This is a genomic window from Mycolicibacterium sp. XJ2546 (assembly GCF_053483195.1).
On sequence record NZ_JBEFRW010000016.1, the window covers coordinates 55,816 to 108,686 of the forward strand.

The following is a 52,871-nucleotide window of genomic DNA, read 5'->3' on the forward strand; positions in this document are numbered from 1 at the left end:
AACTCGCCGTGGAAGCTGACGCCGTCAGCGCGGTCCTCCCACAACAGGCGCATCACCTCGAGCTGTTCGTCCGCGCGCCGGCCCCGGCTGGCGAAATCGGTTCCGCAGGCTTCGATCTCCTCCTTGAGCCAGCCCACGCCGACGCACAGCCGCACCCGTCCGCCCGACAGCGCGTCGAGCGTGGCCACCCGCTTGGCCAGCACCACCGGATGATGGTTGGGCAACACGAGCACACCCGTGGCCAGGCCCAACCGCTGCGTGTGGGCGCTCAGAAACGTCAGCAGCTCAAGCGGATCGGGCACCACACAGTCGGCGGGTAGTTCGACACGGCCGGACGGGTCATACGGGTAGACACTGCTGTACTGCGTCATCAACACCGTGTGTTCGACCACGACGACGGATTCGAAACCGCACGCCTCCAGGTGTGCGGCGAACGCGGCCATGTACGCCGGATCCGCGGTGACCCCCGCGGCGACGGGCGCGACGACGGCAAACTTCATGGCAGCACAGGCAATCCGTTGCTCTCGCGGATATCCCTTCGGCACTCGCGGCGGGTTTGTCCGGTTTGCTCCATGCACACGCGCACCGGCGAATCTTCGGCGACGGGCAGCGGTTCGTCGGTGGGCTCGACGGTGACGGTCGGGCTGGGCACCTCACCTTCGGTGAGCGACCAGATCGTCGCGCCAGTGCTCTGCAGGGTGGCGCAGTACGCGGTCGAGCCATCCTCGGTGGTTCCGGTGGACCCGACCGGTGAGCAGTGCGCGCCGATCACCGCGGTCGGCGTTGCGGCGGCGGCGGTCGTGGCGGTCTCGGTGGTTTCGGCGATCTCGGTCGTCGTGGTAGTGGTCGTCGGTGCCGGCGCCGGAGGCGGCGCCGCGGAGGTGGTCGACGTCGTCGTCGGCGCCGCGGCGGCGAGCCGTTCCGCGTTACGGGCCTCGCGGAACTCGGCGAGCGCGAATCCGACCGCGACGACCAGCAGCACGGCCAGCACCGCGGGCACGAGAATCCCGGCCCGCAGCCACGAGCGTTTCGGTGCCTGCGCGACGGGCGCCATGCGGGTGGCGTCGTCGTCTCCCGCGGCGTCCGAGAGCCGGTGGCTGAGCGCGCGGGCGAAGTCGGCGCACCGGTCGAACCGGTCGTTGGGGTTCTTGGCCAGCGCCTTGGCGAAGACGGGGTCCAGGCCGGCGAGTTCGGGGCGGCGCACGCCGATGGCGGGCGGCGAGGCCGACAGGTGCTGGCTGATCACCACCGCCGCGTTCGAGTTGGAAAACGGCGGCGACCCGGTCAGCAGGTGATACGCGGTGGCCGCCAGCGCGTACTGGTCGGAGCGGCCGTCGAGGCGCTCACCCATCAGTTGCTCTGGCGCGGCGTAGGACACCGTGCCCACCGTCATGTTCGTGGCGGTCAGCCCGCTGACGTCGTTCACCCACTTCGCGATCCCGAAGTCGGCCAGCAGGATCCGCTGATCACCTGCCTCCGGATAGGCGAGCAGGATGTTGGCGGGCTTGACGTCGCGGTGCAACAGGCCGCGCTGGTGCGCGTAGTCCAGCGCGTCGGCGACGGCGGTGACGATGGCCACGACCTCGGAGCTGGGCATGCCATGCGGATAGCGCTCCCGCAGCAACTGGGCGGCGTCGGTGCCCTCGACGTAGTCCATCGAGATCCAGATCTGCCCGTCGGCCTCACCGCGGTCGTGCACCCCGACGATGTGCGGATGCCACAGGGTGGCGGCGATATCGGCCTCGCGGTGGAACCGCTCGCGGTACTCGTTGTCCTTCGACACCGAGGCGGGCAGCACCTTGAGCGCATCGCGGCGCGGCAGCCGCGGATGGTGCGCGAGGTACACCTCACCCATGCCCCCGGACCCGAGCAACCGCACGATGGTGTATCCGGCGAACGTCGCACCATCGGGCAAAGCCATGGGCGAAATAGTAGGGGACGGGCTAGAGGTCGAGCGTCAGATGTGCGCCCTCGGTGCCGCGGGAGATGCAGACCAGCATCATGCCGCCGTCCCGTTCGGGGTCGGTGAGCAGCGTGTCACGGTGGTCGACGTCGCCGTCGGCCACCGCCAGCACACGGGTACGGCAGGTTCCGCAAAACCCCTGCTGACAGGAGTACCGGGCGGGTACCCCGGCCCGGTTCAGCGCGCCCAGCAGCGTCTCGTCGGCGCCGACGCGCACCGTGTCACCGGTCGAGGCGGCCGTCACCGAGAACTGCCTGCCGTCGACGACGGGCGGCGCCGCGAACCGCTCGAAATGCAGTTCGACGTCGTCGCGGCCGACCAGTTCGGCGCGGACGGCGGTCAGCATCGCGGCGGGTCCGCACGCGTAGACCGCCGTGCCGCCCGGGCAGTCGCCGAGCAGTTCGGCAGCGCTTGGCAGACCGGACTCGTCGTCGGTGCGGATCGTGACGCGCTCGCCGAACCGGGCGAGCTCGTCGAGGAACGGCAGGCTGTCGCGGGTGCGCCCGACGTACAGCATCGACCAGTCCACGTCGTGCCGCGCCGCGAGGTCGAGCATCGGCAGGATGGGGGTGATCCCGATACCGCCGGCGATGAACCGCAAGCGCCGGGTGGGCGAACCGTAGCCGGGCACGGTCAGCGGGAACGCATTACGCGGCCCCTGCGTGGTGACGGTGACGCCGGGTTGCAGCGCGTCGTGCACTTCGAGGGATCCGCCGCCGCCCTCGGGGATGCGCCGCACCGCGATGCGGTAGGCGTCGCGTACGGCGGGATCCCCACACAGGGAGTACTGGCGGATCCGCCCGCTGGGCAGGTGCAGGTCGATGTGGGACCCCGGATACCAGCGCGGCAGCGGAGCGCCGTCGGCGCCGACGAGCGTCACCGCGACCACGTCCTGGTCGCGGGCGACGACGCGGCGCTCGGCCGCCTTCAGCGTGATGGTGCGGTCGGCGGGGGCCGGCGGGATCATGTTGCGTACCCGGGCCGAGACGGCCATCATCCCGGTGAACGCCGCGTCGGCCATGCGCAGTGACAGGTCGTGGCGCATCCGGCCGAAGGCACTGGGCGGCGCCTGCCGGATGCGTTGCAGAAACCCCATCAAATGTGCGCGGCGCGGGCCGCGGGGGAGCTGGCGAGATAGGCCACCGCCTGCGCCGTCGAGCCCATCTGTTCGGGGGAGAACCCCGGCCGGAAATACATCAGCGTGTTGGACCCGAACAGCTTGCGGTAGCGGGGCAGCAGCCCCAGCTTGGAGTCGCGCATCCGCAGCCGGTTGAACTTCCACCAGCCGATGTCGGTGTTGGGGTCGGTACGCACCAGGTAATAGGCCGCGCGTTGGAAGAACACGAAGATCATCACCACCGCCATCGTCATGGCCCGGATCCGGTCGAGGTAGCTGTCGTGGAAGTGCACGGCCACATCGTGGGCGACGTTGCGGTGCTCGACCTCTTCGCTGCCGTGCCAGCGGAACAGGTCGACCATCGTCGGGTCGGCGTCGTGGTCCTCCCACGCGCAGTTCAGCGCGAAGTCACCCATCACCGCGGTGTAGTGCTCGATCGCCGCGATCAGCCACAGCCGGTCGCACAGGTGGTTGAGCCGGCGCTTGGGATCGGCGGAAGTGCTTGGCGCGAGCATCTTTTCGAAGACGTACTCGATCTGGTCGAGGATCGGTTTCGGGTCGATGCCGTTGACCACCATGTACTCGTGCAGAACCTGCTCATGCACGTCGGCGTGGGTGGCCTCCTGGCCGATGAACCCGCGCATATCCTCGGCCAGATGCGGATCGGTCACCAGCGGAAGCGCCTCGTTGAAGGTATCGACGAACCACCGCTCGGCAGCGGGCAGCACCACGTTGAGCAGGCTGACCACATTGGCGGCCACCGGATGGCCCGGTATCCAGTGCAGCGGAATGTCGTTGACGTCGAAGTGCACCTTGCGGGCCTGGATCTGCACCGGCCCCGGATCGAACTCCCGGTCGAACCGGCGCGGTCGCAGCGTCGGAATTCTCGCCATGCGGCCTCCCTTCGAGCCAGCGTCGCCATCGAGTCTAAAGCCAGTATGTGGGAACGCAGGTTTCAGGTACGTCCGCCTTGTCAATAACTTCCCCATGGCGGGCGTCAATGACGTGCTCGAATGGGCCAAGCACCAAGTGACCAGCCGGGTTCCAAAGGCCGATCTGGACCAGCGCGACCCCGACTACATCCGCGAACAGCTGCCGGGGCTGTGGCTGGTCGCGTCGCTGTACTTTCGGGCCGACGTGCGCGGCCTGGATCGCATCCCGACCGAGGGTCCGGTGCTGCTCGTCGGAAACCACAGCGGTGGCAATGTTCCGCCGGACACGTTCGTGTTCACGTTGGCGTTCTGCTCCTACTTCGGTGTCGAGCGCCCGTTCTATCAACTCGCGCACAACCTGGTGGTGTCCGCGCCGCCGCTGGCGTCGCTGCGCAAGTTCGGCACCGTCGCCGCCAACCACGAAAACGCGCAACTGGCACTGAAATCCGGCGCGGCGCTGCTGGTGTATCCGGGCGGCGACTACGAGGTGTTCCGGCCGTCGTGGGAACGCAACCGGGTCGATTTCGGTGGCCGCAAGGGCTATGTCCGGCTGGCCCGCGAGGCCGGTGTGCCGATCGTGCCGGTGGCCAGCGTGGGCGGTCAGGAGAGCGTGCTGTTCCTCAGCCGCGGGCAATGGTTGGCCAGACTTCTGCGGGTGGACAAGATGTTTCGGCTCAAGAGCGTGCCGATCGCGATCGCCCCGCCGTGGGGCCTGGTGATCAGTGACCTCGCAGGCCATATCCCGCTGCCCGCGAAGATCACGGTGGAGGTTCAGGAGCCGATTACGGCCGAGGAGGTGCGCGGCGGCGACGACGACGCGGTCCACGACAAGGTCATCGGCAGCCTGCAGGCCGGGGTCGACGCGTTGGCCGCAGAGCGCCGCTTCCCGGTGATCGGCTGATCGATGCGCGTACAACGGCACTGCATCATCGACGCCGGCCGCGACGAGGTGTGGCGGGTGGTCAGCGACCCGGGCTGTTACCCGCAATTCATGGCCAGCCTGCAGCGCTGGGAGACCGTGACCGACGTCCCGCCGGGGGTGGGCGCGCGCTACACCGTGCACTGGAAGATCGGCTCGGTGCCGATCGGCGGGTCGGTGGAGGTCGTCGAGTTCGACCAGCCGCGCGAGCTGTCGTGGATCGGCATCACCGGGGTGTCACAGCGCGGCCGATTCCGGCTGCGCCAAACCTCCGACGGCAAGACGAAGGTGAACTTCCGGCTGTCCTACGAGTCGGCGGGCAACCTGCTCGGGCTGATCGCCGACCGCGTCGCGGCCAGGCAGGTCAGCCGCAACATGGGGCAGACGCTGAAGAACCTCAAACGGATGGTCGAGGGCTAGCGGCCTCAGCCGGGCGGAGGCGGCGGAGGCGGTGGCGCCATGCCGGGTCCTGGGGCGCCCTGGATCGGCACCACCGGGGTCGGGGTGACCGTGGTGACGCCGTTGGATCCCACCCGCGGTCCACCCGACGGACCCATCTGCTCGAGTCGGTCGGCGGCGGCCTGGCTGCAGTCCAGCATCAGCAGGATGCGGCCCCGCGAAGTCACCTTCTGCGTGTCGACCAGGCAGTCGGACTGGCGCAGTTCGCTGCCGAACGAACCGCCGAAATATCCCTTGTAGCCCTGGGCCTGCAGGATGCGCAGCGCCTTGTTGTACGGCTCGCCGACCACGTTGAGGGAGGACGACCCGGCCGGCTGCGACATGGCGATACCCGCGCCGACCAGCGCGGCCCCGCCGGCGGCCACCAGCCCACCGCTGAGCACAACGAGCTTGTTCACGTGATCTCTCCTAAGTCGGTGGCGGTGCGAACATATCGCAGTCGTGACATATGGGAAACCGGAGAACTGACCTCGCGCGTTACACCGGTGGTTGGACCGCGGCCCGCATGATCGCGGCCATCCCGGCCGCGCGGGCATCGGTGAAGACGTCTTCGACCAGGAGTTTCTTCCCGTCGGGACCGGTCAGCGGTATCCGCCAATTGGGGTATTCGTCGGTGGTACCGGGCTGGTTCTGGGTGCGGCGGTCACCGACCGCGTCGGTCAGCGACAACGCGAGCAGCCGCGACGGGGTGCGGCCCAGATACCGGTGCAGCGCGGCGACGATCTCATCGACACTCGCGTCTTCGGAATCGCCCAGCAGCCCGACGCGGCGCAGTTCGGCCAGCCAGGCGGCCTGCTGGGCACGGTCGGCGGCCAGTTCCTCCTCGGCCGGACGGGTCAGCAGCCCGAGCTGTTCACGGAGCCGGACGTGTTCGCCGGCCAGGTAGCCGGCGGTCGGCGGCAGGTCGTGGGTGGTGACGGCGGACAGGCAGTACTCCCGCCACCGTTCGGCGGGCAGGGGCCCGCCTGCGCCGTCGCGGTCGGCCTCGAACCACAGAATCGACGTGCCGAACAGGCCGCGCTGGTGCAGATAGTCGCGCACCCACGGTTCGACGGTGCCCAGGTCCTCGCCCACGACGACGGCTCCGGTGCGGTGTGCCTCGAGTGCGACGATGCCGATCATCGCCTCGTGGTTGTATCGCACGTAGGTGCCTTCGGTGGGCGCCGCGCCGTTGGGGATCCACCACAGCCGAAACAACCCGATGATGTGGTCGATGCGGACCCCGCCTGCGTGCCGCAGGACGGCGTTGACCAGCCCCCGAAACGGTTGGTAAGCCCGCTGTTCGAGTTGGTCGGGCCGCCACGGGGGCTGCGACCAGTCCTGGCCGAGCTGGTTGAACTCGTCGGGCGGCGCGCCGGCGGTGACGCCCAGCGCCAGCACATCCTGCAGCGCCCACGCGTCGGCCCCGTTGGGGTCGACCCCGACGGCGAGGTCGTGCATGAGGCCGAGGTCCATGCCGGCCTGCAGCGCCGTGGCCTGCGCGGCGGTCAGCTGATCGTCGAGTTGCCACTGCAGCCAGCGGTGAAAGTCGACGGTGGCGGCTTGCTTTGCGGCGAATTCGGCGACCGCGGGGCGGGCCGGATGCTGAAGTTCCTGCGGCCAGCCGTGCCAGTCGTTGCCGTACTTCTCGGCCAGTGCGCACCACGTCGCGAAGTCGTCGAGGCTGGCGCCCTCGCGGTTGCGGTAGGCGGCGTAGGCCAGGTCGCGGCCGGCCGAACGCGGCACCCGGTGGACGGCCTGCAGGGCGGCGCGCTTGGCCTGCCAGGCCGCGTCGCGGTCGATCAACTCGGCGCGATCGGCGGCAGCCTGGATTTGTTCGCGCGCCTTACGGCTGCGGCCGCGCCGGCGCAGATAGGCGTACTCGGCGATGGCCTCCACCCGCAGGTAGATCGGGTTGACGTAACGCCGCGAGGTCGGCAGGTACGGTGACGGCTCCATCGGGGCGGTCGGCGCTGCGGCGTGCAGCGGGTTCACCAGCAGGAACCCGGCCGCATGTTCGGCTGCCGACCACACGGCCAGATCGGTCATGTCGGTCAAATCGCCGATGCCCCAAGATCTTTGCGAGCGCACGCTATAGAGCTGCACGGCCAGCCCCCAGCTGCGGCCGGTGCCCAGTCGCGGCGGCGCCAGCGAGGCGGGGGTGACGATCACGGCGGTGCTGACGTCGTCGTCGCCGAGTTGCAGGTGCAGTTCGTGATAGCCCAGCGGCAGGTCGGGCGGCACCTCGAAGCTGGCTTCGCCGATCAGTTGTCCATCGAGTTCGTATGGCGCGCTGTGGTTTTCCAGTTGACGCAGGCCGGTGCGGGTGCTGCCGTCCTCGAGCCGCACCCATACCTGCGCCGGGTCGCCGTGGAGGACGTGCACCCAGAACGACGCCGCGGTCCCGGCGCGCGCCACGATCGTCGGGGGCAGCGGCCGGGTCCAGTAGGCGCGGTCGTGCGCGGCCAGCGCGGCGACGCGCTGCTGTTCGGTGTCGGCCTGCACACCCAGCGCGTCGAGTACGGCGGTGAGCGTGGACTCGGCGACGGTGATGCGTCGGCCGGCCCAGTCTTCGTACTCGGTGGCCACGCCGTAGCGCCGCGCCAACTCGACCAGCGACTGCGGCAGGTCCGTCATACCGTCAATCTTGCCTGTTGGGAATGCACCTCGCTGACCGTCACCACCGGGGTGTACCCACGGGAACCAGCGCGCATGCGTCGGGTCGGTAGGGTGCGGTTCATGGCGTCTGACGCTGTGGAAGCGGCCACGGCGCAGAACCGGCGAGCCCGCATCGCCGTCGCGGTGCTGTTTTTGACCAACGGCGCCGCCTTCGCCACCCTGCTGCCGCGGTATCCGGAGATCAAGACCGACCTGGGACTGTCCAACGCGGTCTACGGCGCGGCGATCGCCGCGTTCTCGGCGGGCGCGCTGGCGGCCGGGTTGACCGCCGCGGCGCTGATCCGGCGGTTCCGCTCGGCCCGGGTGGCGGCGATCGGCGCGATCGGGGTCGCGGTGTTCGTCCTGTTGGCGGGGGTGGCGCCGTCGGCGGTGGCGCTGGCAGGCGCACTGTTTCTGGCCGGTGCGTGCGATGCGGTCACCGATGTCGCGCAGAACGCGCACGGGCTGCGGGTACAGCGCCGCTACAGGCGTTCGATCATCAACTCGTTTCACGCGGTGTGGGCGCTGGGCGCGATCCTCGGCGGGCTGACGGGTGCGGCGGCTATCGCGTTGAACGTCTCGCGGGCCGTGCACCTGGGCGTGGTGGGGGTCGTGCTCAGCGTGGTCGTTCTCATGGCCTACCCGTACCTGTTGGCGGGCCCCGACCACGACGATCACGACAGGTCGGCACGCACCGGCGGTAGCGGAGCAGCGGGCACGACGGTGTATGCGACGCTGCTCGCGCTGGTGGCCATCGCGGTGGCGGGCGCGGTCATCGAGGACGCCGGAAGCTCTTGGGCCACCCTGTATCTGCGCGACGGCCTCGGTGCGCCGGGGCCGGTGGCGGCGTTCGGATACGTCGCGCTGGTGGGCTTCATGTTCGTCGGGCGGCTGATCGGCGACCGGCTAGTCGACCGGTTCGGCGAACGTGCGGTGGTGCGCACCGGTGGGTTCATCGCCACCGCGGGAATGGGTGCGGCCCTGGCCTTTCCGTCCGTGCCCGGCACGATCGCAGGGTTCGCCGCGGCGGGCTTCGGTGTGGCCGCGCTGATCCCGTCGGCGATGCACGGCGCCGATCAGCTGCCTGGGCTGCGTCCCGGCACCGGCCTGACGGTGGTGACCTGGCTGATGCGGATCGGTTTCTTCGGTGCGCCGCTGGTGGTCGGGTTGGTCGCCGACGCCACCAGCCTGCGGGGCGGGTTGCTTTCCGTCCCGATCGCCGGCGCGGCGGTGATGCTGCTGGCCGGTGTGCTCAGTGGGCGACGCCGGCCATCTCGATCGTGAGCACGCCGGCGACGATGAACGCAATACCGACCAGCATCATCAGGGTCAGCGGTTCGCGAAACACCCCGCGGGCGATCAGCGCCACCAACGCCACCCCACAGGCGGTCCAGATCCCGTAGGCCGCCCCCACCGGCATGCCCAGGGCCAGCGTCGTCCACAGCAGATAGAACGACGCCAGGTAGCCGAGGACCACCGGCGCGATCCAAACCCGCTTGCGGAATCCCTCGGATGCCCGCAACGACATCGTCGCGAACACCTCGAACACGATCGCGCCTGCCAGCGTCGCCCACATCACGGCGCGTCCACCGCCGCCGCGCGTTCGGATCCGAATTCGACCAGCAGCACCCCGGCGATGATCAACCCGATGCCCGCGACGATCGGCCAGGTGAACGGGTCGCCGAAGAGCACGGCCGCCAGCGCCGCGGTGCCCGCGGTGCCCAGCGCACCCCAGATGCCGTACGCCACCCCGACCGGCATGCCGGCACGCAGCATCAAGGTCAACAGCGTGAACGCCGTGACGTATCCGGCGATGACCACCGCCAACCACGCCGAGTGGTCATGGGAAGCGCGTAATGACAGTGTGGCGGCGATCTCGGCGATGACCGCCGCGCCAAGCAGCACCCAGTTCCTCACGCGAACAAATTAGTCGACCTGTGCCGAAACTCACCTTTAGCCGACAAAGTGCCTGGTAGCACCCACCACAACGGCGATATCGGCCTCCGGGCGCGGCGTAACCTGAAGTGGTTGGAACTGCTCGAGATGAGCCGACGCAAGGAGTTCGCATGACGGCCGACGCACGACGCGCAACCGATCACGCGCTCGTCGTCGACACCGCCAACGGGCCGGTGCGCGGAATCGACGACGGAACGGTCAAGTTCTGGAAGGGGATTCCCTATGCCGCCGCGCCGGTGGGCGAACGGCGCTGGCGCGCACCCGAACCGCCGCAGCGGTGGATCGAGCCGCGCGACGCCACCCGGGTGGGCCCGGTGTGCCCGCAGCCCACCGACGCGAAAATCCCGATCGACCTCGGCGCCCCGCAGGGTGACGACTGTCTGACGCTCAACGTGTGGGCGGCCTCCGACATCGAGGCCGGTGCGGGCAAACCGGTGATGGTCTGGGTCCACGGCGGCGCCTACATCCTGGGCTCCTCGGCACAGCCGCTGTATCACGGTCGTGCGCTGGCCAGCTCCGGCGACGCCATCATCGTCACCATCAACTACCGGCTGGGCGCGCTGGGGTTCCTGGACCTGTCGTCGTTCGGCGACCAGTTCGCCACCAACATCGGTATGCGTGACGTGCTGTTCGCGCTGCAATGGGTGCGCGACAACATCGCCGCGTTCGGGGGAGACCCCGACCGGGTGACGATCTTCGGCGAGTCGGCGGGCGCCGGCATCATCACCACGCTGCTGGCCAGCCCGGCGGCCGAAGGACTGTTCTCCGCGGCAATCGCGCAGAGTTCACCGGCGACGTCGATCTATGACCAAACGCGTGGACGACGCATCGCCGAACAGTTCCTCGCCGCACTGGATGTGCGCGCCGACGAAGCCCACCGGCTGGCCTCGGTTCCCATCTCGGCCGTCAACGCCGCAGCCCAACGGGTCTTCGACGCCGTCCCGTCGACCACGCCGGGCACGCTGGCGTTCGCCCCGATCATCGACGGCGACATCGTGCCCGCGCACCCGGTGGAACTGGCCCGCGAAGGCCGCACCCACCCCGTCCCGCTGACCATCGGCACCAACAAGCACGAGGCCGCGCTGTTCCGCTGGATGAAGTCGCCGCTGATGCCGATCACGCCGAAGGCGATCCGGGAGATGTTCGCCACGATCGCCGCCGAACAGCCGGGACTGCAGCTGCCGAGCGAGGCGCAGATCCGGGCGGCCTACCGCGGCAGACCCAAGATCATCGGCATGGGCGTGGCCCGCGACATCGGCTTCCGTATGCCCTCGATCTGGTTCGCCGAAGGCCACTGCCAGGTTGCACCCGTGTACCTCTACCGCTTCGACTTCGCCACCCCGATGCTGCGGCTGCTGCGGCTCGACGCCGCTCACGCCACCGAACTGCCGTTCGTGTGGGGCAACCTGGTCGCCGGCCCCAGGGACCCGACGTTCAAGCTCGGCGGGCTGAAGGCCGGCAGAGCCGTTTCGGCGCGCATGCGGACCCGCTGGCTGAACTTCGCCGTCGACGCCACCCCGTCAGGCCCGCAGGGCGATCCGCTGTGGCGTCCGTACCGCAACGACGACCGGGCCACCCTGACCATCGACGCCCAGGACCGGGTGGTCGACGACCTCGACGCCGACGTGCGCACCGCCTGGGGTGATCAGGTTCTCAGCTTCCGCTAGACCGTAGACTTGCGGGCTGGAGGGATGGCGTTGGACTGGATTTTTGCGGACGTGCTGCCGCCGTTGATGCACGACCCGGTGATGTACGCGGTGCCGTTCTTCTTGCTGCTGCTGGTCATCGAATGGGCCGCGGCCCGCAAGTTGGCCCACGACGAACGACGTGCCCCGGCAGGCGCCTACTCCAAACCCGACGCCTGGGCCAGCATCTCGATGGGTGTGGTGTCGATCGGCACCAGCGGGGTGCTCAACTTCGTCGCACTGCTGGCCTACGCAGCCCTCTACGCTTACGTCGCACCGTGGCACCTGCCCGCCAACGCCTGGTACACCTGGGTCATCGCGATCGTCGGCGTCGACCTGATGTATTACCTCTACCACCGGATCGCGCACCGGGTGCGGCTGATCTGGGCCACGCATCAGGCCCATCACTCCAGCCAATACTTCAACTTCGCCACCGCGCTGCGGCAGAAGTGGAACATCAGCGGCGACGTGTTGCTGCGTGCGGTGCTGCCGCTGCTGGGCGTGCCGCCCTGGCTGGTGTTCGCCAGCTTCTCGATCAACCTGATCTACCAGTTCTGGATCCACACAGAACGCATCGGAAAGCTCTGGGCGCCAGTCGAGTTCATTTTCAACACCCCCTCGCACCACCGGGTGCACCACGGGATGGACAACCAGTACCTGGACAAGAACTACGGCGGCATCCTCATCGTGTGGGACCGCCTGTTCGGCACCTTCGCGCCCGAAACCGTGCGGCCGCACTACGGGCTGACCAAGCAAGTCGACACCTACAACATCTGGAAGCTGCAGACCTACGAGTACGTAGCGATCCTGCGCGATATGCGCGAGGCCACCCGGTGGCGCGACAAGCTCGGCTACGCGTTCGGCCCGCCCGGCTGGCAACCGGCCGAACGCCGCGTGTCCGATGCGCCCCGCATCGCGGATCCGGCGGCCGAACTCTCCGCCTAAACTTTCTTTCGCGCGGCCGTAACGTTCCCGTGATCTTGAGCGATGGCCAAGGATAGGTGCCACCGTACGCGGTTGCTGCTGGTCGGGCGGATTATGAGTTCTCTGGCTCGGGTACAGGAAACTGCATCACAGCGGTACCGTTGTCACCCTGTTACTCGAGAGGATCGGTGCGGAAGATGCTCCGACGACGATTTCGCGCGATGGCAGCGTTGGCCGCCCCGATCATCGCGCTCGCAACCCCCTTGGCGCCGGTAAGCGCCTCACCCGGCATCGTCGTGCATCCCGGGATGGAGATCCGCCAAGACAATACCGTGTGCACGCTGGGATTCGTGGATTTGCACGCGCGTGTCGCGTTCACCGCCGGGCACTGCCGGGGCAGCGGTCATGTCCGCGACCGCAACGGCAACTTCGTCGGCACCCAGGTGCAGTTCCGCGACAACACCCCCAACGGCGCCACCGTCGACACCAACCATCAGATCACCGACTGGCAGATCATCGGCCTGGGCCCCGACGTGGCGGTCAACAACGTCCTTCCCGGCGGACGGCTGCTGGTGTCGGATCCCGCCGTCGTGCCCACCCCGGGTCTGCCCGTCTGCCACTTCGGCGTCGTCACCGGGGAGAGCTGCGGAACCATCGAATCGGTCAACAACGGCTGGTTCACGATGGGCAACGGCGTCGTCAGCGGTAAGGGCGACTCCGGCGGACCCGTCTATGTGGTGACCCCGGATGGTCGGGCGGCGATCATCGGAATGTTCAACAGCACGTGGGGGCAGTTCCCCGCGGCGGTGTCGTGGCAGGTGACCAGCGCGCAGGCCCGCGAGGGGGTCATCTCCGCGGCGTCGAGCAACGCCGGACCGATGCCGTAACTTCATTAAGTATTAATTTATATAAGTCGTAGCTTTAGTTTGGGTGGGTGCACGCGTTCGACGTCTTGGGCGATCCGGTGCGCCGCCGCATCCTCGAACTGCTCGCCGACGGTGAAATGTCGGCGGGGGCCATCGGATCGGCGATCCAAAGTGAGTTCGCGATCACCCAGCCAGCGGTGTCGCAACATCTGAAAGTGCTGCGCGATAACGGGTTTACGTCGGTGCGGCCGGACGGTCAACGGCGACTCTATGCCGTCGACGGTGCGGGGCTGCGCGAAGTCCACGAGTGGCTGGAGGGGTTCCGCCGGTTCTGGACACCGCGACTGGATGCGTTGGCCACCGAGATCGCGCGCGGCAAACGGCAACGGCGAAAGAAGACGACATGATCGACGTCAACGTCGAGTACCAGATCAACGCGGTGCAGCGGACTTTCGGCGCCCGGACCATCGAATCCGGGCAGGCCCACGTCGCCACCATCAGCCAGACCTACGACACCGAGGCCGACGACCTCTGGAATGCGGTCACCGACATCGAACGCATACCGCGGTGGCTGATGCCGATCTCGGGTGACCTGCGGCTCGGCGGGTCCTACCAGCTGGAGGAGCAGGCCGGAGGCACCATCCTGACGTGTGACCCGCCGCGCAACTTCACCGCCACCTGGGAGTACGGCGGCGGCACCAGCTGGATCGACGTCACGGTCAGCAGCGAGGGACCGCACCGGGCGCGGTTGGTGATCGAGCACATCGCCCACGTGGACGACGACATCTCCCGTATGTACGGGCCGGGCGCCGTCGGCATGGGGTGGGATTCCATGGTGCTGGGGCTGGCGATCCATCTGCGCACGGGCGAATCCGTCGACCCGGCCGCTGGACAGCAGTGGCTGGGCACCGACGACGGCCGGCGCTTTCTGACGCTGTCCAGCGAGCGGTGGTACGACGCGAACGTAGCTCAGGGCGAAGACCCCGTCGCCGCGCGGGAGATGGCCGATCGCTGTCTCGCGGCCTACCTCGGCGAAGGCTGAACTAGAACACGTTCTAGCCAACGGTGCGGGGCGGCGATATCCTCGACGCGATGCTTGCCCAGACACCTGTCCAAGTCGCGTGGGTGACCCGGGATCTGGACGCCACCGAAGCGGCGCTGACCACGCTGCTCGGCGCCAAGAAGTGGATCCGCATGCCCAGCGTGCACTTCGCCCCCGATGCCTGCACCTACCGCGGCCGTCCCGCGGATTTCGTCGCCGCCATCTCGCTGAGCTACGCCGGGCACACCCAGCTGGAGATCATCGCGCCGGTTCGCGGGGACAGCATCTATACGGAGTTCCTCGACCGCGTCGGGCCGGGCTTGCATCACATCTGCGTGGAGGTCGACGACGTGGACGCGGCACTGGCCGAACGGGGCGCCGAGGCGGTGCAGCGCGGCGTGATGCCGGGCGGTATGGACTTCGCCTACATCGAAGCCCCCGGCGTGCCCTACCTCGAGATCGCCTACGTGCCCGACGAGATTCGCGCCTACTTCGACTACATCAAACAGGAGCAACAGTGAGCGAACTGGACATTCCCGACACCGTCGACGCGGCCGAGGTGGCGGCGTGGTCCGACGAGGTCGACGTCGTCGTCATCGGTTTCGGTATCGCCGGCGGCTGCGCGGCGGTCAGCGCGGCGGCCGCGGGCGCGTCGGTGCTGGTGCTGGAACGTGCGGCCGCAGCGGGCGGGACGACCTCGATGGCCGGCGGGCACTTCTATCTCGGCGGCGGCACCGCCGTGCAGCAGGCCACCGGGCACGGCGACAGCGCCGAGGAGATGTACAAGTACCTCGTCGCGATGTCGCGCGAGCCCGAGCACGACAAGATCCGCGCGTACTGCGAAGGCTCCGTCGAACACTTCAACTGGTTGGAGGACTTGGGGTTTCAGTTCGAGCGCAGCTACTACCCTGGCAAGGTCGTCGTCCCGCCGGGCACCGAAGGCCTGTCCTACACCGGCAACGAGAAGGTGTGGCCGTTCTGCGAACAAGCCAAACCGGCGCCGCGTGGCCACTCCGTGCCCGTACCGGGTGAGCTGGGCGGCGCCGCCATGGTCATCGACCTGCTGCTCAAGCGCGCCACCGACCTGGGCGTGCACATCCGCTACGAGACCGGGGTGACCAACCTCGTCGTCGACGACGGGTCGGTGGTCGGGGTGGCCTGGAAGCACTTCCGCGACACCGGCGCGGTCAGGGCCAAGTCGGTGATCATCGCCGCGGGCGGGTTCGCGATGAACCCCGAGATGGTCGCGCGCCACACCCCGGCGTTGGGCCAGCAGCGAAAAACCAAACACCACGGTGTGGTGGAGCCCTACATCCTGGGCAACCCGCACGACGATGGCCTGGGCATCCGGATGGGCGTCTCGGCGGGCGGCGTCGCCAAGAACCTGGACCAGCTGTTCATCACCGCAGCGGCCTATCCGCCGGAGATCCTGCTGACCGGCGTCATCGTCAACAAGGACGGTAAGCGGTTCGTCGCCGAGGACTCCTACCACTCACGGACATCGGCATTCGTGCTGGAGCAGCCCGAGCAGAAGGCCTACCTGGTCGTCGACGAAGCGCACATGCAGATGCCCGAGATGCCGCTGATCAAGTTTATCGACGGCTGGGAGACGATCGCCGAAATGGAAGCCGCGCTTGGCATTCCGGAAGGCAACCTGGCGGCCACCCTCGAGCGCTACAACGCCGACGCCGCCCGCGGTGAGGACCCCGACTTCCACAAACAGCCCGAATACCTTGCGGCCCAAGACACGGGGCCGTGGGCCGCGTTCGACCTGTCGCTGGGCGTGGCGATGTACTCGGGCTTCACGATGGGCGGTCTGGCGGTGTCGATCGACGGCGAGGTGCTGCGCGAGGACGGCAGCGTCGTGCCGGGGTTGTACGCGGCAGGCGCGTGCGCGTCCAACATCGCCCAAGACGGCAAGGGCTACGCCAGCGGCACGCAGTTGGGCGAGGGGTCGTTCTTCGGGCGGCGGGCGGGTGGACACGCAGCCCGGCGCGCGGGTGGGCACGCCGCCCGCGGCTAGACGGGTACCGGCTCGTCCTGGATGCGGCCGAGCCGCCACTCACCGTCGCCGAGCAGCTTGAGCTCGTGGGTGTGGTGCTGTTCCACGCTGCTGCGGTGGCTGACGGAAACCAGGATGGTGTCGGGCAGTTCGGTGCGCACGAGGTCATAGAGCAGGAACTCCAGGCCCTCGTCGAGCGCGGACGTGGACTCATCGAGGAAGACTGCCTTGGGTTTGGTCAACAGGATGCGGGCGAACGCGATCCGCTGCTGTTCGCCGGGGGAGAGCACCTTGGCCCAGTCGTCGACCTCGTCGAGGCGGTCCCCGAGATGCGACAGCGCGACCTTGGTCAGCGTGTGCCGCAACATCTCGTCGTCGATGCTGCCCACTTCGCTCGGGTAGCTCACCACCGTGCGCAGGTCACCGAGCGGCACGTAGGGCAGCTGCGAGAGGAACATCGTCTCGTTGGGTCCGCACGGGCGCGTCAGCGCCCCTGAGGTGAACGGCCACAACTGGGCCAGGCTGCGCAGCAGGGTGGTCTTGCCGCTGCCGGACGGCCCGGTGATTACCAACGTGTCGCCGACTTCCAGCCGCATGTCGAGCGGTTTGACCAGTTGCTTGCCGTCGGGCGTGCGGACCTCCACGTCGGCGAGTTCCACGGTGCCGTCGACGCACGGGTTGGTGATCAGCTCCGGCAGCGCCCGGCCCTCGTCGTTGGCCAGCACCAGGCCGTGCAGCCGGATGATCGCCGCCCGGTATCCGGCGAACTGGTCGTAGGCGTTGCGGAAGAACGACAGGCCCTGCTCGATATTGCCGAACGCCGCGGCGGTCTGTGTCATCGCGCCGAGGGTGATCTCGCCGGACAGAAACCGCGGAAACTGCAGCAGGTAGGGCGGCACCACGATGATCTGGTCCATCGAGAGGTTCCACCCGTAGAAGCCCATCATGCGGTTGATGTAGCGCTTGTAGTTCGACACCACGGGCGCGAAGAGCCGCCGCAGGCCCGCGCGTTCGGCGAGTTCGCCGCGGTAGAACGCGACAGCCTCAGCTGCGTCGCGCAACCGCACCAGCGCGTACCGGAACGCGGCGTTGTACTTCTCGTTGCGAAACGACAACCAGATGATGGGCCTGCCGATCCAGAACGCGAAGACCGACGCCAACAGCACGTAGGCCAGCAGGATCCAGAACATGGCCTTGGGCACGGCGATCCCGACCACCGGCAGCGTGAGCGTGCCGGACAGGTTCCACAGAATGGCGGTGAACGAGATCATCGAGGCGACGGCGTTGACCGCACCGAACAGCAGGGTGGCCGTCGAGGTGTTGTTGGGGGTGTTCGGCAGTCCGCCCACGCCGGCGGTGAAGATGTCGATGTCCTGCTGGATGCGCTGATCCGGGTTGTCGATCGTGTCGTCGATGAACCGGGTGCGGTAGTAGGCCTTGTCGTCGAGCCAGTCGGTGGTGAGGCGGTCGGTGAGCCACACCCGCCAGGCCAGCATGAACCGCTGGGTCATGAACAGGTCGAGCATGATCCGCGCGACGTGCAGCACCGCCAGGAGCGCGAAGACCAGCATCGACATCCAGAAGCCGGCCTCGCCGGAGTCCCGGACGGCGGCGTCGCCGGTGCCCAGGCCGGACGCCACCACCTGGAAGCTGGTCATCATGTCGTTGCCCTGATAGGTGAACAGCACCGAGAGCCGAACACCCACGATCACCGACAGCAGCAGGGCGGCCAGCCAGAGCCAGACCTTGACGCTTTCGGGGCCCTTGAAGTAGCCGCCGGTGATGCGCCAGAACTGGCGCCCCCACGTGGTGAATTTCGCGATGAGCACCACGACGATCAGCGTGGCGATCGCCGCCATCACCCAGGCGCGCGCGACCCAGACCAGCGAAGTCCACAGCTCGTGTCCCCAGTCCAGCGTCGGGACAAAACTTTCCATTCGGGCAAGGTACCTTTCCGAAACGCCGTCAGCGCTGCAGAGAGCTCAACTGCTCGCTGCGGCGTTCGCCGGCGAAGCTACCGCAGCGCGGCGAATGTCGCCTGCAAGTGGTTGACCACACCGTCGGCGTCGACGCGCGGTGCGGCAAGACCGAGGTAGCCATCGGGCCGCACGACGAACGCCGCTTCTGCGCCGGTTGCGTAGGCGCGGGCGAAGTCTCCGCCGGTGTCGCGGATCAGCGGCAACGTGGTGGCGGCGACGGCGGCTCCGGGCGCGGCGATCAGATACCCCCTGACCTGACCATGGGCGGCCCGGACCGCCTGGTCGACGACGCGCTCGAAACGCTCGAGGTCGCCGGCCCCGTGCTGCTCGCCGGCGTAGAGCAGCACGGTGTGGCCACGTCCGAACAGGGTGTACAGCCGCACAGGGGCGGTAACCGCGGCGCGGGTCAACCCGGCGACATCCGGTGCCCGGGTGCCCGCGCGGGGCCCAGACGTCGCGGGCCCGGCGGCTCCGGGCGACACGATCGGGCTGTCGGCGTAGTCGATGAGCAGTTGCGCCTCGCGGCGGATGACGAACCCGACATCGGTGGAATCGGCGCCGATACCGTCGCGTGCGCTTCGCACGGTTCGCCCCACCACCTCCTCGCCGACGGGCCGTCGCTCCGCGTCGTAGCTGCCGAGCAACTCCGGCGAGGCCTGCCCGGCGGCGGCGAGCGCCAACTTCCACGCCAGGTTGTGCGCGTCCTGGATGCCGGTGTTCATGCCCTGCGCACCGGTGGGCGGGTGGATGTGGGCCGCGTCGCCCGCGACGAACACTCGATCGCGGCCATAGGAGTCCACGATGCGGTGACTGATGCGAAACACCGAGGACCAGCGCAGGTTTCGCGCAGTCGTTGGCTCGGGAGACAGCCGATCGAGCACGGCCTGGATGTGGTGCAGTTCGGGCTTGCGGCCACCTTCGAAGCCGTGCGCCACGCCGTCGGGAGCAGCGGCGCTGAGCTCAGCGGGCACCAGCATGGACATCCGGTAGCGGTTGCGGCCCGGCAGTGGGATGCACACCAGCAGGTCGTCGGTGTTTCCGTCGGTCTGGCGCATCGACCGCACGCCGTAGCCGCGCGGCATCGACCAGTCCACCTCGACGTCGCCGAGCATGTACTGCTCGTCGAATGCCGCACCCTCAAACGTCAGGCCCAGGCCCTTGCGCACCGTGCTGTGGGCGCCGTCGGCGCCGACGAGAAAGCCCGCACGCAACGTCTCTTCGCCGCTGTCACCAGCCAGCGTCGCGGACACGCCGTCGGCGTCTTGGTCGAACCCGGTCAGCCGGACCCCGCGCTCAATCCGCCCACCGCAGGCGGTGAGTTCGGCGGCCAGCACCCGCTCGGTGGCGTACTGCGGAATCGCGATGAAACCGAACGGCACGTCGAGGGGCAATGTCAGGTCGAGCTGCGCGGCTTTCTCGCCGTTGACGTAGACGATCTGGCCGTGCATCGGGATCGCCGCGTCCAGGATGCGGTCGAGCACACCCATACTCTCGAATACTTCGAGTGTACGTGGTTGCACCCCAACGGCTTTCGCGTATTGCGGTGATTCGGACAGTGGATCGACGATGCGACAGTCCACACCGCGGCGGGTCAACTCGATCGCGGCGGTGAGACCGACAGGCCCCGCTCCGGCGATGAGCACTTGGGTTTTCCTGGGCCTCGGCACCCGGTGATTATGCTCCCGGTATGAGCACCGACGCTGCGGAGCCCGCCGCGGTGAACGCGGGCCACCTGATCGCCCGGCGGCTGCGGGCCAGCGGTATCGACACGATCTTCACGCTCTCCGGTGGCCATCTGTTCTCGATCTACGACGGCTGCCGCGCCGAGAACATCCGGCTGATCGACACTCGCCACGAGCAGACCGCGGCGTTCGCCGCGGAAGGCTGGTCCAAGGTCACCCGCGTGCCCGGTGTCGCGGCGCTGACCGCCGGGCCGGGCGTCACCAACGGCATGAGCGCGATGGCCGCCGCCCAGCAGAATCAGTCGCCGCTGGTGGTGCTGGGCGGACGGGCTCCGGCGTTACGGTGGGGCCAGGGTTCGCTGCAGGAGATCGACCACGTCCCGTTCGTGGCGCCGCTGGCCCGGTTCGCCGCGACCGCGGATTGCCCCGACGCCGTCGCGCCGCTGATCGATAAGGCGCTGCGCGCCGCCGTCGGCGCCCCCTCGGGCGTGGCGTTCGTCGACTTCCCGATGGATCACGTGTTCAGCGAGGCCCGCGACCACGGCGCACCCGGCGCGCTGACCGGTGCGCCTGCGGGCGCCGCGCCCGACGGCGATGCCGTCGACACCGCCGTGCGTCTGCTGTCGCAGGCGCAACGGCCCGTCATCATGGCAGGCACCAACGTCTGGTGGGGGCACGCCGAGACCGCACTGCGCGACCTCGCCGAGACGCTGCGGATCCCGGTCCTGATGAACGGTATGGCCCGCGGGAGCGTGCCCGCCGACCACGAGCTCGCGTTCTCCAGGGCCCGCTCAAAAGCGTTGGGGGAGGCCGATGTTGCGTTGGTGATCGGCGTACCGCTGGACTTTCGACTGGGCTTCGGCGGCGTGTTCGGCGCCGAGACCAAACTTGTGGTCGCCGACCGCGTCGCACCGCAGCGCCCGCATCCGCGCGAGGTGGCGGCCGGCCTGTACGGCGATCTGGGCCAGATCCTGGCCGCGTTGGCGGCGGCCACCCCGGCCGGACATGCGGACTGGATCGAACAGTTGCGCACGGTGGAGAGCGCCGCGCGGCAGGCCGAGACCGCCGACCTCGCCGACGACCGCGCACCACTTCACCCGATGCGGATCTACGCCGAATTGAAGGCGCTGCTGGATCGCGACGCCATCGTCGTCATCGACGCAGGCGATTTTGGCTCGTATGCGGGTCGGGTGATCGACAGCTACGTGCCGGGCGCCTGGCTGGACAGCGGGCCGTTCGGCTGTCTGGGCTCCGGCCCCGGGTACGCGCTGGCCGCCAAGCTGGCCCGGCCCGACAGGCAGGTGGTGCTGCTGCAGGGCGACGGCGCGTTCGGGTTCTCCGGTATGGAGTGGGACACGCTGATCCGCCACGGTGTCCAGGTGGTGTCGGTCATCGGCAACAACGGCATCTGGGCGCTGGAGAAGCATCCGATGGAGATGCTGTACGGGTACTCGGTGGTGGCCGATCTGCGGCCGGGCACCCGCTATGACGAGGTAGTCGCGGCGCTGGGCGGGCACGGTGAGTTGGTGTCGACGCCGGCCGAGCTGCGCCCGGCCCTGCAGCGCGCGTTCTCGGTGGGGGTTCCCGCGGTGGTCAATGCGCTGACCGATCCGGCAGTGGCCTACCCGCGCCGCTCGAACCTGGCCTGAGGCCGCAGGCTCACCGGCCGGTGAGCAGGGACGCGTACCGTATCTGTGTGGCTAAGACCAAGACCCGCACGACAGGTCGTGTCAGCAACCGGTTCTGGAAACTGCTCGGCGCGAGCACCGACCGGGACCAGGCGCAGTCGTTGGCGCAGGTGCGCAAATCGACCGAATTCGATGAGCGAGCAGCCGACCTCGACGCCGAACAACTGCGCAAGGCCGCCAAGTTGCTGAACCTCGAGGACCTGGCCGACTCGACCGACATCCCGCAGTTTCTGGCGATCACCCGCGAAGCCGCCGAGCGCACGACCGCGCTTCGCCCCTTCGACGTCCAGCTGCTCGGTGCGCTGCGGATGCTGGCAGGCGACGTGGTCGAGATGGCCACCGGCGAAGGCAAGACGCTCTCCGGTGCGATCGCCGCGGCCGGCTATGCGCTCGGCGGCAGGCGCGTGCACGTCATCACGATCAACGACTACCTCGCCCGCCGCGACGCCGAGTGGATGGGCCCGCTGCTGGAGGCGCTCGGGCTGACGGTCGGCTGGATCACGGAGAAGTCCACCGCCGAGGAGCGCCGCGCGGCCTACCGCTGCGACGTCACCTACGCCTCGGTGAACGAGGTCGGCTTCGACGTGCTGCGCGACCAGCTGGCCACCGATGTCGCCGACCTGGTGTCGCCGAACCCCGATGTGGCGCTGATCGACGAGGCCGACTCGGTGCTGGTCGACGAGGCGCTGGTGCCGCTGGTGCTGGCCGGAACCACCCACCGGGAGACGCCGAAGGTCGAAATCATCCAGATGGTGGGCGACCTCACCGCCGGCCTGGACTTCGACACCGACGACGACAACCGCAACGTGCACCTCACCGACGTCGGCGCCAGAAAGCTGGAGGCCAAGCTCGGCGGCATCGACCTGTACTCGGAGGAGCACGTCGGCAGCACGCTCACCGAGATCAACGTGGCGCTGCACGCGCACGTGCTGCTGCAGCGCGACGTGCACTACATCGTCCGCGACGGCGCCGTGCGCCTGATCAACGCCTCCCGCGGCCGCATCGCCCAGCTGCAACGCTGGCCCGACGGTCTGCAGGCCGCCGTCGAGGCCAAGGAGGGCATCGAAACCACCGAGACCGGTGAGGTGCTCGACACCATCACCGTGCAGGCGCTGATCAACCGGTACCCGAGGGTGTGCGGAATGACCGGCACCGCGCTCGCGGCCGGTGAGCAGCTGCGCCAGTTCTACAAGCTGGCCGTCTCCCCAATTGCGCCTAACACCCCCAACATTCGCCAGGACGAGCCCGACCGGGTGTACGCCACCCAGGCCGCCAAGAACGACGCCATCGTCGAGCACATCTCAGAAGTGCACAAAACCCGCCAACCCGTGCTGGTTGGCACCCACGACGTCGCCGAATCCGAGGATCTGCACCGGCAGCTGGTCAAGGCCGGCGTCGCCGCCGTGGTCCTCAACGCCAAGAACGACGCCGAGGAGGCCGCAGTGATCGCCGAGGCCGGCAAGCTCGGCAGCGTCACGGTGTCCACCCAAATGGCCGGCCGCGGCACCGACATCCGGCTCGGCGGATCCGACGCCGACGACCAATCGGACAAGAAGAAAGAGGTCGCCGAACTCGGCGGGCTGCACGTCGTCGGCACCGGCCGCCACCACACCGAGCGGCTGGACAACCAGCTGCGCGGCCGCGCGGGCCGCCAGGGCGACCCCGGATCGTCGGTGTTCTTCTCCAGCTGGGAAGACGACGTCGTCGTCGCCCATCTCGAGCCCAACAAGCTCCCGATGGACACCGACGACACCGGGCGCGTCGTCAGCCCCAAGGCCGCCACCCTGCTGGACAACGCGCAGCGCATCGCCGAGGGTCGGATGCTCGACATCCACGCGAACAACTGGCGCTACAACCAGCTGATCGCGCAGCAGCGCGGCATTATCGTCGAACGTCGAAACACGTTGCTGCGCACCGCGGTTGCTCGTGAGGAGCTCGAGGAACGGTCACCGAAGCGCTACGCCGAACTGGTCGAGAACCTCGGTGCGGAGAAACTGGAGAAGATCTGCCGGCTGATCATGCTGTATCACCTGGACCGGGGCTGGGCCGACCACCTGGCGTACCTGTCCGATATCCGCGAGAGCATCCACCTGCGCGCCCTGGGTAACCAGACGCCGATCGACGAGTTTCACCGGATGGCCGTCGACGCGTTCGCCTCGCTGGCCGCCGACGCGATCGAGGCCGCCCAGCAGACATTCGAGACCGCGCAGTCCATCGAAGACGAACCCGGCGTGGACTTGTCCAAACTGGCGCGGCCCACCTCGACGTGGACCTACATGGTCCACGACAATCCGCTCGCCGACGACTCGCTCTCTGCGCTTAGCCTGCCCGGGGTGTTCCGCTAGGTTTAGCCCATGACCGAGGCGCATGGCCAGGCGCCTTCGCCGCCGGATGCCACAGGTACCGCCCGCGACCGGGTGCTGACCGTTCCCAACGTGCTGAGCGCGGTGCGCTTGGCGCTGGTGCCGGTGTTTCTCTGGCTGCTGCTGGCCGCCGACGCCACCGCCTGGGCGGTGGGCGTGCTGATGTTCAGCGGGTTCTCCGACTGGGCCGACGGCAAGATCGCCCGGCTCGTCGACAACCAGTCGTCGCGGCTGGGGGAGTTGCTCGATCCGACGGTCGACCGCATCTACATGCTGGTGGTCCCGGTGGCGATGGCGTTTCACGGCTCGCTGGCGTGGTGGATCGTGGCGACCTTGCTCGTCCGAGACGCCGCGCTGGCCGCGACGCTGCCGTCGCTGCGCGCCCGCGGGCTCACGGCCCTGCCGGTGACCTACATCGGCAAGGCAGCCACGTTCGCGTTGATGTCGGGGCTGCCGCTGATCCTGTTGGGGCAGTGGGATGCGTTGTGGAGCCGCGTGATCCTGGCCTGCGGATGGGGGTTTCTGATCTGGGGGCTGGCCATGTATGTGTGGTCAGGTGTGCTGTATCTGTTGCAGGTGGGCCTGGTGATCCGCCGCATGCCCAAGGTGTCGCGATGACCCAGAGCTTCCGCAACTCGCTGGGCGGATACGACCCGAACGCCGGCCGCAGCGCGCACGCGGCCGACAAGCCGACGTTGATCCCGGTGCCGTCGCTGCTGCGGTCGTTGCTGACCGAACATCTCGACCCCGGTTACGCCGCCGCCGCGCAGGCCAAGGCGACGGGTAAGCGCCGACCGCGCTGGCAGAACTGGGCCTGGCAGCTGTGCGGGGCGCTGCTGATCGCCGTCGTGTTCGCCACCGCGATGGCCCAGGCCCGCAGCACCGCCACCGGCGTCCGCGAAACTCAACACGCGCTGGCGGGCAGCGTGCGCTCGGCGGAGTCCGCGACTTCCGATCTGGCCGCGCGCCGCGACGCGTTGGCCGCGCAGGTCGGCGCCGAACGCCGCAGCCGCCTCGAAGGCGACGCCCACGGCCAACAGCTGTTGGACGAGCTCGACGACGCGGACTTCGCCGCGGCCGCCACCGGGGTGATCGGCCCTGGCCTGACGATCACGGTCACCGATCCGGGCGTCTCGCAGAACCTCACCGACGTTTCCAAACAACGGCTGCCCGGAAGCCAGCAGGTGATCCTGGACCGCGATCTGCAGCTGCTGGTCAACTCGCTGTGGGCCAGCGGCGCGGAGGCGGTGTCGGTGGGCGGCGTGCGGGTCGGGCCCAACGTCACCGTCCGGCAGGCCGGGGGCGGCATCCTGGTGGACAATCAGCCGATCGTCAGCCCGTACGTCATCCTGGCGGTCGGACCGCCCAACACGATGAAGGACATCTTCGAACGCAGCCCCGGCCTCCAGCGGCTTCGGCTGCTCGAGATCTCCTACGGGGTGGGCGTGCAGGTCAGCGCCACCGACACCGTCACGGTGCCCGCCGGTTCGGTACGAGAAATCAACTTCGCCAAGCAGATTGGTCAGTAACCACGCATGATCGGAATCGCCGCACTCGTCATCGGCATCGTGCTCGGGTTGGTGTTTCAGCCCGACGTCCCCGAGTTCGTCCAGCCCTACCTGCCGATCGCCGTGGTGGCCGCGCTGGATGCGGTGTTCGGCGGGTTGCGCGCCTACCTCGAACGCATCTTCGACGCCAAGGTGTTCGTGGTGTCCTTCGTGTTCAACGTGCTGGTGGCCGCGCTGATCGTCTACCTCGGCGACCAACTCGGGGTGGGCACCCAGCTGTCCACGGCGATCATCGTGGTGCTCGGGATACGGATCTTCGGTAACGCCGCCGCATTGCGGCGCAGATTGTTCGGGGCGTAGTCCATGAACCAGCATCCACCGGAGCACACGCCGGAGCCAGACCGCCCCGACGACACCGCAATTCGCGCCGGGGGCAAACACCAGTTGCCGCCCGACGAACCGTCGCAACCGGTCGACGGCGCACGGCGGCGGCGATCACAAGTGGTGTTCGGCACATTGGCGGTGTTGTTGTGTCTGCTGCTCGGCGTCGCGATCGTCACGCAGGTGCGGCAGACCGAATCCGGGGACTCCCTGGAGACCGCGCGACCGGCCGATCTGCTGGTGCTCCTCGACTCGCTGCAGCAACGTGAGGCGGCACTGAACACCGAGGTCGCCGAACTGCAGCGCACGCTGGTCGAACTGGAGGCGTCGGGCACCAGCGACCAGGCGGCCATCGAGAACGCCCAGGCCCGGCTGGCCGCGTTGTCGATCATGATCGGTACGGTGCCGGCGACCGGGCCGGGTATGACGTTGACCATCGCCGACACCGCGCCGGGCGTGCCCGCCGAGACGCTGCTGGACGTCATCAACGAACTGCGCAACGCCGGCGCCGAGGCCATGGAGATCCAGGGGCGAGGGGACTCCCAACAAACCTCAGTGCGGGTGGGTGTCGACACCTGGGTGGCGGGCGCACCCGGCGCGCTGGTCATCGACAACGTCACCTTGCACCCGCCGTATACGGTTGTGGCGATTGGTGATCCGCCGACGTTGGCGGCGGCGATGAACATTCCGGGCGGCGCGAAGGACAGCATCGAGCGGGTGGGCGGCACCACGACGGTGCAGCAGGCCGACCGGGTCGATGTGACCGCCTTGCGGCAACCGAAACCCCGCCAATACGCTCAGCCGGTTAAATGAGGTCAAGGCAGTGAGTGAAAAATTAGGAGCGCAGTGAGCGATATCCCAGCCGACCTGAAGTACACCGAGGAACACGAGTGGGTGCTGCGCACCGGCGACGACACCGTGCGCGTCGGCATCACCGACTACGCCCAGTCCGCGCTGGGTGATGTGGTGTTCGTGCAGCTGCCCGACGTCGGTGCCGACGTGACCGCGGGCGAGTCCTTCGGCGAGGTGGAGTCGACCAAGTCGGTTTCGGATCTCTACGCCCCGGTCAGCGCGAAAGTCGTTGCCGTCAACGGCGATCTGGAGGGTAATCCGCAGCTGGTCAACTCCGACCCCTACGGTGAGGGCTGGCTGGTCGACCTGCAGGTGGACCCGTCGGCGGCAGAGGACGCACTGGGCGGGCTTCTTGATGCCGACGGCTACCGCGCCGCAGTGACCGAATGACGGTTGTTAGGGTTTTGCACACCGGACGTCGATCTCGCGGCGGATCCGGCGGTGGTGGGCACAATGACGTCTACTGCGCGGTACGGTCGATATCAGACGCACTACGGCTGGGGCTCGGCCCTGTATCGCCACAGCAGCCAGTAAGGAGCAGCGGGTGACGGATAAGGACAAGAACTCTGGGGCTGATCAGGCGTCTGACGAAGTCACCGTGGAAACGACATCGGTCTTCCGCGCCGACTTCCTCAACGAACTGGACGCCCCGGCGGCGGCCGGCGCCGAGGGTGCCGTCTCCGGTGTCGAGGGCTTGCCCGTCGGCTCGGCGTTGCTCGTCGTCAAACGCGGACCCAACGCCGGCTCGCGGTTCCTGCTCGACCAGCCCACGACCTCCGCGGGCCGCCACCCCGACAGCGACATCTTCCTCGACGACGTCACGGTGAGCCGCCGCCACGCCGAGTTCCGGTTGGAAAGCGGCGAGTTCCAGGTCGTCGACGTCGGCAGCCTCAACGGCACCTACGTCAACCGCGAACCGGTGGACTCCGCGGTGCTGGCCAACGGTGACGAGGTCCAGATCGGCAAGTTCCGGCTGGTCTTCCTCACCGGTCCCAAGAGCGACGACAGCGGCCCAGGCACCTAAGTGACGGCGCCCGACACTCCCGCGCTCACTGGGATGTCGATCGGAGCGGTCCTTGATCTGCTGCGACCGGACTTCCCGGACGTGACGATTTCCAAGATCCGGTTCTTGGAGGCCGAAGGGCTGGTCACCCCAGAGCGCACCGCGTCGGGTTATCGCCGGTTCACCGCCTACGACTGCGCTCGCCTGCGGTTCATCCTGACCGCCCAGCGGGACCAATACCTGCCGTTGAAGGTCATCAAGGCCCAGCTCGACGCGCAGCCCGACGGTGAGCTGCCCCCGCAGATCGGATCTGCTTACGGCGTACCGCGTTTGGTGCCGGTGTCCGGCGACGACGCGACCGACCTGTCGGTCGCGCACGTCAGCACCGCGGCCTCGGTGGCCCCGACGCAGGTGCGGTTGTCGCGGGAGGATCTGTTGTCGCGTTCGGGTGTGGACGAGGAAATGTTGACCGCCTTGGTGAAGTCCGGCGTGATCACCACCGGACCCGCCGGCTTCTTCGACGAACATTCGGTGGTGATCGCCCAGTGCGCCCATGCCCTGGCCGAATACGGCGTGGAACCGCGCCATCTGCGGGCGTTCCGCTCGGCGGCCGACCGCCAGTCCGACCTGATCGCCCAGATCGCCGGGCCGGTGGCCAAGGCGGGTAAGGCGGGCGCGCGGGAGCGCGGCAACGATCTCGCCCGCGAGGTGGCCGCGCTGGCGATCATGCTGCACACGTCGCTGATCAAGTCGGCTGTACGCGACGTTCTGGATCGCTGAGGATTAGACTCGTTTTGGACGGCTTCTTGGTGCGGAAGGCAGGCACAGATGGGTGAGGTGCGTGTGGTCGGCATTCGCGTGGAGCAGCCACAGAACCAGCCGGTTTTGCTGCTCCGCGAATCGAACGGTGACCGCTATCTGCCGATCTGGATCGGCCAGTCAGAGGCGGCGGCGATCGCGCTCGAGCAGCAGGGCGTGGAACCGGCCCGGCCGCTGACCCACGATCTGATCCGAGATCTCATTGGTGCGCTTGGCCATTCGCTCAAAGAAGTGCGGATCGTCGACCTGCAGGAAGGCACGTTCTACGCGGACCTGATCTTCGACCGGGATATCAAGGTGTCGGCGCGGCCGTCGGACTCGGTGGCGATCGCGTTGCGCGTCGGTGTGCCGATATACGTCGAGGAGGCGGTGCTTGCCGAGGCCGGGCTACTGATTCCCGACGAGAGCGACGACGAAGCGGCCGGCGCGGTCCGCGAGGACGAGGTCGAGAAGTTCAAGGAGTTTCTCGACAGCGTGTCACCCGACGACTTCAAGGCGACCTAGACGCCGACTGGCGGGTGCGCCCACGACGTTTGTCACGGTAGCGTCTCGTCGCCGTCGACACGCGGTGCGGGTTTCCGGCTGGCGGCAAGCGGGCAGCCATACTTTGACGTGCCGGACCACTGATGGGCAGTCGCGGGCCCGGCGGAAAGCGTATGCTCGACACACTCGGGCTCGGCAAATGTGCGCCCCATGCGGGACTACGGAGCCGGTTCGATCGGCGAGAGGATTTCGGAAGTGGGAGACACGCCACGTCAAGAGCAGTTGGACCTGACCTCTGCTAGCGGCCCCGCGGAATCGGAAGTGACGGCACCCAGCGAGCCCGTGCAGGCAGGACTTTTCCCGGACGACTCCGTACCCGACGAACTGGTCGGCTACCGCGGGCCCAGCGCCTGCCAGATTGCCGGCATCACCTACCGCCAGCTGGACTACTGGGCACGCACCTCGCTGGTCGTGCCGTCGATCCGCAGCGCGGCGGGTTCGGGCAGCCAACGGCTGTACTCGTTCAAGGACATCCTGGTCCTCAAGATCGTCAAACGGCTGCTCGACACCGGCATCTCGCTGCACAACATCCGCGTCGCCGTCGACCATCTGCGCCAGCGCGGCGTGCGGGATCTGGCCAACATCACGCTGTTTTCCGACGGCACCACGGTTTACGAGTGCACGTCGGCCGAAGAAGTCGTCGACCTGCTGCAGGGCGGCCAAGGGGTGTTCGGCATCGCCGTCTCCGGTGCGATGCGCGAGCTGACCGGTGCGATCGCCGATTTCCCGGGCGAGCGCGCCGACGGCGGCGAGTCCATCGCCGCCCCCGAGGACGAGCTGGCGTCGCGGCGCAAGCACCGCGACCGCAAGATCGGCTGACGTTCCGCCGCTAGTCCGCCGCCCCAGGGCCGTCGCGGTAAACTCGTCACCGCATCGCCCTTGTGCGGGAGAGTTCCGTGGCAACCAGCCACGGACGCCGAAGGAGCAATACCTCTCCGTCAACCTCTCAGGCACCCAGGACCGCACGAGACCCCGATGCCTCTGGAAAGCGGTGAGCGCGCGCCCACCCGCCCATGGGGAAAGGTGTTGTCCCGATTTGTCGGAGCGGCGCCGAATCTCTCAGGCACCCGGACCGGGTTGACGACAGAGGGAGAGGAACCCAGCGGTTCTCAACCTTCATGTGTCTGGAGTACTCGCCAGTGTTCGATCATCACCAGCCCACCTTCGCCGACCGCCATATCGGCCCCGACGCCGACGAGGTCGCGACCATACTCGAGACCATCGGCGTGGCGTCCCTCGACGAACTCGCCGACAAGGCAGTGCCCGGCGGGATCCTCGACGCGGTCGCCTCCGACGGGCGCGCGCCCGGGCTGGATCAGCTGATGCCGGCCGCCACCGAGGATGAGGCGCTCGCCGAACTGCGCACGATGGCCGACACCAACACCGTCGCGGTGTCGATGATCGGGCAGGGCTACTTCGACACGCTGACACCGCCGGTCTTGCGGCGCAACATCATTGAAAACCCGGCCTGGTACACCGCCTATACGCCGTACCAGCCCGAGATCAGCCAGGGCCGGCTGGAGGCGCTGCTGAACTTCCAGACCATGGTCACCGACCTCACCGGCCTGGAGGTGGCCAATGCGTCGATGCTCGACGAGGGCACCGCGGCCGCGGAGGCGATGACGCTGATGCACCGGGCGGTCAAGGGCCCGTCGAACCGGCTGGCCGTGGACGTCGACGTGTACCGCCAGACCGCCGCGGTGCTGGCCACCCGCGCCGAGCCGCTCGGTATCCAGATCGTCACCGCCGACCTGCGCCAGGGGCTGCCCGACGGCGAGTTCTTCGGCGTGATCACGCAGCTGCCCGGCGCCAGCGGCGCCGTCGTCGACTGGACCGAGTTGGTGGTGCAGGCCCACGAGCGGGGCGCGCTGGTCGCGATCGGCGCCGACCTGCTGGCGCTGACCTTGCTCACCCCGCCCGGTGAGCTCGGCGCCGACGTCGCGTTCGGCACCACGCAACGGTTCGGGGTTCCGATGGGCTTCGGCGGCCCGCACGCCGGCTACCTGGCCGTGCGCAGCAAGCAGGCCCGCCAGCTGCCCGGCCGGCTGGTCGGGGTGTCCGTGGACGCCGACGGGTCGCCGGCCTACCGGCTGGCGCTGCAAACCCGCGAACAGCACATCCGCCGGGACAAGGCGACAAGCAACATCTGCACCGCGCAGGTGCTGCTGGCGGTGCTGGCCGCGATGTATGCCAGCTATCACGGCGCCGACGGGCTGACCGGCATCGCCCGCCGGGTGCACGACCGGGCCCGCGCGCTGGCCGCCGGGCTCGCCGCCGCCGACGTCGAAGTGGTGCACGACGCATTCTTCGACACGGTGCTGGCCCGGGTGCCCGGCCGTGCCACCGAGATCCGCGACAAGGCCAAGGCCCGCGGTATCAACGTGTGGCGCGTCGACGACGACCACGTGTCGGTGGCCTGCGACGAGGCCACCACCGCGTCGCACCTGGATGCGGTGCTGTCGGCGTTCGGCGCCGCCCCGGCGCAGGCAGCGTTCGACGGTCCGTCGATCGCGTCGCGCACGTCGGCGTTTCTGACCCATCCGGCGTTCACCCGCTACCGCACCGAAACCGAGATGATGCGTTACCTGCGGTCGCTGGCGGATAAAGATATCGCGTTGGACCGCAGCATGATTCCGCTCGGATCATGCACCATGAAGCTCAACGCGGCCGCGGAGATGGAGCCGATCACCTGGCCGGAGTTCGGCCGTCAGCATCCGTTCGCGCCGGCCGCCGACACGCCCGGGTTGCGCAAGCTGATCGCCGACCTGGAGCGGTGGTTGACCGACATCACCGGCTATGACGCGGTGTCGCTGCAGCCCAACGCCGGCTCGCAGGGGGAGTACGCCGGTCTGCTGGCGATCCAGGCCTACCACGCCGAACGCGGCGAGGCGAAGCGCGACGTCTGCCTGATCCCGTCGAGCGCGCACGGCACCAACGCGGCGTCGGCGGCGCTGGCGGGGATGCGGGTCGTGGTGGTGGGCTGCCGCGACAACGGTGACGTCGACCTCGACGATCTGCGCGCCAAGGTGTCCGAGCATGCAGACCGGTTGTCGGCGTTGATGATCACCTACCCGTCGACGCACGGGGTGTACGAACACGACATCACCGACATCTGCGCGGCCGTGCATGACGCCGGCGGTCAGGTGTACGTCGACGGCGCCAACCTCAACGCGCTGGTCGGGTTGGCCCGACCCGGCCGGTTCGGCGGCGACGTCAGCCACCTCAACCTGCACAAGACGTTCTGCATCCCCCACGGTGGCGGTGGGCCGGGCGTCGGCCCGGTCGCGGTGCGCTCACATCTGGCCAAGTACCTGCCCGGTCACCCGCTGGCCGATGACCTACCCGATGCGCACACCGTGTCGGCGGCGCCGTACGGATCGGCATCGATTTTGCCGATCACCTGGGCCTACGTCCGGATGATGGGCGCGGTCGGGTTGCGGGCGGCCTCGCTGACGGCGATCGCCGCCGCCAACTACATCGCCCGCCGCCTCGACGAGTACTACCCGGTGCTCTATACCGGCAAGAACGGCATGGTCGCCCACGAGTGCATCCTGGATTTGCGCGCGATCACCAAGCAGACCGGCGTCACCGTCGATGATGTGGCAAAACGGTTGGCCGACTACGGTTTCCACGCCCCCACCATGAGTTTCCCGGTGGCGGGCACGCTGATGGTCGAACCGACCGAAAGCGAGAGCCTGGCCGAGATCGACACGTTCTGCGAGGCGATGATCGCGATCCGCGCAGAGATCGACAACGTCGGCAACGGCACCTGGGCTGCCGACGACAACCCGCTGCGCAATGCCCCGCACACCGCGGAGTGCCTGCTCGTCGAACAGTGGGACCATCCCTACACCCGCGAGCAGGCCGCCTACCCGCTCGGCAAGAGCTACCGGCCCAAGGTGTGGCCGCCGGTGCGCCGCATCGACGGCGCGTACGGGGACCGCAACCTGATGTGCTCGTGCCCGCCGGTCGAAGCGTTCGCGTAACGCATCTCTGGCGCCGAGTGTGTGCTCGATACACGCTCCGGGCGCAAAAAGCGTGTTGGTAATCCACGTTCGGCGACTAGGGTCGCTGGGGTGCTTCCCCCTGACGTGACCGCGTGGCGCGACGCCGGTCGCCGGATACCCACGCCGTCCGGTGAGGTCTTCGTGCGGTCGTCACCCGGCGACGGCCCGACCGTGCTGATGCTGCACGGCTACCCGTCGAGCAGCTACGACTACCGGCAGGTGGTCCCGCACCTGCACGGCAGGGCGTGGCTGACGCTGGACTTCCTGGGTTTCGGCCTTTCGGACAAACCACGCCCGCACCGCTACAGCCTGCTGGAGCAGGCCGATATCGTGCAGACGGTCGTCGCCGAGGCCGACGCGGGCCCGGTGGTTCTGATCGCCCACGATATGGGGACGTCGGTGGCCACTGAGCTGCTGGCCCGAGATCTGCAGGGCCGGTTGCCGTTTGACCTACAGCGGGCGGTGCTGAGCAACGGCAGCGTGATCCTGGACCGGGCCAGCCTGCGGCCCAGCCAGAAGGTGCTGCGCGGTCCGCTCGGCCCGCTGCTGGCCCGGCTGGTCATCCGCCGCGGGTTCATCCGCGGGTTCGGCAAGCTGTTCAGCGACGGCCATCCGCTCTCGGCTGCCGAAGCCGAGGCGCAGTGGGCGCTGTTGGCCCACAACGACGGTCACCGCATCGCGCACCTGTTGATCGCCTATCTCGACGAGCGGGTGCGCTACGCCGAGCGCTGGCACGGCGCGGTCCGCGACTGGCCCAAGACTCTGAGCTTCCTGTGGGCGCTCGACGACATCGTCGCAACCACGAACGTGCTCGACGGCCTGCGCGAGTTGCGGCCCGCCGCAGAGGTGGTCGAACTTCCCGGCGTCGGGCACTACCCGCAGGTGGAGGTGCCGGACGTGTTCGCCAGGTCGGCGCTGAGCCTGTTGTCGGCCTCGGCCTAACCGAGCATGTCCGCGATGGCCGCGTTCAGTTCCGGAGCGGTTGAGCTCTCCAGGTTCTGATAGGTGCCGCCGGTGATCTGCGCGACGGCCTCCCACGTCTCGCGGTCGGAGTCGGCGCCGAAGTCGATGACGTTGACCGCAACCGGACGTGCCGGATCGAACGCCCCGCGGATGTACTGCTGCAGGCCCGGCCCGTCCAGGGTCCTGTCGGTGTGTGGTCCGGTGGTGATGACCAGCACCGAGTTAGGTTGTCCCGCACGGTAATTAGCCGACGAATCCGTGTAGACCAGGCGCAGCGTGGTGAACGACACCGCGCCTCCGCCGGACGCCGACTGCGAGTCGAGCGCCGCGCTCAGCGCCGCCGAGCGCGGTTGGCCGTCGACCGGATCGGTCAGCGTCCCGGTGCTCACCACCGAGCGACCCGCGGTGCCGTCGAAGGTCCACAGCCCGACCGCCGATGTCTGGGGCAGCGCCTGCAGCCGTGCCTGCAACGCGGCCACCACGTTGGCCAGCCGCGATCGGCCGCCTTCGTCGGTCGGCATCGACTGGTCCAGCATGATCGTCACGGCGGGGTTGGCCGCGGGCGCGGTCAACGTGGCGGCCAGGGCAGCACGAGCGGCGTCGTCGCCCAGCGACAGCGGCTCAGCGAGCGGCGGGAAGTCGAGCACGTCGCTCTCTGGCATCGTCTGCTCCCCGGCGCGGAACCCGGCCTCGGCGAACTGCGCGAGCTGCTCGGGTTTGCGCATGTACCGGGCGAATTCGCTGGCCGCCCTGATCTGTTCCTGACTCAGCCAGTCACCCGACAGCAGCACGGTCGGATAGTCGGCCACCGCGGGCGGGCCCGGCGGCAGCCACGACGCCACCGTCTGGGCCGCGTTCTGCATCTCGGCGGTGCGCTGGTAGAGCTGCTGCTCGGTGGTGACGACGGCATGCACGGGCGCCGACGCCGGATCCGGGGCGTTCAGCAGCGCGTCCATGGCGGTCGACGCCGTGTTGTCGGCCAACTTCGGTTGGCCGCCCACCAGGGTGTTCACGGTGCCCGCGCCGGCGCTCGGCGACGCACCGTCGGGAGCCGACGCCGCGGCCACCGCCTCGGCGGCCAGATACGACGCATCGGCGTCGCCACTCAGCGGCAGCGCGAGCCGCAGCGAACCCCAGCCCGGCAAGTTCAACTCGTCCAGCGCGGTCGGGTTGGTCTGCAGACTCGGCAGCGTGCCCCAGTTCTGCTGCGCCAGCGCGGGTTTGAGCTGCGGGTGGACCGCAAGCAGCACGGGGGAGCTGACCAGTGTCCGGCTGTCGCTGATGATCTGCGGGCCGGCCCCGGCCTCCAGACGGGCGTGCGCGACCGAGCTGGCGGGTACCCACAGCGCGGGGCGCTCACCGAGTTCGTCGGGCCAGGTGCCGGTGAAGCCGTCGACCACCTGATCAGAACCGGCCGCCGTGACGCCGACCTCGACGCAGCGGTCGCCGACTGGGGCCGCGGTTTCGTTGTAGCTGTCGGCCAACGCCTGGATCTGCTCGGAAATGGACGGGTCGGCGACCACGGCAACGGCCAGTTCACCGTCCACGCACCGGGCGGCGGCCACGTCGCTGCGCGACGACAGCGCGTCGCCGAAGAACCGCCACAGGATCACGGCGCCTACCAGCACCACCACCGCCACCAGCGCGACGATGACGCCGACGCTGACCCCGCGCCGTTTCGCCGTTATCGCGCGGTGGCTACCGGTCCACTCGCCGCCTTCCCAGTCACCGCTGTGCTGCGGGCCCGAGCGGCCGGGTCCGCGCGGCGGTGGCGTCGCGCCGGCGGCGCCGGCATCCGGTTCAGGCTGCTCGGGTTCGGCGACGTCATCGCCGCGGTAGCCGGGCAGGTCGCCGCCGGGCTCACCGTATTGCGGTGTGCCGTACGCGGGGGTCCGGTATTCCGGCTCGTCCCGAAACGACCCGAAGCGTTCGGTCAGAGATTCCGAAGACTCCGGAGCCTGCTCGTCGCCTGCCGAGTCCTCGGGATCCGGAAGGCTATGCCTGCCCACTTGCAGCCTTGTACTCGCGGCGTCGGCGGTGCAGGATCGGCTCGGTGTAGCCGTTCGGTTGCTCAGCGCCGGAGAGGATCAACTCTTGGGCGGCCAGGAACGCGATGTTGTTGTCGGGATCCGGTGCCATTGGCCGGTACTTGTCGTCGCCCTCGTTCTGCTTGTCGACAACGGCGGCCATCCGCCGCAGACTGGCCTTCACGTCCTCTTCGGTGATCACCCCGTGACGCAACCAGTTCGTCAGCAGCTGGCTTGAAATACGTAGCGTGGCACGGTCTTCCATCAACGCGACGTTGTGGATGTCGGGCACCTTCGACGAGCCCACGCCCTGATCGATCCAGCGCACCACGTAACCGAGGATCGATTGGCAGTTGTTGTCGACCTCCTCGCGGATCTCCTCCGGCGCCCAGGCCAATTCCTTGGCCAGCGGAATGGTGAGGAGCTGGTCGATGGTCGCACGACGCTTGCCAGCCAGGTCTTTCTGCACCGCGGCGACGTCGACCTGGTGGTAGTGCATCGCGTGCAGGGTCGCCGCGGTGGGCGACGGCACCCACGCGGTGTTCGCACCGGCCCTGGGTTGGCCGATCTTCTGCTCGACCATGTCGGCCATCAGATCGGTCATCGCCCACATGCCCTTGCCGATCTGGGCGCGACCGACGAAACCGGCCGCCAGACCGACGTCGACGTTGTTGTCCTCGTAGCCCAAAATCCACGGCTGGGTCTTCATCTGACCCTTGCGGATCATCGGACCCGCCTCCATCGAGGTGTGGATTTCGTCGCCGGTGCGGTCGAGGAATCCGGTGTTGATGAACACCACCCGCTCGGCCGCGGCCTTGATGCAGGCCTTGAGGTTGACGGTGGTGCGGCGCTCTTCGTCCATGATGCCGACCTTGAGGGTGTTCGCCGGCAGGCCGAGCACGTCTTCCACCCGGCTGAACAGATCGACGGTGAACGCGACCTCGTCGGGACCGTGCATCTTGGGCTTGACGATGTAGACCGACCCGGTGCGGCTGTTGACCATCGGGCCGTTGGCCCCATCGTTATCAGAGCCGGACTTCAGCCCGTGGATTGCGGCCAGCGAGGTGATCAACGCGTCCTGGATACCCTCGAACACCTCGTTACCGTCGCTGTCGACGATCGCGTCGTTGACCATCAGGTGTCCGACGTTGCGCACGAACAGCAGGCTGCGACCCGGCAACGTCAGTTCGCCGTCACCGTCGGGGGTGCGGTAGGTGCGGTCCTCGTTGAGCACGCGCGTGAACGTGGTGCCGTCCTTACTGACCTCGGCGGACAGGTCGCCCTTCATCAGGCCCAGCCAATTGCGGTAGGCGGCCGTCTTGTCCTCCGCGTCGACGGCGGACACCGCATCCTCGAAGTCGATGATCGTGGTGACAGCCGATTCCAGCACGACATCCTTGATCCCGGCCCGATCCGTTGAGCCGATGGGGGAGTCGGGGTCGACGAGGATCTCGATGTGCAGACCGTGGTTGCGCAGCAGCACCGACCACTGTGCTGCACCGAGGTCGCCGGTGTACCCGACGAACTGCTCCGGGGCGGCCAGCGCCGTGGACCGGTCCTCGCCGAGCGCGACGACCAGCTGCCCGTCCTCGATGCGCAGGGCGGTGATGTCGGCCCAGCCGCCGTCGTCCAGCGGAACGGCCTCGTCGAGGAAACCGCGGGCGTAGGCGATGACCTTGTCGCCGCGAACTGGGTTATATCCGCCGCCGGACCCGGATTCCTGTCCGGCCCCGTCTTCCTCGGAGATCACGTCCGTGCCGTACAACGCGTCGTAGAGCGAACCCCACCGGGCGTTGGCGGCGTTCAGCGCGAACCGAGCGTTGGTGACCGGCACCACCAGCTGCGGGCCGGCGGTGGTGGTGATCTCGTCGTCCACCCCGGAGGTGGCGATGGTGAAGTCGTCCGGCTCGGGCAGCAGGTAACCGATCTCGGTCAAGAACCGTTGGTAGGCCTCTTTGAACTCCGGCGTGTCGATTGGATCGATGACCCGCTGCCGGTGCCACTTGTCGAGCTGCGCCTGAAGTTCGTCGCGGCGGTCCAGCAGCTGCCGGTTGCGCGGAGTCAGCTCGCCGACGACCTTGTCCACGCCCGACCAGAAGGTGTCGGGGTCGATATCGGTGCCCGGTAGCGCCTCGTTGTTGATGAAGTCGTACAACACCTGGGCGACGCGAAGGTTTCCCACCGTCACGCGATCGGTCATCTTTCCTCCCTTGAGCTGTCGCTCCAGCTTACCCACCGGTAGCTGGGGTTTATCCGCCAGCGCCAGCGCCGCCTGGTTCACGGCTGGCCGAGGCGAGAAGTCGGTCGCACCGATCGGCGAGGGCGGCGCGTAGCGGCGCAGCCCGGTCGGCAACGTTCTGCTGGATCCGTACGTATTCGGCCCGACCGGCCGGTGTCTCGATCTCGATCGGAGTGAATCCGTATTCGCGGAGATCATAGGGGCTGGCCCGCATGTCCAGTTCACGGGCATCGGCGGCCAACTCCAGGCAGTCCATCACCAGCTCGGAGTTCACCAGCGGACCCAGCTTGAACGACCACTTGTAGCAGTCCATCGCCGCGTGCAGACAGCCCGGTTGTTCGGCGCCGATCTGGCCGTCGCGGGTGAGGCGCTCGGTGTTGCGCCGGGCGGCCGGTTCGGTGAAGAACCGGAACGCGTCGAAGTGACTGCAGCGCAACGGCATCGACTCGACCACCGCATCGGTGCCCGCGGCGCCGAGCCGCAGCGGAACCTGCGGGTGGCGCACCGTCGGCGCTCGGTACACCATCGCCCACTCGTGCAGCCCGAAGCAGTTCAGCCGCGCGGGGCGGGCGGCGGTGGCGCGCAGCAACCGGGCGATGAAACCGACGGTGTCGAGGCGGGCAGCCAGGTAGTCGCGGGTGACGGTGACGCCGCCGTCGGTCCGGGCGTATCCGGTGCGGCCCACGTAGCGCTGCGCGGCGGCACCGGTCAGCACGGCGCCGAACCCGGGATGCCAGGTCCGCAACTGCCGCGGCCGCATGCTGTAGTAGCTGAACAGGAAATCCCAGACGGGGTGGGGTTGGTCGGGTGACGAGCGGTATCTGCGCAGAAAGTCGTCGACGCGCCGGCGGTGCGCGCGGGCGCGGGTGGTCCAGTCCGGCGCGACATCAGACACCGTCGAGCGGAGCCCGACATCAGACACCGTCGTGCGGAGCCCGACCTCAAACACGGTGCGTCCCGTCGCGCACGGTGCCCACCAGGTCCTCGACCAGGTCTTCGAGCGCCACCATCGCCGATACGGTGCCGTCGCGCTCGGTGACCAGCGCCAGGTGCGCGTTGCGGCGGCGCAGCCGGGACAGCCCGTCGGGCAGCGGCAGCGACGCCGGCACCCGCGGCAGCGGACGCACCATCGCCGAGTCCAGCACCGCGTCGGGGTCGTTGACCAGCGGCAACACATCTTTGATGTGCAGGTAGCCGAGGTAATTGCCGTTGGTGTCGGTGATCGGGAACCGTGAGTAGCCGGTTTCGGCCAGCGCGTCCTCGATGGCGCCGACGGTCGGTCCGGCGCCTTCGCGGGCCACCGGGACGGCCCGAATTTCGCGCAGCGGCACGGCGACGTCGTTGACCACGCGGTTGCGGATCTGCAGGGCGCGGGTCAGCCGGGTGTGTTCCTCGGGGTCGAGCAGTCCCTCTGATACCGACTCGGCGATCATCTCGGACAGCTCGACCGTGGAGACGGTGACGTCGAGTTCGTCCTTGGGCTGGATACGAAACGCGCGCAACGTCATGTTGGCGCACCAGTTGTAGAAGGCGATCAGGGGTTTGGCCATCCGGATCCACACCAGGTAGGTGGGGATCAGCAGCATCGCGGTGGTCTCCGGACCTGCGATCGCGATGTTCTTCGGCACCATCTCGCCCAGCAACACGTGCAGGGTGACCACGACCGCGAGCGCGACGAAAAACGACACCGTGTGCAGCACCGCGTCGGGGATGCCGATCAAGCCGAACGGTTTCTCCAGCAGGTGCGCGACGGCGGGCTCGCCGACGCGGCCCAACAGGATCGAGCAGATCGTGATGCCGAGCTGCGAGCCGGCCAGCATCAGCGACAGGTTCTCGTTGGCCCGAATGACGGTGACCGCGCTCTTCTTGCCGTTCTCGGCGAGCGCTTCGAGCCGGTCGCGGCGCGCCGAGATCAGCGCGAACTCCGACGCGACGAAAAACGCGTTCAGGCCCAGCAACAGGATGGTCAGCAGCACCCCGAACAGATCGTTCATCGGTTCTCCCCGCTGTCGCTGCGGCGGCCCAGCTCGGTCAGCTCGAGCAGGTCGATGCGCCGCCCGTCCATCCGCACGACGGTGGCCAGCCAGTACACCGGGTCCTCCACGACGTTGTCGGGATCGAACGCCGTGAGCTCGACCGATTCACCCTCGTCGGGGATGTGGCCGAGCCGTTCGAGCACCAGCCCGCCGATCGTCTCGTAGTCGCCTTCGGGGGCGCGGAAGTTCGTCGCGCCGGCGACCTCGTCGATGCGCAGCAGTCCCGACACCCGCCAGCCGCGTCCGGCGGGCACCACGTTGGGCGCTTCGACGTCGTGCTCATCGCGGACGTCGCCGACGATCTCCTCGATCAGGTCCTCGACGGTGACCATGCCCGCGGTGCCGCCGTACTCGTCGACCACCAGTGCGGTCTGCAGGCCGTTGGCGCGGATCTGAGTCATCACCGCGTCACCGTCGAGCGTCGACGGCACTTTGGCGACCGGTAACACCAACGCCGCCAGGCGGGTGGTGGCGCGTGCGTCCATCGGCACCTCGAAGACCTGTTTGACGTGGGCGATGCCGATGGTCTCGTCGAGGTCGCCCCGGATGATCGGGAACCGGGAGAAGCCGGTTTTGATCGCGACGTCGACCAGGTCGGCAACGGTGTCGTCGGCGTCGAGCGCTTCGATCTTGGCCCGCGGCGTCATCAACTCCTCGGCGGTGCGGTCGCCGAATTGCAGGGACCGGTCCACCAGCAGGGCGGTCACCGGGTCCAGCGCGCCGCTGCGCGCGGAGTTGCGCACCAGCGACACCAATTCCTGCGCGGAACGCGCCGAGCGCAGTTCGTCGGCGGGTTCGATGCCGACCCGGCGCAGGATCCAGTTGGCGGTGCCGTTGGTGAGCCGGATCAGCGGGGTGAACAGCGCCGAGAACAGCAACTGCGGGCCCGCCGACCACCGCGCGGTCGGCACCGGCTTGGCCACGGCGAGGTTTTTGGGTACGAGTTCGCCGAACACCATCGACAGTGAGGTGGCGATGACGACGGCGAACAACAGTGAAACGCCGGGGATAAGGCGGGAGGGCACTCCGATGGCGTCGAGCCCGGGTTGGATCAGCCGGCCGACGACCGGTTCGGCCAGATAGCCGGTGGCCAGCGTGGTGATCGAGATGCCGACCTGGGCGCCGGAGAGTTGAAACGACAGCGTGCGGTGTGCGCGCCGGACCATCTGGTCGCGGCGGTCGCCGTCGCGCGCGTTGGCCTCGACGGTGCTGCGCTCCAACGCGGTCAGCGAGAACTCCGCGGCGACGAACACCGCGGTGCCCGCGGTCAGCAGGATGATCGCCGCGATCGACAGCAGCGACATCGTGAGGCTCATCGTCGCCTCGCCTCTTGGCCGCCGGGCCGCTCGCCCGGCTGGCTAGAAGAGGGCTCGGCGTCGGAAGGCTCGTGACCGGGCCGCTCGGCCGACAAGCTCACGGCCTCCACGGGTGCCTGCGGCACGGGTTCCCTTTCGAATAGACGAGTAATGAGAACTCATGGTAACCGCTGTTTCCGCCGCGGCGGAGTCACCAACCGGTGGGCAGCGGATGGCCCTCGGCGTAGCCGGCCGCGGACTGCACGCCCAGCACCACCTTGTTGTGTAGTTCGGCCAGATTGGCGGCGCCGACGTAGGTGCACGTGCTGCGCACCCCCGAGGTGATGTGGTCGAGCAGGTCCTCGACGCCGCCGCGCGACGGGTCCAGGCCCATCCGCGATGTCGAGATGCCCTCCTCGAACAACGCCTTGCGGGCCTGGTCGAACGGGCTGTCGGCGGCGGCGCGCGCTGCGACCGCCCGCTTGGACGCCATCCCGTAGCTCTCCTTGTACGGCTGGTCGTCGCGGTCGCGCATCAGGTCGCCCGGGGACTCGTAGGTGCCTGCGAACCAGGAGCCGATCATCACGTTGGACGCTCCGGCGGCCAAGGCCAGCGCCACATCGCGGGGGTGGCGAACCCCGCCGTCGGCCCAGACATGCGCGCCGAGTTCCCGTGCAGCGGCGGCACATTCGACCACCGCAGAGAACTGCGGGCGTCCGACGCCGGTCATCATCCGGGTGGTGCACATCGCACCGGGCCCGACGCCGACCTTCACGATCGACGCGCCGGCGTCGATCAAGTCGCGGGTGCCCTCGGCCGAGACCACGTTGCCCGCGGCCAGCGGCAGCCCCAACTCCAGCGATGCCACCGCCTTGATCGCGTCGAGCATCTTGACCTGGTGGCCGTGGGCGGTGTCAATGACCAGCAGGTCGACGCCGGCTTCGGCCAGGCTGCGCGCCTTGCCGCCGACGTCGCCGTTGATGCCGACCGCCGCGGCGATCCGCAGCCGGTCGGCGTCGTCGACGGCCGGTGTGTAGATGCCCGCCCGGATCGCGGCGGTGCGGGTCAGCACGCCGGCCAGGCTGCCGTCGGCGTCGGTCATCACCGCCACGTCGACGGGTGCGTGCTCGAGCAGGTCGAAGACCTTGCGCGGATCGGTGCCGACCGGTGCGGTGACGAAGTCGGAGATCGCGACGTCGCGTACCCGGGTGAACCTGTCCACCCCGACACAGTTGCCCTCGGTGACCAGGCCGATCGGGCGGCCCTCGAACGCCACGACGGCGACGCCGTGCGCGCGTTTGTGGATCAGCGCGGTCGCATCCGATACCGAGTCGTCGGGGGAGAGCACGACCGGGGTGTCCACCACCAGGTCGCGGCTCTTGACGAAGTCAACGGTCTGTTTCACCACGTTGACAGGCAGATCCTGGGGCAGCACCACCAGCCCGCCACGGCGGGCGACCGTCTCGGCCATCCGCCGCCCGGCCACCGCGGTCATGTTGGCCACCACCACCGGGATCGTCGTGCCCGAGCCGTCCGAGGTGGCCAGGTCGACGTCCATCCGCGACTGAACTTCGGAGCGGCCGGGGACGATGAAGACGTCGTCGTAGGTCAGGTCGAAGGCGGGCCGGTGGCCCTCAAGAAAGCGCATTTGTCTACGAGTCTAGTGGGCCCGTTCTCCCGGCGAGCAGACGTGAGAACCCCCAGAATGGGCCTTCGGAGGAGGTGTAGGCGGGTCCTCGAGCACCAAGTCAGGCGGGCACCTCGGTGCGGTCGCCGCTCCACAGCGTGTGGAACTTCTGGTCGCGGTCGGCGTCGATGCGTGCGTAGGTGTGGGCGCCGAAGTAGTCGCGCAGACCCTGGATCAGCGCGGCGGGCAGCCGCTCAGTGCGCAGCGCGTCGTAGTAGGACAACGCCGATGCGAACCCGGGGATCGGGATGCCCAGCTGGGTGGCGGTGACGATGACGCGCCGCCAGCTGTCGATCGCCGACTCGACCGCGCTGCGGAAGTACGGCGCCGCGATCAGCGTGGCCAGATGCGGCTCGCTGTCGTAGGCGTCCTTGATCCGGTTGAGGAACTTGGCGCGGATGATGCAGCCGCCGCGCCAGATGGTGGCCAAGTCACCGGGGGCGACGTTCCAGCCGTACTCGGCGCTGCCCGCCTGGATCTGGTTGAAGCCCTGCGCGTACGCGATGATCTTCGACGCGTACAGCGCCTGGCGCACATCCTCGGTGAATTTGCCTGCGTCACTCGGGTTTTGACCCAGGTCGCCGGAGGCCAGCCCGGTGGTGGCCTGCCGCTGGGCGACCGAACCCGACAGCGCGCGAGCGAACACCGCCTCGGCGATACCTGTCACCGGCACACCCAGGTCCAGCGCAGACTTAACCGTCCACCGGCCGGTGCCCTTCTGTTCGGCCTCGTCGACGATGACGTCGACCAGCGGCTTTTCGGTCTTGGCGTCGACCTGGCGCAGCACCTTCGCGGTGATCTCGACCAGAAAGCTGTCCAGATCACCGGAATTCCATTCGTCGAACACGTCGGCGATCTCGCCCGCCGACTTGCCCAGCCCGTCGCGCAGTAGCTGATAGGCCTCCCCGATGAGCTGCATATCGGAGTACTCGATGCCGTTGTGCACCATCTTCACGAAATGGCCTGCCCCGTCGGGGCCGATGTGGGTGCAGCACGGCACACCGTCGACGTGCGCGGAGATCTCCTCGAGCAACGGGCCCAGCGACTTGTATGACTCGGCGGGGCCACCCGGCATGATCGAGGGCCCGTTGAGCGCGCCCTCCTCACCGCCGGAGATGCCCGCGCCGACGAAGTGCAGGCCGCGCTCGCGCATGGCCTTCTCCCGCCGGATGGTGTCGGTGTAGAGCGCGTTGCCGCCGTCGATGATGATGTCGCCTTCATCCATCGCGTCCGCGAGCTCGTTGATCACGGCGTCGGTCGCTTCACCGGCCTTGACCATGATCAACACCCGGCGCGGTTTCTCCAGGGCAGCAAGGAATTCGGCGATGGTCTCGGTGCGGACGAACTTGCCGTCGGAACCGTGTTCGGCCAGCAACGCATCGGTTTTGGCGACCGAGCGGTTGTGCAGCGCGACGGTGTAGCCGTGCCGCGCGAAGTTGCGCGCGATGTTCGAGCCCATCACCGCCAGGCCGGTCACCCCGATCTGCGCGGTGCCTGTGGTGGCAGCTGGGGAGGACACGTCCGACGAGCTCATGCAGGCAGCCTTTCGTTGTTTCGCTTGGTGTAACGGAGAAACGCTACGCGACCTATCCGGCTACCCGGTGAAGAGCCGGTGCAGTTCGGTCAGCCAGGGCAGCGCCACCGCATAGGTCGGCACCACCAGCACCGCCGCGGCGGCCAGATACGCCGCGATGCTCCACGCCAGGCTGTTACCGCGGCCGCCCAGGCGGCGCACGCGAAGCAGTGTCGTCGGCCCGCCGGCGGCCAGCGCACCCGAGGGCGTGTGCCCGCCCGCGCAGGCCACCAGCGCCCGGGCCAGGGGAGTCGGGCCTGCGGTGCGCACCGCGGCGTCATCGGCCAGCATCTCGATCAGCAGCCGGACCGCGCCCAGCGCGCTGGCGCTGCGGACGAACCGCGGGAACGCGGCATGCACCGCGGTGAACATCTCCAGCACCAAGTCGTGGCGGGCCCGCAGATGCGCACGTTCATGGGACAGGATTGCGGCAAACTCGTTGTCCGCCAACGCGCTCAGCGTGCCCTCGCTGACAACCACCCGGCTGCGCACACCGGGCAGACAGTAAGCCAGCGGTTGAGCCACGCTGAGGATGCGCAGCCCGTAGCCCGCGGTCGGATGGTGACGGCATGTCTGGGATTTGCCGACCAGGTCGACGACCATGCGGTGATGTGCGCGTCGGCGCCGGGTGGCGACGGCGACCTGGAGCACGGAGACGATCAGCCGTGCCCCGATCACCAGCGTGATCGCGAAAACCACCACGTAGACGGTCCACAACGGCCAACCCAGCACGGCGATTTCGCTGACCACCGTTGCGGTCGGCCGACCGTCGGGGCCGGGTTCGAAAAGCCGGCTGGCGATGGCGATACCTGCGGAGAACGCCGAGAGCACGGCAGCGAGGGCGATCGCCTGCCACAACACGATGGCCGCCCGCGGCGCGCGCATCGGCCAGGCGGCGCGGGCCAGCATCGCAGGCACTGGTCCGGACAGGACCAGCGCCAGAACGGTGAAGGCCAGCGCGGACACGCTGTCAGTGTCTCTCAGTCAGCGCCTGAATGGCCAGCGAGCCGCGAAATGCCGTCGTTGTCTTCCAGATCGGCCAGCGCCCGGCGCAATGCCGCCGCCTCATCGGCGCCGACTCGTTCGACGAAGTGGACGAGCGCGGCCTCGCGACTTCCGGAGTCCGCGGCCTGGTCGAGTGCGTCGACCATCAACCCGGCGACCAGTTCGTCGCGGCCGTGCGTGGGTGCGTAGCGGTGAGCGCGGTCGTCGCGGTGCTGCACGACGAGGTTCTTCTTCGCAAGCCGCTGCAGCACGGTCATGATCGTGGTGTAGGCCAAATCGCGCCGCGCCGACAACGCCTCGTGGACCTGGCGCACGGTCTGGGGCTCCGGTGCGGACCACAGATGGTCCATCACCTCGCGTTCGAGGTCCCCCAGCCGCGTCAGTTTGGGCATGCGAATGTTCTCTCCTAGAGACAGTAAAGCCAGCTTACTACGGGTTTACTACGGTGTGTCGTATCCAACTGCGGAGGTTCGGAATTTATGTCCTCCCGCGCGATTTCCGACGGTGCTCACCACCGCTTCTGACCGCGCTGTGAGTCCAATCACAGGGTCTAGCCGACACTCCACGGATGACTATAGTAAGGCTAACCTAAGTTACAACGGGAGGTGCGCATGACAGTTGCGGTCGACGATCCGCTCATCGCCAGCATGGCGATCAGGCGGCCGCTGCCACTGCACGAATCGAGCCGACGCCTGCGTGAGCTCTATCCCGAATGTCCGCGGGTTTACGGCGTCGCGGTGATGGGGGACCTGTCGCGCCGGCGATGGTGGCCATTGACTGAGGCGTTGACCACAGACCGTCTGCAGAACATGTTCGATCTGGCCAATGCGGAGACCGACAGCCCGACGGCGGTGACCCACCAGTTGGCCGCGACGCTGGCCCACGTCGTCGTCGGGCGGGTGATACCGCTTCTGGTGTTGGAGGGGCGGGCTTGGGACCCCGGCCTGGAGAACCTCTGGGTGCATGTCGATTCCGAAGGTGCGATCGACTGGGTCGGTGTCGCGGATCCGACGGTGCGGACGCTGCCCGACGATCCGTATTTCGATAACGGCAGGGCGGTGAGCGACGGGATCGTGGCGTTGCCGAGCGAGGCGGCGCTGACGACGTGGGTGGCCCACCGCAGCCACCGCGCCCTCGAGCCGCTGTTCACCAAGCTGGCCGCCGTCAGCCACGGGGCGATGTCGGCGGCATCCATGTGGCATGTCGTGGGCACGGCAGTGGTGAGCGCCGCGACCCTGGTGCCACTGCTGGCGGGGTCCAGTGAGCTGACCGCCATGCAGCGCGGACAGGCCGTGCTCGACGCCTTCGTCGGCTTCGGGCTGCCGGTCCGCGGAACGCCCCGGGTTTCCGGAGCGAAGGTCTTGCTTAATTAGGCAAGCCTTGCCTATCCTGAATCCGGTCATTGACGTCGACCACCGGACCGCGCCGGAGTCCTGAGGGCTGCAGAGACTCCCGGTCCACATCAAGGACGGGCCCCACACCGCTGGTGTGGGGCCCGTCCGAGTCTCTTGGCTATGCCTTCTCTACGGCACCGCCGCTTTCGGCCCAGTCGCCGAAACCGCCCAGGTTGTACACCTGCTCGTAGCCGAGTTCCTTGAGCGCCTGACCGGACAGCGCCGAACGCCCACCGGAGGCGCAGTACACGATCACGGTTTTGTCCTTCGAGAAGTTGTCGTCGTGGTACGGCGACTCAGGGTCGGCCCGGAACTCCAACATGCCGCGCGGGACGTGCACGGCGCCGGCCACCTTGCCGCTCTGCTCGACCTCGGGTGCGTCGCGTACGTCGACGACCAGGGTGTTGCCATTGGCGATAATCTCGGACGCCTCGGCATAGGAGATGTGCGGCACCACCGCGTTGGCGGCGGCCACCAGATCTTTTGCGCTCTTGGTCATGCCCGACGATCATGCCACTACCCCTGCGGACAGGGCGTCGGCGAGCACGTGTAGACACGTTCGCGTGAGCATCGACATGGCCGATCTCGGCAAGGGATTCGACAACGCACTGGGTTTGACCTATGCCGACCTCAGCGCTGACGGCGGAACGGCGCGGCTGACCATCGACGAAAAGCTGCTACAGCCCGGGGGCATCGTGCACGGCGGCGTGTACTGCGCGATCGTCGAGAGCCTGGCCAGTGTGTCCGGCCAGCTCTGGCTCGCCGAAAACGGCGGCGGCCACGTGGTCGGGGTCAACAACAACACCGACTTCCTGCGCGCCATCTCCTCGGGCGCGGTCACCGCGGTATCCACCCCGATCCACCGCGGACGACGCCAACAGCTGTGGCAGATCACCATCACCGACGAGCGCGACCGCGTCGTCGCCCGTGGGCAGGTGCGGCTGCAGAACATACCCGCGGAGTAACACACACGTCGCTCGCGCTGCCGCGCCGGCGGAGGCATGGCAATATCGCCGACTATGCGCTTAACGCCGCATGAACAGGATCTGCTGCTGCTGTCGTATGCCGCCGAGTTGGCGCGGCGGCGACAGGCCCGCGGCCTGCTGCTCAACCATCCCGAGGCGGTCGCCGTGATCACCGACCACATCCTCGAGGGCGCCCGTGACGGCCGCACGGTTGCGGAATTGATGGTCAGCGGTCGTGAGGTGCTGCGCCGCGACGACGTCATGGAAGGGGTGCCCGAGATGCTCGAGGATGTCCAGGTGGAGGCGACGTTTCCGGACGGCACCAAGCTGGTCACCGTCCACCACCCGATCTCGTGAGCGGGCCCATGGTGCCCGGCGAGATCGTATTCGGCGCCGGCGACATCGAGATCAACGTCGGCGCAACCCGTCTCGAGATCGAAGTGGTCAACACCGGTGACCGCCCTGTGCAGGTTGGCAGCCATGTGCACCTGCCGCAGGCCAACGCGGCGCTGGAGTTCGACCGCGCCGCCGCGCACGGAAACCGGCTCGATATCCCTGCTGGCACCGCGGTGCGCTTCGAACCCGGTGTCGCCCAACAGGTCACGCTGGTGCCGCTGTCCGGTTCACGCGAAGTGCACGGGTTGACGCTGTCGCCTCCGGGCCGTCTGGACGCGTCATGACCCGGCTGTCGCGGCCTCGGTACGCCGCGCTGTTCGGTCCAACCACGGGCGACCGCATCCGGTTGGCCGACACCGATCTGTTCGTCGAGATCACCGAGGACCGCAGCGGCGGCCCAGATCTGGCCGGTGACGAGGCGGTGTTCGGCGGCGGCAAGGTGTTGCGCGAGTCGATGGGGCAGGCCCGAGCCACCAGGGCCGACGGTGCGCCCGACACCGTGATCACCGGCGCGGTCATCATCGACTACTGGGGAATCATCAAGGCCGACATCGGAATTCGTGACGGGCGCATCGTGGCGATCGGCAAGGCGGGCAACCCCGACATCATGGCGGGCGTGCACCCCGACCTGGTGGTCGGACCGTCGACGGAGATCATCGCAGGAAACGGCCGCATCGTCACGGCTGGCGGTATCGACTGCCACGTGCACCTGATCTGTCCGCAGTTGATGTCGGAGGCGATCGGCTCCGGCGTCACCACCGTGATCGCCGGCGGCACCGGGCCCGCCGAAGGCAGCAAGGCCACCACGGTCACCCCTGGTGCGTGGCATCTGGGACGGATGCTGGAGTCGCTGGATTCCTGGCCGCTCAACATCGCGTTGCTGGGCAAGGGCAACACCGTCAGCGCCGAGGCGATGTGGGAGCAGTTGCGCGGTGGCGCTTCGGGTTTCAAGTTGCACGAGGACTGGGGATCGACGCCTGCGGCGATCGACGCCTGCCTGACCGTCGCCGATGCGGCCGGGGTGCAGGTGGCGCTGCACTCGGACACACTCAACGAAGCCGGTTTCGTCGAGAACACGATCGGCGCGATCAACGGACGCTCGATCCACGCCTACCACACCGAGGGCGCGGGCGGTGGGCACGCACCCGACATCATCACGGTGGCGGCACAGCCGCACGTGCTGCCCAGTTCGACGAACCCGACCCGGCCCCACACCGTCAACACCCTCGACGAGCACCTCGACATGCTGATGGTGTGCCATCACCTCAATCCCGCTGTGCCAGAAGACCTCGCATTCGCCGAGAGCCGGATCCGCCCGTCGACGATGGCCGCCGAGGACCTGCTGCACGACATCGGCGCGATCTCGATGATCGGCAGCGACGCGCAGGCGATGGGACGGATCGGGGAGGTGGTCATCCGCACCGTGCAGACCGCGCATGTGATGAAACGCCGCCGGGGCGCCCTGCCGGGTGACACCGCAGGCGCCGACAACAACCGGGTGCGCCGCTATGTCGCCAAGTACACGATCTGCCCGGCCATCGCGCACGGCCTCGACGACGAGGTGGGTTCGGTCGAGGTGGGCAAGCTGGCCGACCTCGTGTTGTGGGAGCCGGCGTTCTTCGGGGTGCGACCGCACGCCGTGCTGAAGGGCGGCATGATCGCCTGGGCCGCAATGGGAGACGCCAATGCGTCGATACCGACCCCGCAGCCGGTGCTGCCGCGGCCCATGTTCGGCGCTGCGCCGGTGTCGGCGGCGACCACGTCGGTGCACTTCGTGTCCCCGCAGGCCGTCGAGGACGGGCTGGCGGACCGGCTCGCCGTCGCCCGCCGAATGGTCGCGGTCAAGGATGTACGCGCGGTGGGTAAAGCCGATCTGCCGCTCAACGACGCGCTGCCCGACATCGAGGTCGATCCGGACACGTTCACCGTGCGCATCGACGGCGACGTGTGGCGTGCGGATCCGGCCGCCGAACTTCCCATGGCGCAGCGGTACTTCCTGTTCTGATGACCAACCTCGCGACGCTGTTGACGCTGGCGGACTCGCGGCTGCCGACCGGCGGGCACGTGCACTCCGGCGGCGTCGAGCAGGCCGTCGCCGAGGGACGAGTGCGCGACCTCGCGACGCTGCGGGCGTTTCTGCGCCGCCGCGTCCGCACCCACGGCCTGGTGGCGGCGTCGGTCGCGGCGGCGGTGCACAGCGCCCGGCTCGACGTCGAGGCCGCCGACCGCGAAACCGACGCCCGCACACCGGCTCCGGCGGCACGCCAGGCCTCCCGCGCCCAGGGCCGCGGTCTGGTCCGCCTGGCGCGGCAGGTGTGGTCTGACGTCGAATGGCGCCGGCTTGGCAGCACCCCGCACCTGGCGGTTGCGGCGGGCGTGGTGGGGGCCGCCGCCGACATGGTGCCCGAACACACCGCGCTGTCGGTGATCTACACGACGATGACCGGTTCGGCCACCGCCGCGCAGCGGCTGCTGGCCCTGGACCCCGGTGACGTCGCGGCTGTGACGTTCGAATTGGCGCCGCTGTGTGACCAACTCGCCGCCGAGGCCGCTAAGGAGCTGGCCGAACTGTCCGATCCGCTGCTCGACGTGCTGGCCGAAAGGCACAGCCAACGCGAACGCCCGCTGTTTGCCTCCTGAAAGGCGCACCATGCCACCGCATTTCCTCGACGGTCAGCCCCACGCTCACCTCGACCGGCCCAAGCGCCTGCGGCAGCCGGGGGAGCCGCTGCGCATCGGGGTCGGCGGACCCGTCGGCTCGGGCAAGACGGCGCTGGTCGCCGCACTGTGCAGGCAGCTGCGCGATGACCTGTCGTTGGCGGTGCTGACCAACGACATCTACACCACCGAGGACGCCGACTTTCTGCGCCGGCATGCAGTGCTCCCCGATGCACGCATCGCGGCGGTGCAGACCGGCGGCTGCCCGCACACCGCCATCCGCGACGACATCACCGCCAACCTCGACGCCATCGACGACCTCATCGCGGCCAACTCGGGCCCGGCGGAGCGGCTCGACCTGATCCTGGTCGAGTCCGGCGGTGACAACCTGACCGCCACGTTCTCCTCGGGTCTCGTCGACGTCCAGGTCTTCGTCATCGACGTGGCCGGTGGCGACAAGGTGCCGCGCAAAGGTGGCCCCGGTGTGACGTACTCGGATCTGTTGGTGGTCAACAAGATCGACCTTGCCCCGCTAGTCGGCGCCGACCTCGACGTGATGCGCCGCGACGCCGCCGCCGTACGCGGTGAGCGTCCCACGGTGTTGATCTCGCTGACCGAGGACCCGGCGGCGACGCCGGTTCTGGCCTGGGTGCGCCAGCAGCTGCAGGTGCCGGTCTAGTGCGCTCTGACGTGGTGATCATCGCCAGCCCCGGCCGCCGGGCGCGGATCGAGTGCACGGGGGCGCTGGCGGCACGCCACACCGAGGCCGACACCGTGCACCTGGTGTCGGCCGCGGCCACCCCGTTGGGCGGTGACACGCTGGCGGTGCGCGTCGTCGTCGAAGCGGGCGCGCGGCTGCGGGTGCGCACGACGGCGGCAACGGTGACGCTGCCGGGTCCGTCGACGGTCGAATCGCGCGCGGTGTGGAACCTCGAGGTCGCCGGGGATCTCGACCTCGATCCGGAGCCCACCGTCGTCGCCGCGACGTCGCGCCACCTCACCGCCACCCACCTGGAATTGACCGGGCCGGGCCGGGTCCGGCTGCGGGAGCGGGTGCAGATCGGCAGATCTGGTGAGTGCCAGGGGTTCTGGTCGGGAGCGTTGCACGCCGACGTTGACGGTTCGCCGTTGCTGCGCCACCGCATCGAGCTGGGCAGCGGCTCGGTGACCGACGACGATCTCGGCGCGCCGATGGCCTGTGTCAGCGAACTGCACTATCCGAACGGCTGCGCCGACACCGCGGGGCTACCGTTGGCCCTGGCCGGCGGCGGCTGCCTGGCCACCTGGCAGGGGGAGCGGCTCTAGA

The 52,871-nt window shown here is 68.5% G+C and carries 51 protein-coding genes and 2 riboswitches (1 of these 53 running past the window's edge); of the genes, 31 read left to right on the top strand and 20 right to left on the bottom strand.

All coding sequences use genetic code 11. The features are described from left to right. The 4 genes in view from ABQE44_RS21345 to ABQE44_RS21360 are tightly spaced (at most 22 nt apart) and all read right to left on the bottom strand, a layout consistent with a single transcriptional unit that may run on beyond the window. Positions 1-500 carry the 5' portion of an LLM class F420-dependent oxidoreductase gene (locus tag ABQE44_RS21345; RefSeq protein WP_448394017.1) on the bottom strand. Its footprint begins 376 nt before the window's first position, so the window shows 500 of its 876 coding nt (coding positions 1-500); it begins with the start codon at positions 498-500; its stop codon lies beyond the left edge, outside the window. Then, positions 497-1,921 carry a serine/threonine-protein kinase gene (locus tag ABQE44_RS21350; protein ID WP_448394016.1) on the bottom strand — a complete coding sequence of 475 codons (1,425 nt, stop codon included), beginning with the start codon at positions 1,919-1,921 and terminating at the stop codon, positions 497-499. The genes ABQE44_RS21345 and ABQE44_RS21350 overlap by 4 nt, the downstream gene beginning before the upstream one ends. A gap of 22 nt (positions 1,922-1,943) precedes the next feature. Continuing rightward, positions 1,944-3,059, bottom strand: a complete 1,116-nt coding sequence (locus ABQE44_RS21355) for a PDR/VanB family oxidoreductase (RefSeq protein ID WP_448431795.1) — start codon at positions 3,057-3,059, stop codon at positions 1,944-1,946. Continuing rightward, the gene (locus ABQE44_RS21360; RefSeq protein WP_448394014.1) at positions 3,059-3,973 is read right to left on the bottom strand and encodes a metal-dependent hydrolase; all 915 of its coding nucleotides are present in this window, start codon (positions 3,971-3,973) and stop codon (positions 3,059-3,061) included. Before ABQE44_RS21360 ends, ABQE44_RS21355 begins: the two co-directional genes overlap by 1 nt. A gap of 94 nt (positions 3,974-4,067) precedes the next feature. On the opposite strand from ABQE44_RS21360, the gene ABQE44_RS21365 reads away from it, so the two are divergent. Beyond that, on the top strand, positions 4,068-4,913 hold the full coding sequence (locus ABQE44_RS21365; protein WP_448394013.1) for a lysophospholipid acyltransferase family protein: 846 nt from the start codon (positions 4,068-4,070) through the stop codon (positions 4,911-4,913). 3 nt (positions 4,914-4,916) lie between these two features. Continuing rightward, positions 4,917-5,351 (top strand): SRPBCC family protein, encoded by a 435-nt coding sequence (locus ABQE44_RS21370; protein WP_448431797.1) that lies wholly within the window; start codon positions 4,917-4,919, stop codon positions 5,349-5,351. Between the two features lie 5 nt (positions 5,352-5,356). On the opposite strand, the gene ABQE44_RS21375 is transcribed toward ABQE44_RS21370, so the two are convergent. Both ABQE44_RS21375 and malQ read right to left on the bottom strand, forming a co-directional pair. Further along, a complete protein-coding gene (locus tag ABQE44_RS21375) occupies positions 5,357-5,788 on the bottom strand; it encodes a hypothetical protein (protein ID WP_448394011.1) in 432 nt (143 codons plus the stop codon). A 79-nt stretch (positions 5,789-5,867) separates the two neighbouring features. After that, the gene (gene malQ, locus ABQE44_RS21380; protein ID WP_448431799.1) at positions 5,868-8,006 is read right to left on the bottom strand and encodes a 4-alpha-glucanotransferase; all 2,139 of its coding nucleotides are present in this window, start codon (positions 8,004-8,006) and stop codon (positions 5,868-5,870) included. Positions 8,007-8,108: 102 nt separating this feature from the next. Between malQ and ABQE44_RS21385 the strand changes: the two genes are divergently transcribed. After that, positions 8,109-9,311 carry an MFS transporter gene (locus ABQE44_RS21385; protein ID WP_448394009.1) on the top strand — a complete coding sequence of 401 codons (1,203 nt, stop codon included), beginning with the start codon at positions 8,109-8,111 and terminating at the stop codon, positions 9,309-9,311. Here the strand turns inward: ABQE44_RS21385 and ABQE44_RS21390 are convergent. Both ABQE44_RS21390 and ABQE44_RS21395 read right to left on the bottom strand, forming a co-directional pair. Further along, a complete protein-coding gene (locus ABQE44_RS21390; RefSeq protein ID WP_448394087.1) occupies positions 9,280-9,603 on the bottom strand; it encodes a DMT family transporter in 324 nt (107 codons plus the stop codon). The two genes, ABQE44_RS21385 and ABQE44_RS21390, sit on opposite strands and share 32 nt — an antisense overlap. After that, positions 9,603-9,944, bottom strand: coding sequence for a DMT family transporter (locus ABQE44_RS21395; protein WP_448431801.1), 342 nt, complete (start codon positions 9,942-9,944; stop codon positions 9,603-9,605). Before ABQE44_RS21395 ends, ABQE44_RS21390 begins: the two co-directional genes overlap by 1 nt. A 149-nt stretch (positions 9,945-10,093) precedes the next feature. On the opposite strand from ABQE44_RS21395, the gene ABQE44_RS21400 reads away from it, so the two are divergent. From ABQE44_RS21400 to ABQE44_RS21430, 7 genes are all read left to right on the top strand, one after another. After that, positions 10,094-11,650: a carboxylesterase/lipase family protein gene (locus ABQE44_RS21400; RefSeq protein WP_448394007.1), complete on the top strand. Its 1,557-nt coding sequence runs from the start codon at positions 10,094-10,096 to the stop codon at positions 11,648-11,650. Between the two features lie 24 nt (positions 11,651-11,674). Next, a complete protein-coding gene (locus tag ABQE44_RS21405) occupies positions 11,675-12,613 on the top strand; it encodes a sterol desaturase family protein (RefSeq protein ID WP_448394006.1) in 939 nt (312 codons plus the stop codon). A 176-nt stretch (positions 12,614-12,789) separates the two neighbouring features. Beyond that, a complete protein-coding gene (locus ABQE44_RS21410) occupies positions 12,790-13,479 on the top strand; it encodes an Rv1815 family serine proteinase (protein ID WP_448431803.1) in 690 nt (229 codons plus the stop codon). 47 nt (positions 13,480-13,526) lie between these two features. Beyond that, positions 13,527-13,865: an ArsR/SmtB family transcription factor gene (locus ABQE44_RS21415; RefSeq protein WP_448394004.1), complete on the top strand. Its 339-nt coding sequence runs from the start codon at positions 13,527-13,529 to the stop codon at positions 13,863-13,865. Next, positions 13,862-14,500 carry an SRPBCC family protein gene (locus tag ABQE44_RS21420; protein WP_448431805.1) on the top strand — a complete coding sequence of 213 codons (639 nt, stop codon included), beginning with the start codon at positions 13,862-13,864 and terminating at the stop codon, positions 14,498-14,500. The genes ABQE44_RS21415 and ABQE44_RS21420 overlap by 4 nt, the downstream gene beginning before the upstream one ends. 50 nt (positions 14,501-14,550) lie before the next feature. Further along, positions 14,551-15,021, top strand: coding sequence for a VOC family protein (locus tag ABQE44_RS21425; protein ID WP_448431807.1), 471 nt, complete (start codon positions 14,551-14,553; stop codon positions 15,019-15,021). Then, positions 15,018-16,523 (top strand): FAD-binding protein, encoded by a 1,506-nt coding sequence (locus tag ABQE44_RS21430; RefSeq protein ID WP_448394001.1) that lies wholly within the window; start codon positions 15,018-15,020, stop codon positions 16,521-16,523. Before ABQE44_RS21425 ends, ABQE44_RS21430 begins: the two co-directional genes overlap by 4 nt. Here the strand turns inward: ABQE44_RS21430 and ABQE44_RS21435 are convergent. Both ABQE44_RS21435 and ABQE44_RS21440 read right to left on the bottom strand, forming a co-directional pair. Continuing rightward, a complete protein-coding gene (locus tag ABQE44_RS21435) occupies positions 16,520-18,439 on the bottom strand; it encodes an ABC transporter ATP-binding protein/permease (protein WP_448394000.1) in 1,920 nt (639 codons plus the stop codon). The two genes, ABQE44_RS21430 and ABQE44_RS21435, sit on opposite strands and share 4 nt — an antisense overlap. A 77-nt stretch (positions 18,440-18,516) precedes the next feature. After that, positions 18,517-20,148, bottom strand: coding sequence for an FAD-dependent monooxygenase (locus ABQE44_RS21440; protein WP_448431809.1), 1,632 nt, complete (start codon positions 20,146-20,148; stop codon positions 18,517-18,519). A gap of 20 nt (positions 20,149-20,168) precedes the next feature. On the opposite strand from ABQE44_RS21440, the gene ABQE44_RS21445 reads away from it, so the two are divergent. From ABQE44_RS21445 to ABQE44_RS21505, 13 genes are all read left to right on the top strand, one after another. Continuing rightward, positions 20,169-21,812, top strand: a complete 1,644-nt coding sequence (locus ABQE44_RS21445; RefSeq protein ID WP_448431811.1) for an acetolactate synthase — start codon at positions 20,169-20,171, stop codon at positions 21,810-21,812. A 47-nt stretch (positions 21,813-21,859) separates the two neighbouring features. Further along, positions 21,860-24,196 (top strand): accessory Sec system translocase SecA2, encoded by a 2,337-nt coding sequence (gene secA2, locus ABQE44_RS21450; protein WP_448393997.1) that lies wholly within the window; start codon positions 21,860-21,862, stop codon positions 24,194-24,196. 9 nt (positions 24,197-24,205) lie between these two features. Beyond that, positions 24,206-24,832, top strand: a complete 627-nt coding sequence (locus ABQE44_RS21455; RefSeq protein ID WP_448431813.1) for a CDP-alcohol phosphatidyltransferase family protein — start codon at positions 24,206-24,208, stop codon at positions 24,830-24,832. Beyond that, positions 24,829-25,743 carry a DUF881 domain-containing protein gene (locus ABQE44_RS21460; RefSeq protein ID WP_448393995.1) on the top strand — a complete coding sequence of 305 codons (915 nt, stop codon included), beginning with the start codon at positions 24,829-24,831 and terminating at the stop codon, positions 25,741-25,743. Before ABQE44_RS21455 ends, ABQE44_RS21460 begins: the two co-directional genes overlap by 4 nt. 6 nt (positions 25,744-25,749) lie before the next feature. After that, a complete protein-coding gene (locus ABQE44_RS21465) occupies positions 25,750-26,082 on the top strand; it encodes a small basic family protein (protein WP_069404734.1) in 333 nt (110 codons plus the stop codon). 3 nt (positions 26,083-26,085) lie between these two features. Further along, positions 26,086-26,916, top strand: a complete 831-nt coding sequence (locus ABQE44_RS21470) for a DUF881 domain-containing protein (protein ID WP_448393994.1) — start codon at positions 26,086-26,088, stop codon at positions 26,914-26,916. A gap of 33 nt (positions 26,917-26,949) precedes the next feature. Beyond that, a complete protein-coding gene (gene gcvH / locus ABQE44_RS21475) occupies positions 26,950-27,345 on the top strand; it encodes a glycine cleavage system protein GcvH (protein WP_448393993.1) in 396 nt (131 codons plus the stop codon). 154 nt (positions 27,346-27,499) lie between these two features. After that, complete coding sequence (garA, locus tag ABQE44_RS21480; protein WP_448393992.1) at positions 27,500-27,979, top strand: glycogen accumulation regulator GarA; 480 nt, start codon at positions 27,500-27,502, stop codon at positions 27,977-27,979. Further along, positions 27,980-28,738, top strand: coding sequence for a transcriptional regulator FtsR (ftsR, locus tag ABQE44_RS21485; RefSeq protein ID WP_448431815.1), 759 nt, complete (start codon positions 27,980-27,982; stop codon positions 28,736-28,738). Between the two features lie 48 nt (positions 28,739-28,786). After that, on the top strand, positions 28,787-29,281 hold the full coding sequence (locus ABQE44_RS21490) for a bifunctional nuclease family protein (RefSeq protein WP_448393990.1): 495 nt from the start codon (positions 28,787-28,789) through the stop codon (positions 29,279-29,281). A 234-nt stretch (positions 29,282-29,515) separates the two neighbouring features. After that, a complete protein-coding gene (locus tag ABQE44_RS21495; protein ID WP_448394086.1) occupies positions 29,516-30,139 on the top strand; it encodes a MerR family transcriptional regulator in 624 nt (207 codons plus the stop codon). A gap of 55 nt (positions 30,140-30,194) precedes the next feature. Then, positions 30,195-30,293: riboswitch (glycine riboswitch) on the top strand. Further along, positions 30,294-30,405, top strand: a riboswitch (glycine riboswitch). 54 nt (positions 30,406-30,459) lie between these two features. Continuing rightward, positions 30,460-33,306 (top strand): aminomethyl-transferring glycine dehydrogenase, encoded by a 2,847-nt coding sequence (gene gcvP / locus ABQE44_RS21500; protein ID WP_448431817.1) that lies wholly within the window; start codon positions 30,460-30,462, stop codon positions 33,304-33,306. A gap of 90 nt (positions 33,307-33,396) precedes the next feature. Next, positions 33,397-34,269 (top strand): alpha/beta fold hydrolase, encoded by an 873-nt coding sequence (locus tag ABQE44_RS21505; protein WP_448431819.1) that lies wholly within the window; start codon positions 33,397-33,399, stop codon positions 34,267-34,269. Here the strand turns inward: ABQE44_RS21505 and ABQE44_RS21510 are convergent. From ABQE44_RS21510 to ABQE44_RS21550, 9 genes are all read right to left on the bottom strand, one after another. Continuing rightward, positions 34,266-36,299, bottom strand: coding sequence for a substrate-binding domain-containing protein (locus tag ABQE44_RS21510; RefSeq protein WP_448393987.1), 2,034 nt, complete (start codon positions 36,297-36,299; stop codon positions 34,266-34,268). The genes ABQE44_RS21505 and ABQE44_RS21510 overlap by 4 nt on opposite strands. Next, positions 36,286-38,517, bottom strand: coding sequence for a malate synthase G (locus ABQE44_RS21515; protein WP_448393986.1), 2,232 nt, complete (start codon positions 38,515-38,517; stop codon positions 36,286-36,288). Before ABQE44_RS21515 ends, ABQE44_RS21510 begins: the two co-directional genes overlap by 14 nt. Positions 38,518-38,566: 49 nt before the next feature. Then, positions 38,567-39,451 (bottom strand): 3-methyladenine DNA glycosylase, encoded by an 885-nt coding sequence (locus ABQE44_RS21520; RefSeq protein WP_448394085.1) that lies wholly within the window; start codon positions 39,449-39,451, stop codon positions 38,567-38,569. 46 nt (positions 39,452-39,497) lie between these two features. After that, positions 39,498-40,550, bottom strand: coding sequence for a hemolysin family protein (locus ABQE44_RS21525; RefSeq protein WP_448393985.1), 1,053 nt, complete (start codon positions 40,548-40,550; stop codon positions 39,498-39,500). Next, positions 40,547-41,908: a hemolysin family protein gene (locus ABQE44_RS21530; protein WP_448393984.1), complete on the bottom strand. Its 1,362-nt coding sequence runs from the start codon at positions 41,906-41,908 to the stop codon at positions 40,547-40,549. Before ABQE44_RS21530 ends, ABQE44_RS21525 begins: the two co-directional genes overlap by 4 nt. Before the next feature lie 190 nt (positions 41,909-42,098). Then, positions 42,099-43,535 (bottom strand): GuaB1 family IMP dehydrogenase-related protein, encoded by a 1,437-nt coding sequence (locus ABQE44_RS21535; RefSeq protein WP_448393983.1) that lies wholly within the window; start codon positions 43,533-43,535, stop codon positions 42,099-42,101. Positions 43,536-43,635: 100 nt separating this feature from the next. Then, positions 43,636-45,108 carry an NADP-dependent phosphogluconate dehydrogenase gene (gene gndA, locus ABQE44_RS21540; RefSeq protein WP_448393982.1) on the bottom strand — a complete coding sequence of 491 codons (1,473 nt, stop codon included), beginning with the start codon at positions 45,106-45,108 and terminating at the stop codon, positions 43,636-43,638. Positions 45,109-45,168: 60 nt separating this feature from the next. Further along, positions 45,169-46,113, bottom strand: a complete 945-nt coding sequence (locus ABQE44_RS21545) for a M56 family metallopeptidase (protein ID WP_448393981.1) — start codon at positions 46,111-46,113, stop codon at positions 45,169-45,171. Positions 46,114-46,127: 14 nt separating this feature from the next. Continuing rightward, positions 46,128-46,544 (bottom strand): BlaI/MecI/CopY family transcriptional regulator, encoded by a 417-nt coding sequence (locus tag ABQE44_RS21550; RefSeq protein ID WP_448393980.1) that lies wholly within the window; start codon positions 46,542-46,544, stop codon positions 46,128-46,130. A 219-nt stretch (positions 46,545-46,763) separates the two neighbouring features. On the opposite strand from ABQE44_RS21550, the gene ABQE44_RS21555 reads away from it, so the two are divergent. Next, positions 46,764-47,525 carry an iron reductase gene (locus ABQE44_RS21555; protein ID WP_448393979.1) on the top strand — a complete coding sequence of 254 codons (762 nt, stop codon included), beginning with the start codon at positions 46,764-46,766 and terminating at the stop codon, positions 47,523-47,525. Between the two features lie 139 nt (positions 47,526-47,664). On the opposite strand, the gene ABQE44_RS21560 is transcribed toward ABQE44_RS21555, so the two are convergent. Continuing rightward, positions 47,665-48,045 (bottom strand): rhodanese-like domain-containing protein, encoded by a 381-nt coding sequence (locus ABQE44_RS21560; RefSeq protein ID WP_448393978.1) that lies wholly within the window; start codon positions 48,043-48,045, stop codon positions 47,665-47,667. A gap of 76 nt (positions 48,046-48,121) precedes the next feature. Here ABQE44_RS21560 and ABQE44_RS21565 point away from each other — a divergent pair, with 76 nt between their 5' ends. The 7 genes from ABQE44_RS21565 to ABQE44_RS21595 are packed head-to-tail and all read left to right on the top strand — an operon-like array spanning position 48,122 to position 52,870. Beyond that, positions 48,122-48,511 (top strand): PaaI family thioesterase, encoded by a 390-nt coding sequence (locus ABQE44_RS21565; RefSeq protein ID WP_448431829.1) that lies wholly within the window; start codon positions 48,122-48,124, stop codon positions 48,509-48,511. Between the two features lie 54 nt (positions 48,512-48,565). Next, entirely contained in the window at positions 48,566-48,868 is a 303-nt protein-coding gene (locus tag ABQE44_RS21570; RefSeq protein ID WP_448393977.1) for an urease subunit gamma, read from the top strand. Between the two features lie 8 nt (positions 48,869-48,876). Continuing rightward, positions 48,877-49,191: an urease subunit beta gene (locus ABQE44_RS21575; protein WP_448394083.1), complete on the top strand. Its 315-nt coding sequence runs from the start codon at positions 48,877-48,879 to the stop codon at positions 49,189-49,191. Next, a complete protein-coding gene (locus ABQE44_RS21580) occupies positions 49,188-50,912 on the top strand; it encodes an urease subunit alpha (RefSeq protein ID WP_448393976.1) in 1,725 nt (574 codons plus the stop codon). Before ABQE44_RS21575 ends, ABQE44_RS21580 begins: the two co-directional genes overlap by 4 nt. Beyond that, positions 50,912-51,547 carry an urease accessory protein UreF gene (locus ABQE44_RS21585; RefSeq protein WP_448393975.1) on the top strand — a complete coding sequence of 212 codons (636 nt, stop codon included), beginning with the start codon at positions 50,912-50,914 and terminating at the stop codon, positions 51,545-51,547. The genes ABQE44_RS21580 and ABQE44_RS21585 overlap by 1 nt, the downstream gene beginning before the upstream one ends. Before the next feature lie 10 nt (positions 51,548-51,557). After that, the gene (gene ureG, locus ABQE44_RS21590; protein ID WP_448431821.1) at positions 51,558-52,244 is read left to right on the top strand and encodes an urease accessory protein UreG; all 687 of its coding nucleotides are present in this window, start codon (positions 51,558-51,560) and stop codon (positions 52,242-52,244) included. Continuing rightward, on the top strand, positions 52,244-52,870 hold the full coding sequence (locus tag ABQE44_RS21595; RefSeq protein ID WP_448393973.1) for an urease accessory protein UreD: 627 nt from the start codon (positions 52,244-52,246) through the stop codon (positions 52,868-52,870). Before ureG ends, ABQE44_RS21595 begins: the two co-directional genes overlap by 1 nt. Position 52,871: the final 1 nt, after the last annotated feature.

Coding starts and splice junctions, on each gene's coding strand:
- ABQE44_RS21350 (WP_448394016.1), bottom strand. CDS start 1,921: ATGGCTTTGCCCGATGGTGCGACGTTCGCCGGATACACCATCGTGCGG.
- ABQE44_RS21355 (WP_448431795.1), bottom strand. CDS start 3,059: ATGGGGTTTCTGCAACGCATCCGGCAGGCGCCGCCCAGTGCCTTCGGC.
- ABQE44_RS21360 (WP_448394014.1), bottom strand. CDS start 3,973: ATGGCGAGAATTCCGACGCTGCGACCGCGCCGGTTCGACCGGGAGTTC.
- ABQE44_RS21365 (WP_448394013.1), top strand. CDS start 4,068: ATGGCGGGCGTCAATGACGTGCTCGAATGGGCCAAGCACCAAGTGACC.
- ABQE44_RS21370 (WP_448431797.1), top strand. CDS start 4,917: ATGCGCGTACAACGGCACTGCATCATCGACGCCGGCCGCGACGAGGTG.
- malQ (WP_448431799.1), bottom strand. CDS start 8,006: ATGACGGACCTGCCGCAGTCGCTGGTCGAGTTGGCGCGGCGCTACGGC.
- ABQE44_RS21385 (WP_448394009.1), top strand. CDS start 8,109: ATGGCGTCTGACGCTGTGGAAGCGGCCACGGCGCAGAACCGGCGAGCC.
- ABQE44_RS21390 (WP_448394087.1), bottom strand. CDS start 9,603: ATGTGGGCGACGCTGGCAGGCGCGATCGTGTTCGAGGTGTTCGCGACG.
- ABQE44_RS21400 (WP_448394007.1), top strand. CDS start 10,094: ATGACGGCCGACGCACGACGCGCAACCGATCACGCGCTCGTCGTCGAC.
- ABQE44_RS21405 (WP_448394006.1), top strand. CDS start 11,675: ATGGCGTTGGACTGGATTTTTGCGGACGTGCTGCCGCCGTTGATGCAC.
- ABQE44_RS21410 (WP_448431803.1), top strand. CDS start 12,790: ATGCTCCGACGACGATTTCGCGCGATGGCAGCGTTGGCCGCCCCGATC.
- ABQE44_RS21420 (WP_448431805.1), top strand. CDS start 13,862: ATGATCGACGTCAACGTCGAGTACCAGATCAACGCGGTGCAGCGGACT.
- ABQE44_RS21425 (WP_448431807.1), top strand. CDS start 14,551: ATGCTTGCCCAGACACCTGTCCAAGTCGCGTGGGTGACCCGGGATCTG.
- ABQE44_RS21435 (WP_448394000.1), bottom strand. CDS start 18,439: ATGGAAAGTTTTGTCCCGACGCTGGACTGGGGACACGAGCTGTGGACT.
- ABQE44_RS21445 (WP_448431811.1), top strand. CDS start 20,169: ATGAGCACCGACGCTGCGGAGCCCGCCGCGGTGAACGCGGGCCACCTG.
- ABQE44_RS21455 (WP_448431813.1), top strand. CDS start 24,206: ATGACCGAGGCGCATGGCCAGGCGCCTTCGCCGCCGGATGCCACAGGT.
- ABQE44_RS21460 (WP_448393995.1), top strand. CDS start 24,829: ATGACCCAGAGCTTCCGCAACTCGCTGGGCGGATACGACCCGAACGCC.
- ABQE44_RS21465 (WP_069404734.1), top strand. CDS start 25,750: ATGATCGGAATCGCCGCACTCGTCATCGGCATCGTGCTCGGGTTGGTG.
- ABQE44_RS21470 (WP_448393994.1), top strand. CDS start 26,086: ATGAACCAGCATCCACCGGAGCACACGCCGGAGCCAGACCGCCCCGAC.
- ABQE44_RS21490 (WP_448393990.1), top strand. CDS start 28,787: ATGGGTGAGGTGCGTGTGGTCGGCATTCGCGTGGAGCAGCCACAGAAC.
- ABQE44_RS21515 (WP_448393986.1), bottom strand. CDS start 38,517: ATGACCGATCGCGTGACGGTGGGAAACCTTCGCGTCGCCCAGGTGTTG.
- ABQE44_RS21525 (WP_448393985.1), bottom strand. CDS start 40,550: ATGAACGATCTGTTCGGGGTGCTGCTGACCATCCTGTTGCTGGGCCTG.
- ABQE44_RS21530 (WP_448393984.1), bottom strand. CDS start 41,908: ATGAGCCTCACGATGTCGCTGCTGTCGATCGCGGCGATCATCCTGCTG.
- ABQE44_RS21535 (WP_448393983.1), bottom strand. CDS start 43,535: ATGCGCTTTCTTGAGGGCCACCGGCCCGCCTTCGACCTGACCTACGAC.
- gndA (WP_448393982.1), bottom strand. CDS start 45,108: ATGAGCTCGTCGGACGTGTCCTCCCCAGCTGCCACCACAGGCACCGCG.
- ABQE44_RS21550 (WP_448393980.1), bottom strand. CDS start 46,544: ATGCCCAAACTGACGCGGCTGGGGGACCTCGAACGCGAGGTGATGGAC.
- ABQE44_RS21555 (WP_448393979.1), top strand. CDS start 46,764: ATGACAGTTGCGGTCGACGATCCGCTCATCGCCAGCATGGCGATCAGG.
- ABQE44_RS21560 (WP_448393978.1), bottom strand. CDS start 48,045: ATGACCAAGAGCGCAAAAGATCTGGTGGCCGCCGCCAACGCGGTGGTG.
- ABQE44_RS21565 (WP_448431829.1), top strand. CDS start 48,122: ATGGCCGATCTCGGCAAGGGATTCGACAACGCACTGGGTTTGACCTAT.
- ABQE44_RS21570 (WP_448393977.1), top strand. CDS start 48,566: ATGCGCTTAACGCCGCATGAACAGGATCTGCTGCTGCTGTCGTATGCC.
- ABQE44_RS21575 (WP_448394083.1), top strand. CDS start 48,877: ATGGTGCCCGGCGAGATCGTATTCGGCGCCGGCGACATCGAGATCAAC.
- ABQE44_RS21580 (WP_448393976.1), top strand. CDS start 49,188: ATGACCCGGCTGTCGCGGCCTCGGTACGCCGCGCTGTTCGGTCCAACC.
- ABQE44_RS21585 (WP_448393975.1), top strand. CDS start 50,912: ATGACCAACCTCGCGACGCTGTTGACGCTGGCGGACTCGCGGCTGCCG.
- ureG (WP_448431821.1), top strand. CDS start 51,558: ATGCCACCGCATTTCCTCGACGGTCAGCCCCACGCTCACCTCGACCGG.